General features: G+C 45.8%; 47 protein-coding genes and 2 pseudogenes. 27 read left to right on the plus strand and 22 right to left on the minus strand.

The window, feature by feature from the left end:
• Both ACHKAR_RS01410 and ACHKAR_RS01415 read right to left on the minus strand, forming a co-directional pair.
• Positions 1-3,906 (minus strand): annotated as a pseudogene (locus ACHKAR_RS01410) (hypothetical protein); the annotation flags it as partial.
• Positions 3,907-4,541: 635 nt separating this feature from the next.
• Positions 4,542-5,243, minus strand: a complete 702-nt coding sequence (locus ACHKAR_RS01415) for an SIR2 family NAD-dependent protein deacylase (protein ID WP_395415864.1) — start codon at positions 5,241-5,243, stop codon at positions 4,542-4,544.
• Positions 5,244-5,343: 100 nt separating this feature from the next.
• On the opposite strand from ACHKAR_RS01415, the gene ACHKAR_RS01420 reads away from it, so the two are divergent.
• From ACHKAR_RS01420 to ACHKAR_RS01435, 4 genes are read left to right on the plus strand one after another with little or no spacing between them, the layout of a single operon-like run.
• Positions 5,344-6,027, plus strand: a complete 684-nt coding sequence (locus ACHKAR_RS01420) for a LolA family protein (protein WP_159584624.1) — start codon at positions 5,344-5,346, stop codon at positions 6,025-6,027.
• 32 nt (positions 6,028-6,059) lie between these two features.
• Positions 6,060-6,395: a membrane protein insertion efficiency factor YidD gene (gene yidD, locus ACHKAR_RS01425; RefSeq protein ID WP_395415953.1), complete on the plus strand. Its 336-nt coding sequence runs from the start codon at positions 6,060-6,062 to the stop codon at positions 6,393-6,395.
• Positions 6,382-7,245 (plus strand): TM2 domain-containing protein, encoded by an 864-nt coding sequence (locus tag ACHKAR_RS01430; protein ID WP_395415865.1) that lies wholly within the window; start codon positions 6,382-6,384, stop codon positions 7,243-7,245. Before yidD ends, ACHKAR_RS01430 begins: the two co-directional genes overlap by 14 nt.
• Complete coding sequence (locus ACHKAR_RS01435) at positions 7,193-8,017, plus strand: hypothetical protein (protein WP_395415866.1); 825 nt, start codon at positions 7,193-7,195, stop codon at positions 8,015-8,017. The genes ACHKAR_RS01430 and ACHKAR_RS01435 overlap by 53 nt, the downstream gene beginning before the upstream one ends.
• A 44-nt stretch (positions 8,018-8,061) precedes the next feature.
• On the opposite strand, the gene ACHKAR_RS01440 is transcribed toward ACHKAR_RS01435, so the two are convergent.
• The 5 genes from ACHKAR_RS01440 to ACHKAR_RS01460 form a co-directional block, all read right to left on the minus strand.
• The gene (locus ACHKAR_RS01440) at positions 8,062-8,454 is read right to left on the minus strand and encodes a TM2 domain-containing protein (RefSeq protein WP_159584620.1); all 393 of its coding nucleotides are present in this window, start codon (positions 8,452-8,454) and stop codon (positions 8,062-8,064) included.
• Between the two features lie 146 nt (positions 8,455-8,600).
• Positions 8,601-10,016, minus strand: coding sequence for a pyridoxal phosphate-dependent decarboxylase family protein (locus ACHKAR_RS01445; RefSeq protein WP_395415867.1), 1,416 nt, complete (start codon positions 10,014-10,016; stop codon positions 8,601-8,603).
• A 25-nt stretch (positions 10,017-10,041) separates the two neighbouring features.
• Positions 10,042-10,674, minus strand: a complete 633-nt coding sequence (gene rsmG, locus ACHKAR_RS01450; RefSeq protein ID WP_395415868.1) for a 16S rRNA (guanine(527)-N(7))-methyltransferase RsmG — start codon at positions 10,672-10,674, stop codon at positions 10,042-10,044.
• Entirely contained in the window at positions 10,674-11,285 is a 612-nt protein-coding gene (locus ACHKAR_RS01455; protein WP_159584617.1) for an RNA polymerase sigma factor, read from the minus strand. The genes rsmG and ACHKAR_RS01455 overlap by 1 nt, the downstream gene beginning before the upstream one ends.
• Positions 11,273-12,418, minus strand: a complete 1,146-nt coding sequence (locus ACHKAR_RS01460) for a glycosyltransferase (protein ID WP_395415869.1) — start codon at positions 12,416-12,418, stop codon at positions 11,273-11,275. The genes ACHKAR_RS01455 and ACHKAR_RS01460 overlap by 13 nt, the downstream gene beginning before the upstream one ends.
• A 27-nt stretch (positions 12,419-12,445) precedes the next feature.
• Between ACHKAR_RS01460 and tgt the strand changes: the two genes are divergently transcribed.
• The 5 genes and pseudogenes from tgt (at position 12,446) to ACHKAR_RS01485 (ending at position 18,097) form a co-directional block, all read left to right on the plus strand.
• Positions 12,446-13,576, plus strand: a complete 1,131-nt coding sequence (gene tgt, locus ACHKAR_RS01465; RefSeq protein ID WP_395415870.1) for a tRNA guanosine(34) transglycosylase Tgt — start codon at positions 12,446-12,448, stop codon at positions 13,574-13,576.
• On the plus strand, positions 13,573-14,655 hold the full coding sequence (locus tag ACHKAR_RS01470) for an LptF/LptG family permease (RefSeq protein ID WP_395415871.1): 1,083 nt from the start codon (positions 13,573-13,575) through the stop codon (positions 14,653-14,655). Before tgt ends, ACHKAR_RS01470 begins: the two co-directional genes overlap by 4 nt.
• Entirely contained in the window at positions 14,652-15,566 is a 915-nt protein-coding gene (locus ACHKAR_RS01475; protein WP_395415872.1) for a DMT family transporter, read from the plus strand. The genes ACHKAR_RS01470 and ACHKAR_RS01475 overlap by 4 nt, the downstream gene beginning before the upstream one ends.
• A 34-nt stretch (positions 15,567-15,600) precedes the next feature.
• Entirely contained in the window at positions 15,601-17,772 is a 2,172-nt protein-coding gene (locus ACHKAR_RS01480) for a S9 family peptidase (protein WP_395415873.1), read from the plus strand.
• A gap of 5 nt (positions 17,773-17,777) precedes the next feature.
• A pseudogene (locus tag ACHKAR_RS01485) lies at positions 17,778-18,097 on the plus strand (heavy metal-binding domain-containing protein).
• Positions 18,098-18,466: 369 nt separating this feature from the next.
• Here ACHKAR_RS01485 and ACHKAR_RS01490 read toward each other — a convergent pair.
• The 10 genes from ACHKAR_RS01490 to ACHKAR_RS01535 all read right to left on the minus strand — a co-directional run bounded on the left by ACHKAR_RS01490 (position 18,467) and on the right by ACHKAR_RS01535 (position 28,015).
• Entirely contained in the window at positions 18,467-18,766 is a 300-nt protein-coding gene (locus ACHKAR_RS01490) for a GIY-YIG nuclease family protein (protein ID WP_159584631.1), read from the minus strand.
• 556 nt (positions 18,767-19,322) lie between these two features.
• Positions 19,323-20,159, minus strand: a complete 837-nt coding sequence (ispE, locus tag ACHKAR_RS01495; protein ID WP_395415954.1) for a 4-(cytidine 5'-diphospho)-2-C-methyl-D-erythritol kinase — start codon at positions 20,157-20,159, stop codon at positions 19,323-19,325.
• Positions 20,160-20,181: 22 nt separating this feature from the next.
• The gene (locus tag ACHKAR_RS01500; protein WP_395415874.1) at positions 20,182-20,994 is read right to left on the minus strand and encodes an enoyl-ACP reductase FabI; all 813 of its coding nucleotides are present in this window, start codon (positions 20,992-20,994) and stop codon (positions 20,182-20,184) included.
• 98 nt (positions 20,995-21,092) lie between these two features.
• On the minus strand, positions 21,093-22,751 hold the full coding sequence (recN, locus tag ACHKAR_RS01505; protein WP_395415875.1) for a DNA repair protein RecN: 1,659 nt from the start codon (positions 22,749-22,751) through the stop codon (positions 21,093-21,095).
• 3 nt (positions 22,752-22,754) lie between these two features.
• Positions 22,755-22,973: a hypothetical protein gene (locus tag ACHKAR_RS01510; RefSeq protein ID WP_395415876.1), complete on the minus strand. Its 219-nt coding sequence runs from the start codon at positions 22,971-22,973 to the stop codon at positions 22,755-22,757.
• Positions 22,973-23,872, minus strand: a complete 900-nt coding sequence (gene porD / locus ACHKAR_RS01515) for a type IX secretion system protein PorD (protein WP_395415877.1) — start codon at positions 23,870-23,872, stop codon at positions 22,973-22,975. Before porD ends, ACHKAR_RS01510 begins: the two co-directional genes overlap by 1 nt.
• Positions 23,865-25,067, minus strand: a complete 1,203-nt coding sequence (coaBC, locus tag ACHKAR_RS01520; RefSeq protein WP_395415878.1) for a bifunctional phosphopantothenoylcysteine decarboxylase/phosphopantothenate--cysteine ligase CoaBC — start codon at positions 25,065-25,067, stop codon at positions 23,865-23,867. The genes porD and coaBC overlap by 8 nt, the downstream gene beginning before the upstream one ends.
• Positions 25,068-25,077: 10 nt before the next feature.
• The gene (locus ACHKAR_RS01525) at positions 25,078-25,389 is read right to left on the minus strand and encodes a DNA-directed RNA polymerase subunit omega (RefSeq protein WP_159584604.1); all 312 of its coding nucleotides are present in this window, start codon (positions 25,387-25,389) and stop codon (positions 25,078-25,080) included.
• 4 nt (positions 25,390-25,393) lie between these two features.
• Positions 25,394-26,215 (minus strand): outer membrane protein assembly factor BamD, encoded by an 822-nt coding sequence (locus ACHKAR_RS01530; protein ID WP_395415879.1) that lies wholly within the window; start codon positions 26,213-26,215, stop codon positions 25,394-25,396.
• Between the two features lie 39 nt (positions 26,216-26,254).
• Positions 26,255-28,015: an OstA-like protein gene (locus tag ACHKAR_RS01535; protein WP_395415880.1), complete on the minus strand. Its 1,761-nt coding sequence runs from the start codon at positions 28,013-28,015 to the stop codon at positions 26,255-26,257.
• A 48-nt stretch (positions 28,016-28,063) separates the two neighbouring features.
• Between ACHKAR_RS01535 and tilS the strand changes: the two genes are divergently transcribed.
• From tilS to ACHKAR_RS01565, 6 genes are all read left to right on the plus strand, one after another.
• Positions 28,064-29,386: a tRNA lysidine(34) synthetase TilS gene (gene tilS / locus ACHKAR_RS01540; protein WP_395415881.1), complete on the plus strand. Its 1,323-nt coding sequence runs from the start codon at positions 28,064-28,066 to the stop codon at positions 29,384-29,386.
• Positions 29,379-29,906, plus strand: a complete 528-nt coding sequence (locus ACHKAR_RS01545) for a Crp/Fnr family transcriptional regulator (RefSeq protein WP_159584600.1) — start codon at positions 29,379-29,381, stop codon at positions 29,904-29,906. The genes tilS and ACHKAR_RS01545 overlap by 8 nt, the downstream gene beginning before the upstream one ends.
• 78 nt (positions 29,907-29,984) lie before the next feature.
• Positions 29,985-30,905 carry a malate dehydrogenase gene (gene mdh / locus ACHKAR_RS01550; protein WP_395415882.1) on the plus strand — a complete coding sequence of 307 codons (921 nt, stop codon included), beginning with the start codon at positions 29,985-29,987 and terminating at the stop codon, positions 30,903-30,905.
• Positions 30,906-31,218: 313 nt separating this feature from the next.
• Entirely contained in the window at positions 31,219-33,321 is a 2,103-nt protein-coding gene (ppk1, locus tag ACHKAR_RS01555; RefSeq protein WP_395415883.1) for a polyphosphate kinase 1, read from the plus strand.
• A 5-nt stretch (positions 33,322-33,326) separates the two neighbouring features.
• On the plus strand, positions 33,327-33,815 hold the full coding sequence (locus ACHKAR_RS01560; RefSeq protein ID WP_395415884.1) for a cupin domain-containing protein: 489 nt from the start codon (positions 33,327-33,329) through the stop codon (positions 33,813-33,815).
• Between the two features lie 101 nt (positions 33,816-33,916).
• Positions 33,917-35,140, plus strand: coding sequence for a nucleoside permease (locus ACHKAR_RS01565; protein WP_395415885.1), 1,224 nt, complete (start codon positions 33,917-33,919; stop codon positions 35,138-35,140).
• Between the two features lie 80 nt (positions 35,141-35,220).
• On the opposite strand, the gene ACHKAR_RS01570 is transcribed toward ACHKAR_RS01565, so the two are convergent.
• Entirely contained in the window at positions 35,221-36,435 is a 1,215-nt protein-coding gene (locus ACHKAR_RS01570) for an MFS transporter (protein ID WP_395415886.1), read from the minus strand.
• A gap of 209 nt (positions 36,436-36,644) precedes the next feature.
• On the opposite strand from ACHKAR_RS01570, the gene ACHKAR_RS01575 reads away from it, so the two are divergent.
• From ACHKAR_RS01575 to ACHKAR_RS01620, 10 genes are all read left to right on the plus strand, one after another.
• Complete coding sequence (locus ACHKAR_RS01575) at positions 36,645-37,784, plus strand: Gfo/Idh/MocA family protein (protein ID WP_395415887.1); 1,140 nt, start codon at positions 36,645-36,647, stop codon at positions 37,782-37,784.
• An 8-nt stretch (positions 37,785-37,792) separates the two neighbouring features.
• Positions 37,793-38,953, plus strand: a complete 1,161-nt coding sequence (locus ACHKAR_RS01580; RefSeq protein WP_395415888.1) for a Gfo/Idh/MocA family protein — start codon at positions 37,793-37,795, stop codon at positions 38,951-38,953.
• 50 nt (positions 38,954-39,003) lie between these two features.
• The gene (locus tag ACHKAR_RS01585; RefSeq protein ID WP_395415889.1) at positions 39,004-40,059 is read left to right on the plus strand and encodes a sugar phosphate isomerase/epimerase family protein; all 1,056 of its coding nucleotides are present in this window, start codon (positions 39,004-39,006) and stop codon (positions 40,057-40,059) included.
• 19 nt (positions 40,060-40,078) lie between these two features.
• Complete coding sequence (locus ACHKAR_RS01590) at positions 40,079-43,726, plus strand: family 16 glycoside hydrolase (RefSeq protein WP_395415890.1); 3,648 nt, start codon at positions 40,079-40,081, stop codon at positions 43,724-43,726.
• A gap of 1 nt (position 43,727) precedes the next feature.
• Positions 43,728-46,325, plus strand: a complete 2,598-nt coding sequence (locus ACHKAR_RS01595; RefSeq protein WP_395415891.1) for a PQQ-dependent sugar dehydrogenase — start codon at positions 43,728-43,730, stop codon at positions 46,323-46,325.
• A gap of 6 nt (positions 46,326-46,331) precedes the next feature.
• Positions 46,332-47,192 carry a sugar phosphate isomerase/epimerase family protein gene (locus tag ACHKAR_RS01600; protein ID WP_395415892.1) on the plus strand — a complete coding sequence of 287 codons (861 nt, stop codon included), beginning with the start codon at positions 46,332-46,334 and terminating at the stop codon, positions 47,190-47,192.
• Between the two features lie 4 nt (positions 47,193-47,196).
• On the plus strand, positions 47,197-49,380 hold the full coding sequence (locus tag ACHKAR_RS01605; protein WP_395415893.1) for a TonB-dependent receptor: 2,184 nt from the start codon (positions 47,197-47,199) through the stop codon (positions 49,378-49,380).
• A 19-nt stretch (positions 49,381-49,399) separates the two neighbouring features.
• Complete coding sequence (locus ACHKAR_RS01610) at positions 49,400-49,750, plus strand: DUF1801 domain-containing protein (RefSeq protein WP_395415894.1); 351 nt, start codon at positions 49,400-49,402, stop codon at positions 49,748-49,750.
• A 108-nt stretch (positions 49,751-49,858) separates the two neighbouring features.
• Entirely contained in the window at positions 49,859-50,407 is a 549-nt protein-coding gene (locus ACHKAR_RS01615) for a hypothetical protein (RefSeq protein ID WP_395415895.1), read from the plus strand.
• A 293-nt stretch (positions 50,408-50,700) separates the two neighbouring features.
• Entirely contained in the window at positions 50,701-50,871 is a 171-nt protein-coding gene (locus tag ACHKAR_RS01620; RefSeq protein WP_395415896.1) for a hypothetical protein, read from the plus strand.
• A gap of 54 nt (positions 50,872-50,925) precedes the next feature.
• On the opposite strand, the gene ACHKAR_RS01625 is transcribed toward ACHKAR_RS01620, so the two are convergent.
• From ACHKAR_RS01625 to ACHKAR_RS01640, 4 genes are all read right to left on the minus strand, one after another.
• The gene (locus ACHKAR_RS01625) at positions 50,926-51,645 is read right to left on the minus strand and encodes a hypothetical protein (RefSeq protein WP_395415897.1); all 720 of its coding nucleotides are present in this window, start codon (positions 51,643-51,645) and stop codon (positions 50,926-50,928) included.
• A 248-nt stretch (positions 51,646-51,893) separates the two neighbouring features.
• The gene (locus ACHKAR_RS01630; protein ID WP_159584580.1) at positions 51,894-52,475 is read right to left on the minus strand and encodes a hypothetical protein; all 582 of its coding nucleotides are present in this window, start codon (positions 52,473-52,475) and stop codon (positions 51,894-51,896) included.
• A 79-nt stretch (positions 52,476-52,554) separates the two neighbouring features.
• The gene (locus tag ACHKAR_RS01635) at positions 52,555-53,964 is read right to left on the minus strand and encodes an FAD-binding oxidoreductase (RefSeq protein ID WP_395415898.1); all 1,410 of its coding nucleotides are present in this window, start codon (positions 53,962-53,964) and stop codon (positions 52,555-52,557) included.
• Between the two features lie 112 nt (positions 53,965-54,076).
• A complete protein-coding gene (locus tag ACHKAR_RS01640; protein WP_395415899.1) occupies positions 54,077-54,598 on the minus strand; it encodes a DinB family protein in 522 nt (173 codons plus the stop codon).
• A 230-nt stretch (positions 54,599-54,828) separates the two neighbouring features.
• Here ACHKAR_RS01640 and ACHKAR_RS01645 point away from each other — a divergent pair, with 230 nt between their 5' ends.
• On the plus strand, positions 54,829-56,142 hold the full coding sequence (locus tag ACHKAR_RS01645; protein ID WP_395415900.1) for a gluconate:H+ symporter: 1,314 nt from the start codon (positions 54,829-54,831) through the stop codon (positions 56,140-56,142).
• A 117-nt stretch (positions 56,143-56,259) separates the two neighbouring features.
• Positions 56,260-56,988, plus strand: coding sequence for a DUF6090 family protein (locus ACHKAR_RS01650; RefSeq protein ID WP_159584572.1), 729 nt, complete (start codon positions 56,260-56,262; stop codon positions 56,986-56,988).
• The last annotated feature ends 683 nt before the right edge of the window (positions 56,989-57,671 follow it).

Here is a 57,671-nt window from a genome sequence, read left to right on the forward strand (position 1 = left end):
CCTGTAGTTGGGGATACCATCATTGTCATCATCTCCGCTGGGGTCAATGGCTTCACCATTGGACTCCTGAGCATCGGTGATGCCATCATTGTCAGAGTCTGCATCATTTTTATCAGCGATGGCATCCCCATCGAAATCACCTCTGAAGAGATAATCGGGGATGGTTACACCACCTTCGGTGAAGTCATCAGACCAGTCTCCATTGCCATTGACATCTTCTCCAGCTGTGGGCGATCCGTCATTGTCGTCATCATCATCCTGCCAGTCGCTTTCGTCTGATCCATCGGTGTTTTGCAGGGGAGTATTGTAGTTTTCGAAGAGATCGAGCAATCCATCCCCATCAGAGTCGTCGGAGAGGGTGCCGGAGCAGGAGGATGTAAGGATGAGGGAGAAGTTATCAAAGGTTAGTGTGCCCGATGCCCCGGATTTATAGGTCCATAGCTCTATGAAAGCAGTTCCAGCCGGAGCAGTAGCATTAACCGTATAAAGGGTGTAGGTTGTTGCCAACACCTGAGCTTGAGGTTCGCTGAGTCGGGTACTGAGGTCTTCATCCCAGAAGGTAATGCCTATGCCGGTATAGCCAGGGCTTCCGGCTATTTTGGCGTAACCAGTAAACTGAAAAGCCTGACCTGGTTCTGCAGGGATGTACTCAGAGACATATGTGCCTCCCTCTGATGGTCCCACAAGAATGGCAGAGCTGCCAGATTGCGCATCAGAGGTCACAAAGACTTCCCCTGAGAACCCGGAAAGTCCATTCAGTCCATTTTCAAAATCTGCATTTTCGGATCTGAGCAGACCAGGTGTTGAATAACCAGCACATGCATCAGTGTCATCGATAGATCCATCGGCATTGGTGTCCAAATCAGAGATTCCATTTTTGTCGGAGTCCCACCCTTCAATCAGGTCCACTACGCCATCGTCATCAGCATCTGTGTCTATATAGTCAGGGAGCCCATCTCCATCAGTATCTATCGGGGTGAGTATTGTGCCGCCTATATTGGGATCATAAACATCTACCAGTCCATTGGAGTTGGTGTCATTGTTTTCAAAACCGATAAAAATTGAACTCTGCTGTGCTTCGATGTAATCTCGGATGCCATCATTGTCAGAGTCAATGTCCAGATAGTCTTTGTACCCATCACCGTCAGAATCCGGAAGTGGGAGCGCCACGATCTGCTGTTGATCATTGAGTCCATTGCCATCGGTATCTGTAAAGTCGGCAATCTGGCCTGTGGCTGTATTGGCTGTACCTCCAGCTTCGTAAGTATCTACGATGCCATCGTTGTCCGAATCAAGATCCCGGAAATCAGCCAGACCATCTCCATCTGTATCAGGATTTGGGAGTGGGGTGGAGTCAAGGGTGTCGTCTACTCCATTCGGTGCAGCTACATAGTTAGGAGTGAATGATTGACATTCGGGAGATACAATGGTATAGTTCTGATCATTTCTACCTGTGACAGTGATCGCGGTGGTACCGTCCTGGTTCAATCCCTGAGTCATACCTCCGCCACCATCGGGGTTGAGGTTGGTAGTGACTACCCTGATTTCGTTGGTGCCTTCATGGAGCTGAAGTTGACCGGTAAAGGTTCCATTCTGGCCGTAAAAGGGCACATTTTGCAGATAAATGATAAATATCCTATTGGGAGCGGTTCCGTTGGTTCCGTATGTAATGGTGCCCCCCGAGTTTGGGGTCATGTCGACATGATGAAAGGCAATGGTGTTTGGGTATGTACCAGATGGATATGGATCGGGCCTCCAATCGGTACCCGGATCAATGTTATTAAAGCTTACCCAGCCATTACTATTGAGGTATAAGCTACTGTTGGCGGCAAATGAGGTGCCATAAAACTCAAAGGCAAAGGGCAATGTGATTTGTCTGGTTTGATCATCTGCCCATCCGGTGAGGGTGGTAGGGGTGGTGATGGTAGTCACTGTGGAGCTACAACCTGTGGATATGGAGTATCCATTGAAAGTGAGGCCTCCACTCACATCGGTGAATCCATCCAGTTTCCCATCATTATCACTATCGGTGCCTCCAGCCTCTACCAGATCAGTAATGCCGTCGTTGTCTGAGTCTAAATCAAGCGAATTGGGAACACCATCTAAATCGTAATCAAAGTTGTCATTGATGCCATCACCGTTGATGTCTGCCCAGTTGTCAGATGCATCTACATCTCCGTCTCCATCCACATCCGGATCGAGGTAGTCAGGCACTCCGTCTCCATCTGTGTCAGCATCATGATCCCCCTCATCTGTATCAGGGACTCCATCATTGTCGCTGTCTTCATCCTGGGCATCGGCCACTCCATCTCCATCAGCGTCACAGCTGTAGGTGAAAGAGATGTTTTGAGTATTGATCTGATAATACCCAAAAGACCAGGTATTGATCAGGTCATCATCACCACTTGTCCAGGTATGCAATGAGGTATTCGTTCCGTCCAGTTCCACCTCGGGGTTTACTCCAGTGAAAATGTCACTATCATCCCAATAAATAAGGTTAAAACTGGTATTTGGTCTGATATCCAGCATGTTCATTCCCTGGTCATTCTCTTCCACGTCCCAAAGAGGAACATGAATAGGGCCGGAGGTAAATCTTCCTGAAATGGTCAGATTTGTTCCTGAGGGTACAGCAGCACCAAAGCCATTGAGTCCGTCCCAGCGAATCACGTGCTCTCCTTCGGTGGTTATCTCAGCTTCAATGATCACGTCTTCTGTGCCATCCTGATATCCGTTGGTGCCATCCAGATCTACGAGAACCGCTATTTGCCCAACCTGATTGCTTTCAAAGAAGATCGCAGCAGCACCTCCACCTGTACTCGCATTACAGTAGACATTGGCATCCGTAATGGAGATCGTCGGTAATACGGTCGTAGGGTAAAGGTCAACGTCCGGGTTGTTAATGAAGAGGTCATATTCTATTTCTGCAATTTCATTGGTTACACTCATGCGGTAATCCTGAAAGTCGGTGATTCCATCTCCATTGGTATCTCCATCGGTACCGTCTGTTCCCTGAGAGTTGGCATAAACCACCAATGAAAATGGATTAAGGCCGCCAAGCTGTACTTCTTTGATGTAATTGCCGGCATCACCGCCATCGATGGTGGAGGGTACCCTTACATAGAAATTAACCTCATCGGCTAAGAGGTTATCAAAATCCTGAGCGGTGAGGCTCCATCTCGTACAATGCATCCGGCCTGGTTTCTCTTCGTTGCCGTCATATACGGAGAAATCCCAAAGGTCATACCAGCTTCTTTCGTCTATGTCGGTGGTTCCTCCATCGTCCTGAATAAAGGCAATGTAGAAATCCTGATCCCCTTCCGGATCGTTGTTGGTGTATTCTATTGGGGTGTACCCACCTGCATTGTAAGTATTGGAATTGTGGGTGAACTGTGGGCCTAACAATGAGGAAGCTACTGTGGTAATGACCCCAGGCTGACCAGCATCTAACCAGGCACCATGGTTAGGACTGTTGTCGTTGGTGAGTGTATTGCTGTTAACAACATTGCCATCGCTATCATACACCACGATGGTCAAATATTCATGATTATTGTGCTCAGTGGCCGAGTTGGAGTAAGAATTACCCCCCGAGTACCTTACAGGGATTCGTCTGATTCCATATCGCAGTGTTTCGCCGGCTTTCAGGCGAATGTAGAGTCGCTCATTGGCAGGAGCGGAAGGGTCGAGAAAATTGTCGGTAGCTCCTCCAAATCCATCATGCTCCAGCCATGCAAACTGATTGTTGGCTGATCCAGGTGCCACCAATGAGGTGGTATCTCCATAATTTGGGGCGAGGGTTCTTGAGCCTTCACCAAAAGCGATATTTGCACTTCCAACAAGCAGAAGTACAAGCCAGATATTCGAGCGGTAAAGTGAATGTTTTTTTCTGGTCATATTAAACGAAAGCATGAAATGTGAATTTGAGCTGTATGGTATGAATTCCCTATTTTTTTTAGATCAAACAGCGAATAGTATCGTTGAGTCTAACTTATTGATTATGAGTTTTTTTAAGCACATCATGTGTGTATTATCTAAATCAGTAGCTGTTCTTGATAAATTCCCTACAACGATATGATGAGATTTGACAGATGCTGTATTTATGTACTCCGATGACCACCAAAGTGTATCGAAAGAGGTACTTCTTATATTAAGTGGTTTTGATTGGACGGGAAGTGCAAATCTTCTGATTTTAAAGGTCTCTTCGAGGAAAGATTTATCTCTCACATGAGGCACATATTCATTGCCAGATGTTGGGTTGACAATGGAGTAATGACGAATACCTGTGATCGATTGGAATATCTGTTCATCTGTAGAGCTAAAATTGACCTTTACAGAGGTCAAAAGCTTAGGCTTGAATAAGTTTATCACTTCAATTGTATTATAGGCGGTACAATACTGAATTTGCCAACAGGAACGTACAAGAAAACCTGTACTAGTACTTGTTTTTAAATTCCTTCTAGAGTGAGTAACTAAATTTTCCAGTAAACCTGTAGCTGAACCGCTAATTTAAGCTTATTTATTAGAGGTACGAAACAGATAAACGATTAGATTTTTCTAAGATTATTGCTTCTGATTATATCACAAACAATGGCTAATCCTTCAGTGGCTGATTTGGGAAAATAGTGGAGGTTAGGAATATGGTCCAGTACTGGCAGGTTGGGGTCGATGATGTACTTGGGGATGTGGTTGTCTACAAAGCTGAGTAAACCGGCAGCAGGATATACCACCAGGGAGGTTCCGACCACTATGAAAAAGTCTGCTTCCTGTGTGTGCTTGATGGCCAGATCCATCATGGGTACGGCTTCACCGAACCAAACGATATGTGGTCGGAGCTGAGAGCCTTTTTCGCAGAGATCGCCGGGGTTAAGTTCCCACCCGTCCAGCTCATAAATGAGTGATTCGTCTATCGTACTCCTTACTTTTGAGAGTTCTCCATGTAGGTGGATGACATGGGAACTACCCGCTCTTTCGTGCAGATTATCGACATTTTGGGTAATAATGGTGACATGAAAATCCTGTTCCAGTTGCGCGAGTACGGTATGTCCTATGTTAGGCTTTGCGAATAACGCTTGTTTTCGCCTTTGATTGTAAAAGTCAAGAACGAGTTCAGGGTTTCTCCTCCAACCCTCAGGGGTGGCTACATCCTCAATGTTGTGACCTTCCCATAATCCTCCTGAATCACGAAAAGTGCTGATGCCGCTTTCTGCACTGATGCCTGCACCGGATAGAACAACGATTTTTTTCATGATGACTTCCGTGTTTGTTATGAGCCTCAAATTAGATCATTGTTTCAAAAAATAAATCCTTGATCTTTGGTAATTTGGCACCTCCTGAAATTTAGCACCTATGAATATTATCCTTTCATTTTTGATTTCATTTACGACTTGCGTCCAATTAGATTTTGATTGGGTTAGTTTTAGCATGGTAAAGCGGTCTACTACACATGGGATGGTTTCCAGAATAGATGCCCGTGTGTTCTATAAGCCCTCTGGCAAGATGGTGACCCATTTCATTAGCCCCATTGATATGTATGTTTTAAATAATTCATTGGGCAATGTTGAGATATTTAACACGAAAGAGAATACAGTTGTCAAGTCTTTGGATAACCGAATGGGAAGCCGGAATACTACTTTTTACTATTTCTTGTTTGGTAGCAGTGAAGATTTGGGTTTGAGCGAAGCGGGTTTTTCCCTCCGCGAGTCGAGAATAGAGGACATGATGCTGGTAACAGAATATACCCCACCTGCGGCTATGGGAGGTTTGGAGAAAGTAGAGCTTGTGAGTAATGGTGATCATCCAGTTTTCATGGGGTACCTGGACAAGGATGGGAAATACCTAAAGAAGACTTACTATTATGATTATCGGATGGTTCGTGGTGTTGACTTTCCTATGTCTATTACAGAGATAGACTTTCAGAAAAACGACTCTACCATTACAAAGACTACTTTCTCTGATTTCAGATTTAATGTACCGGAAGATCAGGAGTTTGCTGATTTCAAAACACCTAATACTGCAACTTTACTGGAATGAAGGCTTTAGTAATCGCAGGGGCTTTAATAATGATGTGTCATTTGCTTCACGGGCAAGATGAACAACGAGATTTTGAGCTTGTATTGGAGAAATTGAGTATAAGAGAGGCTCCGGCTCATCAATGCAGTTTTTTCTTATTTCATTTCTATCAGAAACACTTATCAAATCAGATCCTAAATGATTGTATTTATGATCAATCTTGTTCGGAGTTTAGCAAATTGTCTTTTGCGGGTTATGGATTGTTCAAAGGACTGTTTCTGACGGCCGACAGACTGACCAGGTGCAACAGAGCGACCTTTGCTGAAACTTCTCCAGCCTTAATCGATTTACAGGGCAAGGTAATAGATCATTGGGATGACTATAAGTAAGAGAAGTTTTCTTATTCACATAAGCTTATTAGGTTCTCTTTGGTCATTTGGTCAGGGGTTTTCAAACAACGATTATCAATTCTTGTTGCATCTCGAATCCATTTCGGCTTACGATGAAGGTGTCTTTTGGCTGGGGCAAAAAGAGCTGGTTTTAGGAAGAACAGATACGACTGCTTTTCACCTGGGGATGTTTGAATACTTCCGGAAAAACAGGGCGAGCTCGATACGTTTTTTTGAGGATGTCACTCGCTCAAATCTCAATTTCTGGAATACTTCCAGGTTTTATTCAGGATTACAGTATGCCTACCTTGGTGATTACGGCAAAGCGAATCAGGTTTTGATGCAGACCGATAGTTTGTCCGAGCTACATGCTGAGCTTCGGAAGCTGAGTTTGGCGGGATTGTCTTTGCTCGATCATAATTTTGAGCGCTTTGAGTCCTTTCAAACTTCCTTTGATCCCAATTATTATCAGCTTGTTGACCATCAGCAGGCCCTATTGGACACTTACCATGTGATGCGGGATCGAAAAGCCAAATCTCCTGTGATCGCCGGTGTGCTATCGGCCATCATCCCAGGTGGAGGGAAGTTTTATTTGGGCAAAATAGGGCAGGGTACCATGAGCCTGATGACGAGTACTATTTTTGCCTTGCAAGCTTATGAAGGGTATCGCAAAGACGGCCCTAAAAGTGCCTCCTTTATTGTTTTTGGAAGCATCTTCTCCGTTTTTTATGTAGCCAATATTTGGGGGAGTGTGGTTGCCGTTAAGGTGGAAAATGTGAATTTTAACAAAACGAATCATGATGCGATATTGCTTCATATGCATATTCCTATACGGTTACTTTGTAAGTAGTGGACAGGATGTTTTGTGGGGGACGAACGCCGTTGAGACACGGGAAGACGTACTTAAAAGCGCACTAAGCTTTGAGCGACAAGCTTTTGAGGAAAGTGACTTGTCCAGGAAGGGCTTTTTGCTGTTGCAGAAATCCTATTGTTATAAGAAGATAGGTGATTATCAATCGGCACTGGATATCCTCAACCGGGTTAAAATTCCATCAAGAGATACTTTGAACAGAGCATTGAAGTATGAGAAGATTCTGCTCAATTATTTACTTGGTAACTATCAAAGGAGTTTTGACGAATTATTGAAATACAGATTGTCACAGGGTACATCTCAGGGGGAGGTTGATGGTGATATACTGATTTTGGAGATTTTGAATCTTATTGGCTTAAACAAGTGGGAAGAAGCTAAGGAATTGACCCTGATGAATGCTGATGATTTGGGTACAGATAGCGAGCAGGTGGAGGCTTTTTTTTCTGGCAAGCTAAAGCCTAAAAACCCTGATAAGGCCTATACCTTGTCTTTGTTTCTGCCGGGAGTGGGGCAGATGTATTCAGGTTACTTTTTGAAAGGAGTACTTTCAGGGGGTATTCAGACACTGTTAGTAGGTTTTAGTGCTTATAGCTTACATCAAGGTTATTTCTTCACCGGAGGGATGACTGGGGTAGCTTTGTTCTACACGTTTTACCTTGGCGGAGCCAGACATGCGAGAGAATTGGCTGTAGCAAAAAACAAAGAGCGAGCCAGAGAAATAAGCCTGAAATTTATGAAAGGGGTGAAATAAAAAAACCCTCGTGAAGAGGGTTTTTGATATCATTTGAGACCTTACTAGTTAAACATGATAAGGCCTTTCTTATTCACATAAGCGCTGATGTCTTCATTGTTGATGACCAATACGATCAAATCAACAAGAGGTAATATTCCGAAGATTCCACCGCAGGTGAAGAAATAACCCGCAATAATTCCCGGAGGTGTACCGAGGTATACCCTGTGAACACCAAGACCTCCCAAGAAGAAATCTAAAGCTACGGCAATCCACACATTTTTTTCCTCCTGAATCCCAGCTACAGAAAAAGGATTGTCTAAAGCAACTTTTGAATCAATTGAAATGGCCTGCTCCATGATGGATTCAACTTTGGAGTCATCGATAGCGTATTTTCCGTTCGAAAGGCCCACAAAGGAATAGCCCAATGCGAAAACAATAAGTAAGAATTTTTTCATTTTAAAAAGTGATTATAGTTTAGTCAAACATAAGAAGCAATTCTGTGAAAAAGAAGAGGATGATGAGTTAAAGTTCCGTTGTCCAGAAAGTGCCTCATTCTCAATGTTTTCGTAAACTGATCTAAAATGGAAGATAGATCGAACCTTTACTTGGGGAGCGCATCACTCGTTTTAACCAACCATCCCCATAAATCTTCCACGTGCTTTTTTTCCAATCTGGTCTGACCGAGTACCACTCTTATACCGTACAGGCCATTTACCTTAGTATGGGTGATGTAAGCCTTGCCGGATTGGTTGATTTGGGTGAGAATGGTTTCATTGAGTGTATTTAATTTCTCCACGCTTTTACCGGGAGGATTGTACCGAAAAACCACCATGTTTAGTTTCTGGGGTGTGAGCAGCTCAAAGTGTGGCGTTTGCTCAATCTGACTGGCCAGCCAGCTGCCATAGTCAATGTGTGTTCGGATGGTAGACCGCAAGAGGTCAACTCCGTAGGTTCGCATCACAAACCACAACTTGAGGGCCCGGAAGCGCCTGCCCAGCTGTATCCCCCAGTCTCTGTAATCATTTACCTGTCCCCTGGTTTTGGTTTTGAGGTATTCCGGGAGTATTTCAAAGGTTTTGATCAGGGCTTCTTTGTCTTTCACATAGTAGGCACTGCAGTCAAAATTGGTGAAGAGCCACTTGTGCGGATTGAAAACAAAACTATCAGCCAGCTGTAGTCCGTCTCTGAGCCACTCCAGTTCGGGAAGCACAAGCGCACTCCCGGCGTAGGCGGCATCTACGTGAAGCCAGACCTGGTGTTTATGACAGATTTCTCCAATCTGTCTGGTGGGATCGAAGGCCAGCGTGCCGGTGGTGCCCATAGCTGAAATCACCATGCACGGCACATACCCATGAGCCAGATCATTTTGGATGGCTTTTTCGAGTTCGGATGGAATCATGGCCAGCTGGTCATCCACCGAGATTTTTACCAGGTTCTCACTTCCCAGTCCGGCTATTTTCACCGCCTTATCAGCAGAGGAGTGGGTTTCCGTAGAGCAGTAAATCCTTAACTTGCTTACTGAAGTACCTTTCTTATTGGATTGAAAGTCAGTTTTCCATTCGCGGGCGGTCAGTAGGGCGGTCAGGGTGGCTGTGGAGGCTGTGTCTTGGATCACTCCATACCAATCAGAAGGCAGCCCCATCATCCCTTTGAACCATTCCATCATGCGCTCCTCCAACTCAGCTGCTGCTGGTGAGGTTTCCCAAACCATACACTGCGCGCCTATGCCAGCCGTGAGTATTTCAGCAATGACAGACGGATAGCTGGAGTTACCAGGAAAATAGGCATGAAAGTGTGGATGTTGCCAATGGGTAATCCCAGGCATAATGATGGTGTCCAGATCACTCATCAGGGCCTCAAAAGGCTCCCCGCTAGCTGGGGGTGATGCAGGAATCTGGTTGTAAATGTCTTTTGGAGCTACCTGAGATTTTACGGGGTATTTTTCGATCTGCTCCAAATAATCGGCCACCCAGTCCACAACGGCATGGGCGTTTTTTCTAAATTCCTCGTGGTTCATGGGAGGGTGGTTTTTACGATCCGGCTTATACCGGAATATAAACGATCTTTTTAGTCTCGAAAAAGGGATCTTCGAAATAATCGCTGATAGCAACGACACTATGGGAGCGGCCAAGCTCCTTCATCTCCTCGTCCAGTTCTCCTCCTTTGAGCAGTAAGTACCCATTGGCCAATGTGGGATGGTCTGTGGAGTGAATCATCCGATGGGTCCAGTTGTAGAGTTGCTTGGTTCTGGCCACAGCTCTGGATACGATGAAATCAAACTTCTCTTTGATTTGTTCGGCGCGGATATGTTCGGCATGCACGTTGGTCAGCCCAATAGCCTGGGCCACTTCCTGCACCACTTTGATTTTCTTGCCTATGCTGTCTGCCAGAAAAAAAGAAGACTCTGGGAAAAGGATGGCCAACGGAATACCCGGAAACCCTCCGCCCGTGCCAATGTCCAGTAATCGGCTTCCTGGTGGAAACGAGATGAATCGGGCAATGGCCAGACTGTGCAGGATGTGTCGGGTGTAGAGTTGGTCAATGTCTTTTCTGGAGATGACATTGATCTTTTCATTCCATTCGGTGTATAGCCCCGAAAGGGCTTCAAACTGCTTTCTTTGTGTTGCAGAGAGATCGGGAAAATGGTCAAAGACGACCTGAACACCACTTGACATCAAATGTGCTTCTTTTTGTCTTTCACCAATTCATACATGAGCTCGCGTGCACGGTGGAGCTGGGCTTTCACGGTGCCCAATGGAGCTTCAAGCTCAGTCGCGATCTCTTCATAGGAGAGTTCGTCGAAGTACCTCAACTTGACGAGTCGCTGATACTTCGGAGGTAGCTTGGTCACAAACATGCGTACCAGCTCGATCTTCTGAGTGTTGATCGCCTCTTCGTCTGGCGTGCGCTCGGCATCCTCCACGTCGATGTTTACAGACTCACCGCTATCATCTGTAAATGACGTATTGAGGCTGTAGGTTTCCAGTTTTTTCTTTCTGATAAAATCGATGGCGTTGTTGGTCGCTATCCGAAAAAGCCAGGTACTGAAGGTGTAATCCTTTTTGAAACGGGCCAGGTTTTTGAATGCCTTGGCAAAGGCTTCAATGGTAAGATCCTCGGCATCATCTACGTTCCGCACCATTTTGAGGATCATATGGTATACCGGCTTTTTGTACCGGCTCATCAAGTCAGCAAAAGCCGACTCATCATTGTGCAGCGTTGCTCGATCGATGAGTTTGAAATCCTGAAGGGCCTTTTCTGAAAACTGCCTTTTTACTTCTTCCATCTAATATTCTTTACAAACATGGCCCTGACACCTAGCAGGGGTAAAAAAATCGCATAGATCAAATCCATCAGCGGAAACCAAATCCTATTAAAAGGCATCCCGAGGTTATTGGCGATTTTTTTGAAAAATACTCCTTTTACCAGTATCAACAAGCCGAACAGTACAATAATTCGTGAAGAATACTGAAAAGAGAAGAGCAAATATAGGAAACAAAGCCATAGAACACCGTGAGTAGAGGCCCTTATAAAATGGGCGGTTTTCACTGCTGGTTGGTAATGCTTTCCCACTGACAAATGCCTTGTTTTCTGCTTGAGATACCCTTTCCATTTACGTTCTGGGGAGGAATAGGTTAAACTATCTGATTTAAAATTAATTGCCGTGTTGTGTGGAGTGGTTATTTTCTGCACCAGTAGGTCATCGTCACCTCCCACCACTGCCTCAAAGGGATGGAATCCCCCTGTCTTGTGGAAGGTGCTTTTCCTGTAGGCGATGTTTCTGCCCACTCCCATATAGGCCCTGCCCTGGCAGGCCGCTGATGTGTAATGGATCGCTGTTTGCAGCGTTTCATATGCCGTGATCTGACTGATTAGGCCTGGCTGGTCTTCATAGGGACTTATCCCAAGAATGAGTTCTGTCTTCTCTGAAGTATACGGAGCAAAGGATGCGATCCATTGGTCAGAAACCGGCCGACAATCAGCATCGGTGAGTAGAAGCCATTCATTGCGAGCTGCATTTATTCCTTGCGTCAAGGCGTACTTTTTCGGGTTGAAACCACTCGGTACAGCGGGGACTTCTATGGTCAATACCTGAGCACTATTCACCGATTGCATAAAGGCAACACTTCCATCAGTGCACCTGTCCAGGACGATGATGATCTCAAAATGCACGTACTGCTGGGCCAGTAGCAGTGGCATCAGTTTCTTCAGGTTTTCCACTTCATTGTGAGCACATACAATGACCGAAAAGGGAGGAGATAGGGTACTAGATCTCGGTGTGGAGCTTTTACGGAGCAGGGGCGCAATGGTCTGAGCGATCAGCGAGAAGTGAAGGAAGACGAATGTGTAAAAAAAGTACTCCAAAACGCGATAGGGCTTAGTGGGTAAAGATAGGAGCCACAAAATGGTGATATTCATACCAAGCCAACTATTTTTGCGGCATTTATGAAATTTACGCTACAACATACAGACCAAAAAACCAAGGCACGCACGGGCCTGCTGGAAACGGATCACGGCCCAATAGAAACACCTATTTTTATGCCAGTGGGTACTGCGGGTACGGTGAAGGCGGTTCATCAGCGGGAGCTTAAGGAGGATATCAATGCCCAGATCATTTTGGGCAATACCTATCATCTTTACCTGAGACCAGGTCTGGAGGTGATTCAAAAAGCCGGCGGACTTCATGGATTCAATAGCTGGGATCGCCCCATCCTGACTGACAGTGGGGGGTATCAGGTCTACTCTTTGGGAGATAACCGAAAAATCACTGAGTCTGGCGTGCGATTCAAATCTCATATTGACGGTTCGATGCATGATTTCACACCAGAACGGGTGATGGACATACAGCGGGTAATCGGAGCGGATATCATCATGGCTTTTGACGAATGTACGCCTTACCCATGTGATAAAAAGTATGCCGAAGATTCCATGCATATGACCCATCGGTGGCTGAAGCGCTGCATACAGCAGTTTGATACTACAGATCCGCTCTATGGCTACAGTCAGACCCTTTTTCCTATTGTGCAGGGCAGTACTTATCCTGATTTGCGTAAGCAGTCTGCGGAGTTTATCGCCGAGCAGGATCGTGAGGGGAATGCCATCGGCGGATTGTCTGTGGGTGAACCCCATGAAGATATGTATGCCATGACGGAGTTGGTTTGTGATATACTGCCTGCTGACAAGCCTCGCTATTTGATGGGGGTGGGTACTCCGGAAAATATTCTGGAGTGCATCGCTCTGGGTGTGGATATGTTTGACTGTGTGATGCCTACCAGAAATGCCCGAAACGGAATGCTTTTCACAAGTGAAGGGATCATCAACATCAAGAATGAAAAGTGGAAAGAAGCGTATATTCCTATCGATCCTGCATTGGGAGGGTATGTGAGCACGTTCTACACCCGTGCGTATCTGCGGCATTTGATCATGAGCAAAGAAATACTGGGAGCTCAGATTTGCAGCATTCACAATTTATCGTTTTATCTATGGTTAGTAAAGGAGGCGAGGGTGCAGATAAAAGCAGGTAACTTTGATGCCTGGAAAACAGCCATGGTCAAAAAAGTAACAACCCGACTTTGAAGAAATTAGATTGGTACATATTGCAAAAAGTGTTGAGCACCTTTGTTTTTGTGGTGTTTATGCTGGTATTGATCATCTGTGTCATTGACTTCACGGAGAAGAATGATGATTTCATGCAGAATGACGTGAGCCGTGAGCAGATTTTCAAGTATTACCTGACGCTCTTTCCTTATTTCGCCATTCTGCTGACACCCATTACTGCTTTCATTGCCACCGTGTTTGTCACCGCCAAGCTCGCTGCACAGACTGAGATTATTGCCATTTTAGCCTCAGGGGTGAGTTTCAGGAGAATGCTGGTGCCTTATTTCATGGCGGCTGTCCTCATTGCTGCTATGAGTTATGTGTTCATGGGCTATGTCATTCCAAATGCAAATAAGTTCAGGATAGGGTTTGAGTTGAATTACCTGAAAAAACCGTATTTCTACTCTGACCGGAATATTCACCTGAAGATTGCCGAGAATGATTACATCTACATAGACCGGTATAACAATCAGCGGGACATTGGCTACAACGTGACCTTAGAGCGGATTGTAGATGAGCGGTTGGAAGATAAGCTCACTGCCAAGCGAATTCACTGGGATACTGCCACAGCCAAGTGGAGTCTCAAAAACTGGCAGCGAAGGCAGATTTTTGAAAATACGGAAGTCATTACCTCAGGAGGGGCGGCAGGAGATCTGGACACCTTGCTGAATATGTCTCCGTCTGATTTTCAAAACAAAGAACGGCTGCAGGAGACGCTGACCATCCCTGAGCTCAATGACTACATAGCCTTGCAGAAAAGCCGTGGCGCCGATGATGTACAGCTCTATCAGATCGAAAAATACATCCGCTATATGCAGCCTTTCGGGGTGATTATACTTTGCTTCATTGGGGTGATTGTTTCGGCTAAAAAGTCGCGGCGAGGTACCGGTTTTCAGATTGCATTGGGATTCTTGATCGCCTTTATTTTTATCATATTTTTCATACTGGCACGAGCGATTGCCGAGGCGGGATCACTCAATCCCATCCTTGCGGTGTGGATACCTAACATTATTTTCTCGGTAGTGGGTGTGCTGATGTATAATACCGTACCCCGATGACGCAGGAGACGAAGGACTTTACTTTTCTCCATTTTATTGTGCTCATATGGGGATTTACGGCCATTTTGGGTGTGCTGATAGATCTGCCGTCTGTAGAAATGGTATTTTTCAGAACCCTGCTGGCTTCTGTGGGACTCCTGGCGATTGTCTATTTCAGGAAGAAGTCATTTTCCTTTCAGCAGCGAAAAGATCATTGGGTCACATTGGGCACCGGGGCTTTGATCGCCGCTCATTGGATTTTGTTTTTCTTGTCGGCCAGGGTATCCAATGTGTCGGTATGCCTGGCGGGTATGGCCACCTGTTCACTTTGGACGAGCTTTTTAGAGCCACTCTTTAACAAACGCCGGATCAAACCCTACGAAGTGGTACTCAGCGTGATTGCATTCGTGGGGATAGCCATCATTTTCAATGTGGAGTTTGACTACTTTTTTGGACTGATTTTGGCGATGGTATCGGCGGCCATCGCGGCACTGTTCACCGTCATCAATGGCAAGCTTACGAAAAGGGAGGATCCTTTTGTGATCACTTTTTATGAAATGATCGGAGCCACTCTGGCTATAGCCCTGTTTTTTCCAATTTATTTGAGTTTTGAGGGGATAGACAGCCTGGCATTAAGCCCCACATTGAGCGACTGGGGTTATCTGATCATATTAGCACTGGTCTGCACCGTATATGCCTATTCCTACTCTGTAAAGTTGATGAAGCGTCTGTCGGCTTTTTCGGTCAACCTTACTGTTAACCTGGAGCCTGTCTATGGGATAGCTATGGCCCTGGTCTTTTTTCCTGAAAAGGAACAGATGACCTCTGGTTTCTACTTGGGTACTGCCCTCATTCTTGCTTCCGTGCTGATTTATCCTTTGATCAATCGCCGTTTGAAAAGGAAAGCCCTGAATACCGATTTATTGAGGTAATTGGCTAAATTCCGACTCTCAAAATAACAAAACCATGTTTACACCCCAATCTAGCGTGCTCCTGTTGAGTGCCATTTTTTATTTAGGATGCGCGGGCGAGCCCAAAAACACAACTGATAAAGAGGAACTTATGCAGCCACCAATTGCCGAAAAACAACCTTATGAACTCACAGGTCATGGAGATGTACGAGTAGACAATTATTACTGGATGCGACTGGCAGATGAGCAGAAACTTGCTTCTGAGCCTGATGAACAAACCAAAAAAGTACTGGATTATCTGGGTGCTGAAAATAATTACACCAGGAAGGCACTAAAATCCACAGAGACTCTGCAGGAGACGCTCTATCAGGAAATGGTTGGGCGGATCAGTCAAAACGATGAGTCTGTTCCCTATCTGAGTCATGGCTACTATTATTACTCACGTTACGAGGTGGGAAAAGAGTATCCAATCTATTGCCGAAAAAAGGGTGATTTGAGTACTAAAGAGCAAGTGATTCTGGACGTGAATCAGTTGGCTGAAGGGCAGGAATTTTACAATGTATCAGGACTAAAGGTAAGTCCGGATAACGAGCTTTTGGCTTTCGGTGAGGATACGCTGAGTAGAAGAATTTATACCATTAGGATATTAAATCTTGAGACCGGAGAATTCCTGAAGGATGAGATTCCCTTTGCTGAGGCTGGTGTGGCATGGGCCGCAGATAACCAGACGCTTTTTTATACAGCTAAAAATAAGGTCAGTCTGCTTTCAGAGGAGATCAAAAAACACACATTGGGCACCTCTACCGACACTGATGAAACGGTGTATAAGGAGGAGGATCCATCCTATTACATTGGATGTTATCAGTCCAAATCCGGTGAGTACATCATCATCTGGAACAGCAGTACCTTGTCCACTGACCACCACATCCTGAAGTCGGACAACCCGAACGGAGCCTTTAAGCAGTTTACGCCCAGAGAAGCTGTACATGAGTATTCCATTGAGCATTTCGAAGACAAATTCTATGTGGTGACCAACTGGGAAGCCACTAACTTCAGGTTGATGGAAGTGGGTGAGAATGATACAGATAAATCCAATTGGAAAGAGGTCCTCCCACACAGGGAGGATGTTTTGTTGTCATCCATCGAAGTGTTCAAAAACTTTCTGGTGGTGGAAGAGCGGAAAAATGGACTGAATCAACTCCGTGTGATCAACCAGAAGAGCAAGGAGGACTATTACATTCCAATGGATGAAGTGGCCTACAAAGCTGGTATAGACACTAATAAGGATTTTGAAACCAACACCCTGAGGTATTATTACTCTTCATTGGCTACTCCTGAGACCGTTTATGACTTTGATATGGTCACTAAGGAGCGCCAGTTGATGAAGCAGGATGAGGTGGTAGGTGGACATGATCCATCTCAGTATACAGTAGAGCGCATCATGGTGGAAGCCAGAGATGGCAGGAGCATTCCAATGTCCATTATTTACAAAAAAGGATTCAAGAAGGATGGATCTGGTCCGTTTTTGCTCTACGGATATGGCTCATATGGTCACACTGTTGATCCGGGCTTTAGCTCTAGTAGGTTGTCCTTGCTGGATCGTGGTTTTGCGTTTGGTATTGCCCACATCAGAGGCAGTCAGGCGCTGGGTCGTTCCTGGTATGACGATGGCAAGATGTTTAAGAAGAAGAATACATTCAACGATTTTGTTGATTGTGCGCAGTACGTGATCAATGCAGATTTTACCAGCTCCAACAGACTGTTTGCCATGGGGGGCAGTGCCGGAGGGCTGCTGATGGGTGCTGTGGTCAATCAGGCACCAGAACTTTTCAGAGGTGTGATAGCAGCCGTACCTTTTGTGGATGTGCTCACCACCATGTCTGACCCTACCATTCCGCTGACCACCAATGAATATGACGAGTGGGGAAATCCTGATGAACTGGAATCTTATGAATACATGAAGAGCTACTCTCCGTATGACAATGTGAAGGCTCAGGATTACCCAAACATGCTGGTGATGACCGGATACTTTGATTCTCAGGTGCAATATTGGGAGCCGGCCAAGTGGGTAGCCAAATTGCGTGAGTTCAAGACTGACGATAATCTGCTACTTCTCAATACCAATATGGAAGCAGGTCATGGGGGCGCTTCTGGTCGGTTCAGGGTTTACCGGGAGATAGCCATGGAATATGCCTTTATGCTTGATTTAGCCAACATTAAACAATAATTGATATGCTTACAGTTACTACTCCCAACATCGAAGGAAAGCAGATCACCGAATATTACGGACTGGTGACTGGCGAAGCGATCATTGGGGCCAATATTTTCAAGGATTTTTTTGCGGCGATCACCGATGTGGTGGGAGGCAGGTCAGGATCTTATGAGAAAGCTTTGCGTGAAGCTAGGACATTGCTGTGGCTGAGATGCAGGAGCGTGCACAGTCTATGGGTGCCAATGCGGTGATCGGCGTGGATCTGGATTATGAGACCGTAGGTCGCGACTCGGGCATGCTTATGGTGAGTGCCAGTGGCACTGCGGTGAAGGTTCAATAGGTATTTGGGTGCCGTCCTTTGGGAAATGAGGGTGCAGCGGGGACTCGATGAGATGTTTCGTGCTTTATGTCGTCATTGCGAGAAGCGACCGTAAGGGAGTGCCGAAGCAATCCACCGTATTAGCTGGTGCTTTCCATCTGGTTTCTGATCGAATTTATTGACACCTTTTTGAGAGGGATTGGATCTGTTAAGTCTTTATGTCAGATTGCTTCATCCCGATTGCATCGGGATTCGCAATGACGGTGTGTGGCATCCCTTGTGGAGCGATGATAACCGGACTTTTATGGGGTGTTTGCCCTTGGTTCGTCATTGCGAGAAGCGACATTTGGAGCGCCGAAGCAATCCACCGACGGGCCTTAGTGCCTATACCTACCATTCAAGAATCTTGGGGTAGAGATCAATCCAATCCGGGTTTAGTGAGGATATTAAATCCATTTTCTTTTTTCTGGATCCTCCTTTGATTTGCTTCTCCCGATCTATGGCCTCTGTAATGGTTGGCAATGACTCATAGTAAACCAGCTTATTCAGATTATACCGCGCAGTAAAGCTTCTGGGGTATTTGTGATTCTTATGTTCATAGATACGGTTTACCAGGTCAGATGTCACGCCGACATATAAGGTCGTGTTGTTCCCATTGGTCATGATGTATATGCAGCCACCTTTTACCATTATCACTTATGAAATCCTGGTTGAAAAATAAGCAGTTTTTGTTTCTGATGGAAACCTGCACGCTAGCTAATCCTTGTCCCGCCTTTTATGGGTCAGATTGCTTCATCCGCTAATTATTGAGATTCGCAATGACGATACGTTGTAATACGTCATTGCGAGGAGCGACGGTAGGATCGCCGAAGCAATCCTCTGTATGGCTGATGCTTACCGTCTGATTTGCCGATTGATTTCTTATCGAGAGTCCCACTGAATTATAGAACTGAATTATAGAAGTAAGCATTTGAACCTTTCAGGTCCTTACGTCAGATTGCTTCATCCCGATTGCATCGGGATTCGCAATGACGGTGTTTTTGTTCTTTGGTTCGTCATTGCGAGGAGCGACGGTAGGAGTGCCGAAGCAATCCTTCGAAAGATTTTTGCTTGTTGTCCGTTTGACTGATCGTACCGATGATTTATACTCTGCTGGAGATTATCGTTTGGTTCTTTAGGTGCAATGACGGTGTATAATGTTCCGTGTGAAATAGCGATGTTACAGGGACTCGATGAGATGTTTGAGCTAGAGCTCAAAGGTGTAAAACCCTTCCAGCGAGATTTCCTGCTCAAACAGCCCGAAAACGGCAGAGCCCGAACCGCTCATGGCCGCATAGGTCGCTCCGGCCGAATATAGCTGATTCTTCACGTCTCGGATTTCAGGGAACTGGGCAAAAACCGATGCCTCAAAATCATTTTGAAGTACGTCCTTCCATTGGTCGATCGGTTTACTCAATATACTCTCAATCGAATGGGTTGGAGCAGCAGGCTTAACCAGGCTATAAGCCTTTTGTGTACTCACGTGAATTTGAGGATGTTTGATGGCTATGTATTTTCCCGAAAGGTTGAGTGCGGTACCCTTAAAATTGGTTCCAGTACCCGTAGCAATGACTGGTTTATTTTCAATAAAAAAGGGGCAGTCGCTGCCCAACTGACCAGCCAGCTTTTGTAGTGTAGGCACGTCTATTCCCAATTCAAACAGATCATTGAGCATTTTCAAGGTAAATGCTCCATCCGATGAGCCGCCACCCAGACCCGCACCCATAGGGATCACTTTATGCAGGTGTATGTGTACACCCGGGAGATCGTAAGTCTTCTTCAGGAGATGGTAGGCTTTGATGCACAGATTAGACTCCTGAGTGCCAGGTATATCCAGGCCGGAAGAGGTGAACGTTAATTTTTCAGATGGAAGTACTTCCAGTGCGTCACACCAGGGGATGGGGTAGAAACAACTTTCTATGTTATGGTAGCCGTCGGGTCTTTTGGCGACGATATGCAGACCCAGGTTGATTTTGGCGTTGGGGAAGGAGAGCATTAAAGGGAAGTGTGATGTGAAGAAAGTTGAAAGTGCGGGTCGTTGCACTTTCAACTATCTCATAGGTTTTTTATTTTCCCATCTGCTCGATGATCTCCTCAGAGATACCAGTGTTGGAGTAACCTCCATCGTGGTAAAGGTTCTGCATGGTGATCATTTTGCTGAGGTCTGAGAACAAGAAAATACAATAGTTGGCACAGTCGCCAGCCAATGCGTTGCCTAGTGGTGACATCTTATCAGCAAAATCAAAGAAGCTATCAAATCCACCAATGCCCGATCCTGCGGTGGTTTTGGTAGGAGACTGAGAGATGGTGTTTACACGTACTTTTTTGGCTTTCCCCAGTCTATATCCGTAGCCTCTGGCTATAGATTCCAATACTGCTTTGGCATCAGCCATATCAGTGTAGAATGGATAAGTCCGCTGTGCGGCAATATAGGATAGACCTACTACAGAGCCCCACTCACTGAGAGCATCCTGCTTTTCGGCTACAGCCATCATCTTGTGAAATGAAAGGGCAGATACGTCCAGTGATTTTTGGTACCAGTCGTAGTTGAGGTCTCCGTAAGATCTTCCTTTCCGGATGTTTGGAGACATCCCTATGGAGTGCAATACGAAATCTATTTTTCCGCCAAGGATTTCCTGGGATTTTGTGAAGAGGTTTTCCAGCTCTTCCACTGAGGTAGCATCTGCAGGAATAATTTCGCTTCCTGTTTTTTCAGCCAGCTGATTGATGGCGCCCATTCGCATAGCGATAGGAGCATTGGTCAATGTAAAAGTGGCACCCTCTTCGTGCGCCCGCTCAGCCACATGCCAGGCGATAGAGTTTTCGTCTAGCGCTCCTGATATGATTCCTCTTTTTCCTTGTAATAAATTATTGGCCATTGTTTATTGGTTTTATTTCAGTGTTCAAAAATAGGGTAAATAACCTGTACTGCCAATGTAAATACCATGGCATCAGGCAAGGGATTGCTTCGAGTGGTTTATGAGACCGGGTTCAGTAATTCTTTTGCACTTTGCATGGCGCTGGCTCCGGGTTTTTCACCACCGATCATCTGGGCAATGGCCAAGACCCGTTCCTCTTCCTGAAGCTTTTTGATCTTACTCACAGATTTGTCTAAAGAGTGATCTTTGTAGACAAAATAGTGTGCATCTCCACCTGCGGCAAACTGTGGAAGGTGACTGATCGAGACTACCTGATGGTTTTTGGCCATTTGCTTCATCATGCTCACCATTTGCAGGGCGATCTCTCCAGAAACCCCGGTATCAATTTCATCAAAAATGATGGTAGGCATGGCGGTCTTGTCAGCCAGCAGGTACTTCACCGCAAAGATCAGCCTGGAAAATTCACCACCAGAGGCTACATTTTTCAATTCCCGGGGTTGTACACCCTTATTGGCGGAGAAAAGAAGCTCTACAAGGTCCAGTCCGTTGATATTGGGTTCTGTCGGGGTGATTTTGATGGAGATATTACCATTTTCTATTCCCAGCTTAGTGATGAGTGCTTTGATAGCCTCTGCGAACGGCTGAGCATGTTTCTGTCTGCTGGCAGTAAGTGCCTTACCAGTCGATAGCATGGCTTTCTGAGCCTCTTCGAGCGCGGCTTTGGCTTTTTTAATTTCCGAATCTATATTGAGCACGTCTTCGAGCGCAGCGCTGAGTTCATCTCTGAGGGCGATTAGTTCGGCCACCTCGTTGGTGTGGTGCTTTTGCTGAAGTCTGAAGAGCAGATCAATTCGCTCTTTGACCACCTGAAGCCTTTCCGGGTCCAACTCCACACGGTCTTGCTCATTGGCGATTTCGCGGGATATGTCCTGAAGCTCTATGCTCGCGCTGTTCAGGCGTTCGAAGAGTTCTTCCAGCCTTTTGGAGAACCCTTTGATGGAAGAAAGCAGGGGGAGTCCTTCCTGAAGCTGATTGATCAGAGAGATTTCAGATTCGTCCAGGAGCTGATTGAGCTGACCCAGGTTGACTTTGATCTCTTCGGCATTTTCAAGTATCTCCAATTCTTCCTCCAATAGCTCCAGCTCTCCTGCTGAAAGTTGAGCCTCAGCCAGCTCGTTATACAAGTACTGCTTGTAATCGGTGTCTTTGGCACTCTCCTGAGCTTTTTTTACCAGCCTGGAGTAGGTCTTTTCCGCACTTGTAAACTCGGCGTAAGATTTTTTGTATTGAGCAATGAGCTCCTGATGGCCAGCGTAAATGTCCAGTATTTCCAGCTGGTATTCGTTGCTGCCCAGGTGTAGTGATTCGTGCTGAGAGTGGACGTCCATCAGGTGTACTCCCAGCGTTTTGAGCACGTCCAGAGTCACGGGAGTGTCATTGATGAATGCTCTGGATTTACCAGAGGGGCTAATCTCCCTTCTGATGATGCATTCACTTTCAAAGTCCAGATCGGCAGCTTCGAAAAGTGCTTTGAGTTTGTAGTTTTTAATATCAAACACACCTTCCACTACACATTTTTCTTCTTCACTGAAGAGTGCTTTGGTGTCGGCTCTATTGCCCAATAGCAAGCCTACAGCTCCTAGCATGATGGATTTTCCGGCACCGGTTTCACCAGTAATGATGTTGAGATTTGGAGAAGGAGACATCTCCAGGCTTTGAATAAGTGCGTAGTTTTTGATGGAAAGAGATCGGATCATTGATTATTCTGCCTTTACTTCGGCCCAGATTTCGTCCAGCTGAGCCAAAGGCAAATGTAATATATGACCTTTAGTATTTTTCACTTTTAAGGTATCCGATTTTAGGCTGAGCGGAGTGGCCAAAGTGACGGTGGCGTCATGCGAAACGAAACTGAGATATTGGTCTCCCTGGAAGTGATCAGCGATCTTTTCGGGTGAAATTCTAATCAGTCGCTTCGCCATTACTCTATGATTTTTTTGAAGGTATCTGATTTGCTCGGATCTAACTTTGACAGAATCTCATAAGACTCCCTTTTTTGCGTAGGGTTTCCTTCCTTGAATATCTGAGAAAGCTCTTCGGCTTTGGCATCCAGGAAGCTAATTGTCAGAATGGATCTTGGCCTTGATTTATTGGCTGTTTGTATGAGCTTGAGCCCATTGAGAATGCTGTTTCTCGCTGCTTCCGGGTCGTCCATAAATACGTCAAGTCCCTTGAGGTGATACTCGTAAACCGCCTTTCTGAGCGGCTCAAAATTACTTCCCATTAGATTTTCACTTAACCAGTAGCGGTTTCTCACACTGTTGAACTGTGACCATCCGGAGTAATTTGAATTTTGGGCATTGGAGACAATCTGATTAGCGATTTGGAAATATCGGGTACCTCCAAGTTCAGAAAATGAATCGTAGTCCATGCCGATAATGGTGTAGGCGTAGTAGGCAAGGAGGGAGGTGATGTTGCTGGTAAATGAGTTTTCGTTGAATTGTAGCGGCTGGGATTGTACATATTCAAATTGCCAGTCGCGATCTGCAAAATTGAAGACCACTGTTTCATAGCTGGCATTATACACTGGTCTGGAGGAGAGTATCTGCACGGAGGCACCCCACCGGCCTGAGCTGGGGGTAGACTCATTCGGATCCAGGGTAAGAATAATGTTACAGTTGATTCGCTCTTCGGAGCTGAACTCGTCATCGGTCCATTTTCGGTTGTTCAGAAACTGGGTGAAAGAGGTCTCCATATCACTGAAAATATTTCGCTCAGTGGTCTGGATTTGTTGTGCATTCACTACCACCCGGCAGTTGAGTTCCTGTGCGGTGGTGCTGAGTGCACCAATGAAAAGAATAAAAACGAGGAGTCTAGCCATTGAGTGATTGTTCAATAAAGTCTACCAGATCTTTGGCAACTTCAACCTTACTTTTCAACTCAAAATGTTGTTCTTTATTATGTCTATCGAAGATAGATACTTTATTGGTGTCGTGGGCAAAACCAGCGCCTTCATGATTCAATGAATTCAAAACAATCACATCCAGGTTTTTGCTTTCAAGCTTTTTCCTGGCATTTACTTGCTCTTCATCTGTCTCCAGCGCAAACCCGACCGTGAACTGATGTTTTTTCTTCATAGCGCCCAGCTGGCTGGCAATGTCAGGGTTAGGCACGAGTGTGATTTGGAGGGCCCGTTCTTTTTTCTTAAGCTTGGAAGTGACCATTGTCTCAGGCTTGTAATCAGCTACTGCCGCTGTGAAAATACCGATATCACTCGTTTCGAAGTAGGCTTTGGCAGCTTCAAACATCTCTTCTGCCGAGGTGACTTTAGTGACTCTGATGAGGGGGTGATGCGGAGCATGTGCTGCAGGACCGGAGATGAATTCCACTTCCGCTCCCCTGTTGGCTAGTTCCAGTGCTATAGCCTTGCCCATCTTGCCTGTGGAGTGGTTGCCAATAAATCTCACCGGATCGATGGACTCGTGTGTGGGGCCAGAGGTCATCATCACCTTCTTGCCCACAAAGGATTGGGTTTGCTGAAAGAAGGATTTTACTTTTTCCAGGATGTGCTCCGGCTCGGCCATGCGCCCTTCTCCTGTGAGACCACTTGCCAGTTCGCCAGATTCTGCATCTACGATAATGTTACCATAGTCCGCGAGGGTTTTCAGGTTTCTCCTGGTAGCAGGATGCTGATACATGTCGAGATCCATCGCCGGGCATACCATCACCGGACACCTGGCTGAGAGATATACGGCAGTGAGGAGGTTGTCAGCGGCACCATTCGCCAATTTTGACAAGGTATTGGCACTAACAGGCGCCACGATCATGAGGTCGGCCCACAGGCCCAGCTCCACGTGGTTGTGCCACTCACCGTTTTCGTTTTGATAAAAACTGGAGAGTACCGGGTTTTTCGATAGGGTGGCCAGCGTAAGTGGTGTAATGAAATCTTTGGCGCTTTCGGTCATGATCACCTTCACTTCCGCTCCTGACTTGACGAGTAAGCGCACAAAAAAAGCGGCTTTATAGGCTGCTATGGAGCCACAAACCGCTAAGAGTACTTTTTTTCCTTCCAGCATTGCTGGTAAATTAAGCTTCTTCTGGATCAATACTTCTGTAAGAGATCTTTCCTTCCATAAATTCTTCTACAGCCACTGAAGTAGGCTTAGGCATACGCTCGTAGAATTTGGAGATTTCTATCTGCTCTCGGTTCTCAAAGATTTCTTCCAGATTGTCCACTGAAGAGGCGAACTCAGCCAATTTTGAGTTGAGTTCTTCTTTCTGCTGGGCAGAGATTTGTCTTGCCCGCTTACCTATCACGGCAATAGATTCGTAAATATTGCCCGTAGGCTCAGCTATTTTCTCGTTATCTCTTGTGATTATAGATGCGTTTGTAGCCATTTTCTTAAGGATTCTGATTATTTTGATCGGCAAAGATAGTCAATTGTTCAATGCTATCCCCATAATATTCCTCTGCTTCTTTGAGGAATTTACTGTTGGGAAATTTGTCGATAAATTTCTGATATAACTCCACCACTTTTTTGTATCGCTCTTCCTGCTTGGACTTGATACTCACACCTGCTAGTTCGTGTGCGGTTTCAATCCCCAAAAAGGCAAGTTCTTCATTGTATTTTGAATCAGGATAGTCATACTGAAAGTTGTCAAAAGCAATCAATGCTGCTTTGTAACGCCTTAGCTGATGATAAAGTTTCGCGTTTTCGTAGGCCTTTTTCTCCAGCTTCACCTGTAGGGTATTGATGTGCTGATCTGCCTCGTCTGCATATTCAGAGTAGGGGTATTTATTCAAAAAATTCTGAAGTGATGTGAGTGCTTCATATGTACTGGTCTGGTCCAAGCTGGCCTGTGGAGACTGCATGTACAGCGAATTGGCAGCCATGTAGGCGGCTTCCTCTACATATTCACTCCGGGCATAGATCTCAGTAAATAGCTTGAAGTAATGAGCACTCAGAATAAACTGTTTCTGATAGTAGAAGGTGTATCCGTAGATAAAGTTGGCGTATTCTGCTTCCTCGGTACCACGAATGATGGGGAGAATCTCCTCCAGCAACGTGTTGGACCTGAAGTAGTCTTTGTTTTCGTAATAATCAAGCGCCGCGGCATACTTCACCTTCCAGTCACCACTCTTCTGTATTTTCCTGAATTTGGTGCAAGAGACACTTGCCACCAATAGTAAAATCAATAATATGTTCCCTGATAGTCTCCTCATTTTCTCAAATTGGACGCAAACTTAATGGATTTAGATGGTCTATTGAAAAGAGCCATCGTCATCTACTGTTTTTAGATTTTTATTTGGTTTGTTAATGCTTTTTTTAACCGTATTCGGTTCGACGGATGTAGGTGTATTCACACTGGAGCTACTGGTTGGATTCAAAGACCTAACGGGGGTATTCTTCGGTTTAGTATTTTGAGTGGGTGTGTACGTCTTATTTTGAGATCCTGATTGGATATCCCCCAGGGCATCCGGTTTCACCTCTACTGGAATAAATTCATAGTCCGGATTGAGGTATGGAGCAATCTCAAAAAGGGTGGGGCGTTCGGTTTCGCGCCAGGCAAAATTAGTGAGGTACTGCATCTCTTCGGTAAGTTCGTGTGGAGGGATAAACTGCGCTTCGGGGTTAGTGTAAACCGAAAAGCTGGAGAGCTTCTGTTCTTTGAATCGGATCTGCATCGAGGCGCAAAAGATTTTATTCATACCCATGAGCACTGAGTCACCCTCTTCGAGTGCGAAATAGAGGATTTCTCCATTGCCATTCACGTTGATCCGGTCTATCTGATTGTCCACGAAATGGGCAATCATGTTCCGACCTTTGATTTGGTTATAGTTTTCTATCGAGTCTTCGGACACCAAAAATGCATCGGAGCGGAGGTTCATCCGTTTCATTTCATCTTCGGATATTTCCAGGTTAATGGTGTCAGCGGTGATCTGATTCTGATTGTTCCACATGACAGGGTCTCCGTAGAAAAAGATCACTGAATCTTCATTGAAGTAGGCCATGGAATCGGCGATGCCTTGCAGTCCCTCCTTGTAGATTTTTACATTCTTATAGGCCAATATTCTCCTGGCAGAATCGTACTTGCTTTCTATAGCTACCAGGGTGTCTGCAGCCAGATAGAGGGTGTCTGCCTCGAGTATTCTTTTCATGAGCGGCCGGCCATATACTTTGCTGATACCATTGCGGCGGTCATAGTAGCCTTCATCTCCGGTGATAATCACGTCTTCATCCTTAGCAGTCATCTTCACATTGAATACTGCCTTGTAGTACTTCTCTCCATCGTCAAAATAGAGTTCATCTCCTTCCAGGTAATAATCCCGGGTTTCGATGCTTCCTTTTACAAAATCTGATTCATCCACTACTGTTCTGAATTCTCCTCCCTTGGCATGCAGTACTGTTCCGTCATCGGAGGTGATCTGAGTTGGCCCATAGGTATAGGCCACTTTGGTAAGGGTGTTGTAGCGTAGTGTATCAGTTTTAAGTACAAAGTCCGGGGAAGTGAGTACCACGTTTTTATAAAATTGTGCGAACTCATCTTTAGCAAAATAGTAGCCAATTTCACTCGTGAGCACATTGGTGGTGTCTATAAGCTTGCCTTTGTTGAAGTAATGAGCGATTTCCCCTTCCAGATCATAGTCGAGAAAATCAGTGTAGAGTTCACGTTCTCCACGTAGATAGACTACATTTTGGCGGAGCTTTGCCATACGCTCATCTCCCTCATAGACCAGCTGCCTGGAGGTGATAGTGGTGGAATCATCCACTATTCTCACATGCCCTGTAGCCTCCATCACGTTTCGTTTCTTGTAGAAATAAGATGTATCGCAGTAGACCGTGGTACTCTTTTGGGTGAATACTACATCTCCGGTCAGTTTCCGATAGCTTTCATCCTTCTTTTTTCCATACTCCAACTCCTCAGCTTTGTACTTGATGCGCTCACCTTTTTGGGCCTGGGCCACAGTAGAGAGGCATAAAATGATGACAAGGAATATATAATATTGCAGTATCTTAAACATGAGCGTGCAAAGCTAATAACTCTAAACGATAGCTGGGGTTGCGAAATTATGTATCAGTCCTTTTTAACATTAATTAAAGAAAATGCCCTGATCGCTCAGGGAGATAAAGTGCTGATCGCCGTGAGTGGAGGGGTGGATTCTATGGTGCTGGCTCATTTAATGCTGAAGTCAGGCTTTAGCCTGGGGGTTGCTCATGTCAATTATCGCTTGCGGGGAGACGACTCTGAGGAGGATGAGGCATTGGTACGAGATTGGTGTCATGCGCATGAAGTTCCCTTTTTTCTTCATCGGGTTGATCCGGCTATTTATGATGCAAGGGAATCGATCCAGATGGTGGCACGGAAGGAACGTTATAAATTCTTTGATCAGCTGCGTAATAAGCAGGGGTTTACCAAAGTAGCTACTGCGCACAATGCCAATGATAACCTGGAGACTGTGTTGCTCAACCTGACAAAGGGCACGGGAATCCACGGGCTTACCGGTATTGCTATGAAGGGTCCCGGGTTAATTAGGCCTTTGCTTTTCGCGACCAAAGAGGAGATTTACGCTTTTGCCAGAAGTGAGGCCATCTCATGGCGTGAGGATGTGTCCAATCAGAAAAATGACTATCAGCGCAACCTCATCAGGAATGAAGTGGTGCCGCTATTGAAAAAGATCAACCCGGCTCTGGAGTCTACTTTGCAGGATACGCTGCTACGCTTGCAAGGCACCGCACAGCTGCTGGAGCAAGCGGTGGGGGTCAAAAAGGCAGTGGAAATCGAGGGTCGCTGGCTGCTCAATGTGGAGTGGTATCAGGGCCATCCGGATCAACTAGTTATTCTTACCGAATTGATTAAACCCTATGGTTTTGGCTTTGCTGATGCCCGCGACTTGTCAGGAGCGATATTGAGTGGGCAGCCGGGAAAACTCTTTTACTCCGGTGGCTACGAGATGAATCTGGACAGAGGACAGTTGTACATCACACGGAGAGTGGATACTTCTGTAGAGGGGGAAATGATGGTACCGAAAGATGAAGGTACCGTCAGTGTTGGGGCTTTCAATATTCACCTGACCTACTTCAGCGGAAATGGACTTCCCTCACATGATCCGACCACTACAGCATTTTTTGATCCTGATGAGCTTACTTTTCCCTTGAAACTGCGTCCTTGGAAGCAAGGAGATGCTTTTTATCCTTTGGGCATGGCGGGCAAAAAAAAGGTAAGTGATTTTATGATTGATTCTAAAATTCCAGTAACATTGAAAAAAGAGGTTCTTGTTCTGGAATCAGACGGTCAAATCGCCTGGATAGTAGGTCACAGAATGGACAACCGATTTAAAATCACCTCCAAAACCGCCCGAATGTTGAAACTAGAAGTGTTGCGTCATGCTTAGGTTTTTCAAAAGGAAGTATTCGGATACTGACATTGTCATGTTCAATTTCTTGAGGAAAAACCGGCTTTTCGAGTCCCTCACAGATGATGAACTTGCCTACTTTTTACCTTACCTGTACATGAGGAAATACCACGAAAATGAAGTGGTTTTTTTCACAGGAGATCCCAGTCAGGCGGTCTACATCGTTAAGAGAGGGATTGTGTCACTCAATCTGGATATCAAAGAAGGTTTTGAACGGCTGCTGACCCTTCGTAGCGGGAAGCTCTTTGGTGACAATGCAGTACTCAAGGGTACTAAGCGAATCTACACCGCCATCGTGCTGACCAATGAATGTGAGATCTATGTGATCCCCAAAGCCAACCTGATGGAAGTGATGAACAACCATACGGAAGTCAAGGCAAAGATTATGTCTGCATTTGCTGAAATGTACAATGAGTATATGAATAACCTTTTCAAAACCTACAAAGCTTCTCTGGGTTTTTTCGATCTGGGCACCGTGTATTCAGACATGAAGCTTTAATCCTCAAAGCTTTGCGATTCGCCCTTTGGATAGTAGTTTTGAGCACAGAAAAGTTTCAAAGATAAAATCCCATAAATCATGAAAGTAACCGTTGTAGGTGCAGGCGCAGTAGGTGCAAGTTGCGCAGAGTATATTGCCATTAAAGATTTTGCTTCTGAGGTAGTCCTCATCGATATCAAAGAAGGCTTTGCGGAAGGCAAGGCCATGGATTTGATGCAAACCGCTTCTCTGAATAGTTTTGATACCAAAATTACCGGTACCACCAACGATTACACTAAAACTGCAAATAGTGATGTGGCCGTGATTACCTCTGGTATCCCGAGAAAGCCGGGAATGACCCGTGAAGAGCTCATCTCTACCAATGCCGGAATCGTGAAATTTGTGGCAGAAAGCCTTATCAAGCATTCTCCTAATGTGATCATCATTGTGGTTTCAAACCCAATGGACACGATGACTTATCTGGCGCACAAGGCCACAGGCCTTCCTAAAAACAGAATTATCGGAATGGGTGGCGCACTTGATTCTGCCAGGTTCAAATACAGACTGGCTGAGGCTTTGGATTGCCCGGCTTCTGATGTAGATGGTATGGTGATCGGTGGACACAGCGATACAGGCATGATTCCTTTGACTCGTCTGGCTACCCGAAACAGTGTGCCTGTTTCAGCATTTCTAAGTGCTGATAAGCTGGAGACTGTAAGCGAAGAGACCAAAGTGGGTGGAGCTACCCTAACTAAATTATTAGGTACCTCAGCCTGGTATGCACCGGGTGCGGCAGTGTCGGCCATGGTGCAGGCGATTGCTTGCGACACCAAAAAAATGTTCCCTTGCTCTTGCTTGCTGGAAGGCGAATATGGCCTGAGTGACATCTGTATAGGTGCCCCGGCCATCATTGGCAAAAACGGTATCGAGCAGATTGTGGAAATAGAGCTGGATGCTACAGAAAAGGCCAAACTGGCAGAAAGTGCGGATGCGGTGAGAAAAACTAACGGCTTGCTCTAAGCCTTTTTACAAAAGCACGTTGATCATTGATGTAGAAATCCCCGGAATGAAATCCGGGGATTTTTTTGTTGTTAGGAGACCAATCGTTTTTAGGACGATTTAAGGTCCGTTAGGTGGGGAATTTGGCAAAAAAGTACGTAACAGAGGGTTGTGATTTTACGTTTCCTGTTGTTGACCTGGGCATTATTTCAGGTCTTTTTCCAAAACTATTCTTGTGCTCACGAGTCAATTAATTTGTGATTTCCTTACAGACTATTGTATTTTGGGGATCTAAAGGCCTGAGGCCTTTCACTATGGAGAAGGACATATCTAAATGATAGAAAAATACGATCATCTGATACAGCAAAGTGATCTCATCAGTAGGGACCTGAGCTGGTTACATTTCAATTACCGCGTTTTGGCTCAGTCCATGAAAGAGGGGAGAAACCTCTTTGATAAGCTCAAATTCGTGGCCATCACGGCCTCCAATGCGGATGAGTTTTTCATGATCCGGGTGGGTAGTTTGTACAATTACCTGGACTATGGCAAAGATCGTGTGGACTACTCGGGGTTGCGGGCGGTTCCTTTCAAGCGCAAGCTGCTCCATGATTTTCAAGAGTTTAGCCGGGTTCAAAATGATCATTTCATTAACAACCTAAGGCCTGAGTTTAACAATCATCGCTTTCAGATCCTCGGTTATGGCAGCTTGCAAAAGCGGGAAAAGGAGCGTGTGACCAACTATTTTGAGAAAATCGTATTCCCCATGCTCACACCCATGGTGTACGATTCGTACCATTCCTTTCCTATTTTGATGAACAACATCCTGGTGTTTGGAGTGGTCACCAAGACTCAGGATACCAAGGAAAAACGTAAAATGTCCTTCATCCAGATTCCTCAGAATCTGCCCAGGTTCTATGAGATGGAGCGAAAGGACAAGATGATCTTTGTGCCCATAGAAGAAGTGGTGCGCCAGCACATCAGCGAGGTGTTTAAGAATGTGGAGATCACTTCTTCTACCTTGTTCAGAGTCACTAGAAATGGGGATTTCACCTTGGAAGAGTCAGAGGATGTGGAGGCCAATTTCATCGAGGAGATGAAAAAGAAACTCAAAACCCGTAAGACAGGTCGGGTGGTGAAGCTGGAGGTAGAAGGAGAGTATGACAAGTGGTTGATCAAGCAGCTTCGTACCAAATATGAAATTGATGAGGATAACATCATAGAAGTGCCCAAGGGTGCTTTGATGGACTATACGGGTTTGTGGCAGATTGTGAAGCACGAGGATTTCAGGGATTTCAGACCTGAAATGCCCAAGCCTGTGCCGCCACTGAGCATGTCTGAGTATGAGCATCCGGATATGTTCAAGATCCTGAAGGATCGGGATATTTTGCTTCATCACCCCTACAATAGTATAGATCCATTGATGGATCTGTTGGATCAGGCAGCAGAGGATCCCAATGTGCTGTCCATTAAGCTGACCATCTACCGCTTGGCGAAAAATTCCCGGGTGGTATCCGCTTTGCTGAATGCCGCGGAGAATGGCAAACACGTGTCGGTACTTTTTGAAGTAAAGGCGCGGTTTGATGAAGAAAACAACATGAAGGAGGCCCAGCGCCTTCAAAAAGCGGGTTGCTTTGTGATCTATGGGGTAGGTATGCTCAAGACCCATACCAAATTGCTGCTCATCGTTCGTAGGGAAGGGGAGAAAGTGAAGCGCTTTGTACACATGTCTAGTGGTAACTACAATGAGGACACTGCCAGGCTGTACACAGATATTGGGTTGATGACTTCCGATGAAGGCTATGCCAATGACGTGCAGGAGTTCTTCAATGTAATTACAGGCCACTCTGTACCTGACCGATACGATAACCTCATTACTGCACCTCGGGAGATGCGTTCCCGACTGATCGAGCTCATTCAGCAGGAGGAAAACAATGCCAAGAATGGACTTCCATCTGGTATTGTCATCAAGATCAACTCTCTGCAGGATATTGATACCATTATGGCGCTGTATGCGGCTTCCCGTGCCGGGGTGCCTATCCATTTGATTGTAAGGGGCATTTGTTGCCTCCGTCCGGGACGCCAGGGTTTGAGTGAGAACATCACGGTCCGGTCCATTGTGGGTGAGTACCTGGAGCATAGCAGAATTTTCTATTTCCACAATCAGGGCGATCCGTTGGTGTATTCCGGTAGTGCCGATATGATGGTGCGTTCTTTTGAGCGCAGGTTGGAGTCATTGTTTTTGATCAAAGACGAACTCTTAAAGCAGCAGGCCATCAACCTGCTATGTTATAACCTCAAAGACAATATCAATGGCTATGAGATGAAAGAGGATGGTTCTTTTGTGCCCATTACTCCTGAAAACGGAAAAGTGTTCAATATCCACAAGGAGTTTTACAAAGTGAAGCGTGAAGTAGTGATGTCTGCCAAACTCTTTTGAATCGAATGAACGCACAATATTGGATTGACAAACTCGGCCTGGAGCCGCATCCGGAAGGGGGCTATTACAAGGAGGTCTATCGAAACCCGAATACCATTCAGATCATGGGTGGTGGCGGAACCAGAAACCTCAGCACCAGTATTTATTTTCTATTGGAGGGCTCTCAAAAGTCTCATTTTCACCAGCTTAGCTCCGATGAGCTATGGTATTTTCATGCTGGGAGTGGTGCCAGGGTGCACGTACTAAACCATGGAGAATATTCTGAGCACCTTCTTGGCCTCAACCTTGAAGCGGGTGACCTGCCACAGTTGCTCCTTCCAGCCCGGTCCATTTTTGCCAGTGAAGTGTCTGCTCCCGATAGTTATGTGCTGATGGGGTGCATGGTCAACCCGGGGTTTGACTTCAAGGACTTCAGAATGCTCACTGCTTCAGAACTAGAAGAATCTTATCCTGGTCAGAAAGCGTTGATTCGAGAATTCACGTTAGGAGGATAGGACTGAAATAAGATTAAAAATCAACCTCCGGTAGGTTTGTTGTCAGCGCTATTTCCAGTATTTTGTTGACTTAATTATTTCTCTTTAAGTCAACCAAACCCATGAATCAAATAAAAATTCGATTAAGTGCCATGATGTTTCTTCAGTTCTTTGTCTGGGGAAGCTGGTTTGTTACACTAGGAACTTTTTTGGGCAATAATCTTGGTGCCACCGGTAGCCAGATTGGTATGGCCTTTTCCACCCAGTCTTGGGGAGCCATTATCGCTCCTTTTGTCATAGGACTCATTGCCGACAGGTATTTCAATGCAGAACGTATTTTGGGTATTCTGCACGTACTCGGAGCGCTTCTCATGTACCAGATGTACGTGTCTGCTGATTTTACGGCATTTTATCCTTATGTATTGGCCTATATGATCACTTATATGCCCACGTTGGCCCTGGTCAATTCGATTGCGTTCAGGCAGATGGAAAATCCTTCGGAGGAGTTCTCCAAAATCCGGGTATGGGGCACCATTGGCTGGATCGCCGCTGGGTTGGTGATCAGCTATTTGTTTTCGTGGGATGCCCCTGGGGCCATCTCCTCAGGGTTGTTGAAAAACACCTTCATCATGAGTGCCGCATCTTCGCTGATATTAGGGTTGTTTAGTTTTACACTTCCAGCTACTCCTCCAGGTATTGCCAAGGGGGAGAAGTTGCTCCTCAAAGACATTTTAGGATTGGATGCCCTCAGGCTTTTGAAGGATAGAAATTTCGCGGTGTTCTTTTTCTCTTCCGTGCTGATCTGCATCCCATTAGCTTTTTATTATCAAAATGCCAATCCGTTTCTTTCTGAAATGGGAGTGGCCAACCCCACGGGCAAGATGACCATCGGTCAGGTTTCTGAAGTGGGCTTTATGCTCTTGCTTCCAATATTCCTGAGCCGATATGGCATTAAGAAAACCCTGCTTTTTGGCATGTTGGCCTGGGTGCTGCGCTACCTGATGTTTGCTTTTGGTAATAATGAGGAACTGGTGGTGATGCTGCTCTTGGGGATTGCTCTGCACGGCATTTGCTATGATTTTTTCTTTGTGTCTGGTCAGATCTATACGGATTCCAAGGCGGGTGATAAGTTCAAGAGTTCAGCTCAGGGTATGATCACCCTGGCGACTTACGGAGTGGGTATGCTTGTGGGCTTTTGGGTAGCTGGTCAGATCACCGATTTTTATGCCCTGGAAGCTGGCCATGATTGGCGGGGTGTCTGGGTGGTACCGGCTGGCTTTGCTTTGATGGTCTTCTTTGCTTTCATGTTGACTTTTAGGAGCGAAGACATCAAATACGAGAAATAGCCTCTTGTGTACTAGGCTAAATAAAAAGGGGCTCCGAAATGCAATTTCGGAGCCCCTTTTTATTGAATGAATATGATGTTCTAGGCGTGTGTTTTGTTCTTTCTCACATAGAGAAAAAGGAATAAGAACACACCGATCAGCAGGGTGGGAATGATCGCAATGTTCGCCAGGGTGGCCTGTCCGGCTGCCAATTCCAGCGCTTCTCCTGTTAATCCCTCAGCCGATTTTACGGCTCTGTGTCCTTCTATCCATCCCCCAATGATGGGCTGGAAAATAGAAAGACCGAGCATTCCTACACCTCCAATAAGTGACATGCCAAGTGCTCCGGTTTTAGGCAGGTAATCCGCCACGAAGGAGATCATATTTGGCCAGAAGTAGCATACACCAATAGCAAAAAGTACGGCAGCCACATACACCATGGGTCCTGTAGCCATGCTCATCATAAAGATGGCCAGAGCGGAAATGATGGCTGAGCCAAGTAGCACACCAGTAATATTGAGTCTGTGAATCAGCGGCCCGGCAAACATTCTACCTACGGCCATTAATACCGTTACGAGCGCCAATACCAGTAACGGCTGTGCGCCGGAGTTGGCCAGGATTCTTTCTACCCACGACTGGGTACCCAGCTCAGTAGTAGCAGTCAGTGCCATACAGACAAGCATCAGCCAGTAAATGGGCGAGGACATGATCGCTTTCAGGTTATCGGCAGTGGACATGGTAGTTTCCTTTGGTGCCTCAGGAAAAGCCTGACCTCTAAACAAAAGAAAGTAAGTAAATGCGGGCACGTACATCACGGCAATTTTGATCTGCCAGCTACCACCTAAGAGCCCAAGGCTTAAAGCAATCAGTGAGCCAATGGCTATACCACCTGGAAACCAAACATGAAACCTGTTGAGCATGGTGGCCCTGTTGGATGTGTACATAGATGCAATCAGCGGATTATAAGCTGCTTCTACCATTCCGTTAGCAAAACTGATGAAGAAGGTAGAAAAGAAGAGCGTATAGAAGCTATTAGAAAGAATGGAAAACGTGATGCCAATGAAGTGACACAGAAAGGCAATATTTCCTATTTTTTTGGGTCCCAGGGAGTTGTATAGAGGCCCGCCTACTAATGTGGCTATAGGGAAGCCAAAAATGCCCATGAAGTTGATCCAGCCCAGTTGCTGGTCTGAAAGACTCATGTCAGTGACCAGATCGTTCATGATACCAGCCCGGATACCAAACGCAAATGCGGTGGTGAGTAGAGCAAAACAACTGGCTATAAACAGTCGGTTGCGATTCAATTGATTTTCCATCTGTTAGTTTAGGTTAAAATAATCAAGTAAGTAAATCGAAGCATCAAATTCAAAGCAAATTAGGAAAGTTGTAAGATTAACACTTATTGCAATCGTTTGCAGGTAATAAAAAATTGAATTTGGTGGTCAAACTTGATAGATTTCCATCCAAATTCGATGTTTCAGAGAATTTTATTTCTAATCAGATCAATTCAGACTAATAAATCAGCATGAACAAAGGAAAAATCAAACTCGGTTTAATTGGCGGAGGCCCCAATTCATTTATCGGAATCGTTCACAGAATTGCAGCGTATATGGGCGAGCAATACCAGCTCGTTGGAGGTGTTTTCGATATTGATCATGCAAGTGGGATTGCTTTTGCTGAAAAGCTGGAATTGGATACTTCAAGGGCCTACGAAAGTCTGGAGGTTTTTATAGAAAAAGAATTGGCTTTGCCCGCAGACGAACGTATTGAGGTAGTATCTATCCTTACCCCCAACTTTCTGCATCACTCCATGGCGATGAAGTTGGTAGATGCAGGATTTAATGTGATTTGCGAAAAGCCCATCACCATCACAGCCGCAGAGGCAGTGGAGTTGGAGCAGTTGGTGGAGAGAAAGAAGGTAGTTTTCTGCCTCACACACACTTATACTGGGTATCCTATGGTGCGGCAGATGAAGGCTATGATTGCCGCCGGGGCCATTGGTAAAATTCAGAAAGTAGATGCACAATACTATCAGGGCTGGATCAACCCGTTCATTCATGACAAGGATAAGCGGGCTCAGGTTTGGCGCCTGGATCCTAAGAAATCAGGTCAAAGTTGCTGCTTCGGTGACATTGGTGTTCATGCCTTTAATCTGATAGAGTATACCACCGGTTTGGAGGTAGAAAAGGTGCTTGCCGATATTGATACCTTATATCCAGACAATCCATTGGACGTAGACGGAACCGCCCTCATCCGTACAAAGGATGGAGTCAAAGGGGTAATTTGTGCGAGTCAGATTGCCACAGGAGAAGAAAATAACATCTCCATCATGGTGTATGGGGATAAGGGAGGTTTGAAGTGGGAGCAGGAAAACCCTACCTACCTGACCTATATGCAGGAGGGAAAACCAGCTCAGATTTTCAAACCCGGGAATCCCTACAACGCTGAATTTGCACAGGAAAGCACCAAGATAGCTCCAGGTCACCCTGAGGGGCTTTTTGATGCCATGGGTAATATTTACAAAGGCACCGCACTCGCCATCAGAGGAGAAAAAGTCCGGGAAGGCGCTTTTCCTGGTGTGAAGGATGGTGTGAGAGGAATGAAGTTTATCGAGGCGGTGCTGGAGTCCAACAAGCAGGGGCAGGCATGGATAGAGATCAAATAAATAAACCAATGAGACATAGAAAACTCCGAATGGGAATGGTAGGCGGGGGCATTGGTGCTTTCATAGGGGCTGTACACCGCATGGCCGCCAACCTCGACGGGCAAATCGAATTAGTCTGTGGGGCTTTTAGCTCAGATGCAAAGCGCTCCGCAGTGTCAGGTCAGGCACTTTTCCTACCCGAAAACCGGGTCTACGCATCTTTTGAAGAGATGATCACAAAGGAGAAAGCACTTCCCAAGGGAGACCGAATGGATTTTGTTTCCATTGTGACTCCCAATGTGATGCACTTTGCTCCGGCTATGATGGCCCTGGAAAATGGCTTTCCGGTGATTATCGACAAACCTCTGGCTTTTACTTTCGAAGAAGCCAAAGCCCTGCAAGCCAAGGTACTGGAGACAAAACTCCCTTTTGCTGTGACCTACACCTATACGGGTTATCCGATGGTGAAGCAAGCCATGGCGATGGTTCGTAAAGGAGATATAGGAAAGGTGCGTAAAGTGATGGTGGAGTATCCGCAGGGTTGGCTCAGCACCAAAGTGGAGGATACTGACCAAAAGCAAGCCTCCTGGCGCGCTGACCCTGCACGTGCAGGTATTAGCAATTGCTTTGGAGACATTGGCACGCATGCGGCCAACCTTGCGGAGTACGTTTCCGGGATGGAAATTACTGAAGTGCTCTCAGAAATACGCGCCACTGTTCCGGGGCGTATTCTGGATGATGATGCCAATGTATTGTTGCATTTTGAAAATGGAGCGAATGGCGTCCTCTCAGCTTCACAGGTAGCCTCTGGAGAGGAGAATGATCTGAAAATCAGAATCTATGGTGACAAGGGCGGCCTTGAATGGAGCCAGAAGGACCTGAATACCCTCATTGTCAAGGACCATGGAAATCCGGATAAGATCTACCGTACGGGCGGAGACCGGGGCGGTTATTTGTATGAAGAAGCCATGCAGCACACGCGTACACCATCTGGTCACCCGGAAGGATACATCGAGGCATTCGCCAATATCTATCGCAACTTTGCGGAGGCATTGAGGAATTATGCCGAGGGTAAACCCGCGGATACAGTACTGGATTTTCCCGGAATAAAGGAAGGGGTGCAGGGAATGGCTTTGGTAAAAGCTGTAGTGGCCTCCACTAAAAACGGAAACGTTTGGACGAAAGTCTGAGAGCAGCCCCTCAATCATTTTAGAATCGTAGTTTTAAAAAAGACAAAGACATGAAAACCATCAAAGGACCAGCCATATTTTTAGCACAATTTGCTGATGATAAAGAACCCTTCAATAACCTCAAAAGTATTTGCAAATGGGCCAAGGGGTTAGGTTATCAAGGGGTTCAGATCCCGGCGTGGGATGGCCGGCTGATCGATATAAAAAAGGCAGCGGAGAGCAAGACCTACGCCGATGAAATCAAAGGGATTGTGAATGAAGCCGGTTTGGAAATCACCGAACTGGCTACGCACCTTCAGGGCCAGCTGGTGGCGGTACATCCTGCTTACGATATCATGTTTGATACATTCGCTCCTGATTCGGTCAAGGGAAACCCCAAAGCACGTACCGAATGGGCCATCGATCAGGTGAAGAGTGCAGCCACCGCCAGCAAAAACCTGGGCATAGATGTGATGGCGAGCTTCTCGGGCGCTTTGCTATGGCACACGGTGTATCCATGGCCGCAGCGTCCCGCTGGCTTGGTGGAGATGGGGTTTGACGAGCTGGCCAAGCGCTGGTTACCCATACTTGATCATGCCAAGGACAATGGAGTAGAAATTTGCTATGAACTGCATCCCGGTGAGGACCTGCATGATGGCATCACCTACGAGCGTTTTTGGGAGGCCACAGGCAAGCATAGCTCCGCCAAGATTTTGTATGATCCATCGCACTTCGTCCTGCAGCAACTGGACTACCTGCAGTTCATAGATTTCTATCATGAAAACATTCGCATGTTCCATGTGAAGGATGCAGAGTTCAACCCTACCGGTAAGTCGGGAGTATATGGTGGCTTTCAGGGATGGGTAGACCGTCCGGGCAGATTCAGATCGTTAGGAGATGGACAGGTAGATTTTAGCGGTATTTTTTCCAAACTCAGTCAGTATGGCTATGATGGTTGGGCAGTGCTGGAGTGGGAGTGCTGTATCAAGTCTCCACAGCAGGGCGCTGAGGAAGGCGCGCCATTCATTCAGAATCACATCATTGAGGTGACAGAAAAGGCTTTTGATGATTTTGCAGGAGCCAAGCCAGACGATGTGGCCAACAGAAAGATATTAGGTATTAAGTAAGGTAAGAGAAGTATAAAGCATGAAGAAGTTAATTTATTTCAGCTTGCTGATAGGCGCCATGAGTGCTTGTCAGGAGCGCAAAGAAATAGAGCGACCTAGGGAAGCCTGGGTTTTTCGTTCTGTATTGGATTTAAAACCAAGAATGGTAACCGCCGCGCTTAGTGAGGACGTATGGGTGGCCTATGATGCCCGTACCGCCAGTCTTTATAAAGCCTGGAAGGGTGGGGTAAATTTTGATGGAGCGGTTTACACTACTGTTCATGGCCCTCAGCCTACTTCCAAGGGGTATGCCTATTATACAGACGAAAAGGAGGATGTAGAGTGGGTGTTGAAGAAAGGTGATGAAATTCTGATTCCAAAAGTTCAATATAAAGGCCATCGCTTTGTGGATGGTCAGGTGGTATTCACCTACGAGCTCAGTACTGATGACAATAAAATCACCGTTGAGGAAACACCAGAAGCCATTAGACGTGGTTCCCAAAGTGGATTGTCCAGAAAGTTTAAAGTTTCGAATGCCGGAGACTATCAGGTGGTACTTAATACCACCATTTCTTCTCTGGTGAGCGAGCGGGATTTTAATACCAATGGTTGCTTTGAGGTAATTTCCAAAAGCAATCAGGAGTACCCTGAGGGAAATGTTGTTTCAGTGGTCGGGGTATTGACCTTGTCGCAGGGTGAGCCCACAGAATTGAGGGCTTTTTATCACGAAGGTTTTGATAAAGGGCTGCCAGTAGCCACAGAAGAGTCTGATGAGGCATCTGGTGTAGCGGCAGGTGCCCAATTGATTGAGCGAAGTGACTGTAAGTCGTGCCACAACGAGCAAGTAAAGACAGTAGGTCCCGCTTATATCTCCGTAGCTAGAAAATACAGCGATGGAGAGGAGTCTGTGAAAATGCTTTCCGGCAAGGTGATCAAAGGCGGCAGCGGTGTATGGGGTGAAGCGATGATGACCCCTCATGCAGGATTGTCTGAGGAGGATGCCGCAGAGATGATCCGGTACATTTTATCACTGGACGACAATGACGAAGATTCGGACGGAGGGGCCTGGCATTTAGGTGAGAAAACCGTCCCAGTGAAGTTTCAGGATGAGGTCAATATCTCCAGTGAGTCACCGGGGGTAGCAGCATACCTTTACCTCTACAGCGGAGATCAGCCCAATTTCAATACACTGAAAAAGGAGGCTTTACCGATAGGGGGTGCTATTGTTCCTCAGATTCATGTTCGGGACGAGAGTGATTTTGGTGAACGCACCCAGCGCATCGCTGTTTTGTTCAAAGGAAATTTGAGAATAGAAAAGACGGCAAGTTATAGCCTGAGATTGGTGTCAGATGATGGGTCTCGACTCTTTGTAGATAATAAGATTGCCATTGACCATGGGGGATTCCATGGCCCCACACCCAAAGATGGAGAGGTGTACCTTACGGCAGGAGATCATCCTTTCGAGATACAGTATTTTCAGGCCAGTGGAGGCGGAGCGGTCTCCTTTCAGTGGTTTAATAAGGATGCTGGCAAATTTGAGGTAATTCCTCAGTCCATGCTTTTTGTGTCACCTTCCGATTATTTAGAGACCAAAGAATACATCAGCGATGAGGTTTTGGTGAAGTCCATTCCCGGCGATGGTCGCTGGCTGGCAGGTGTACATCCGGCATTCGATATTTTCCAGGCACGACCTGATGATTTCCAACCAAGAGTAGGGGGTATAGACTTCCTTTCTGAGGATGAAATGCTCGTGTGTACCTGGGACTCTCTGGGACCTGTTTACCTGGTGAAAAATTTCAGATCAACCAATCCTGAAGAGATTACGGTTCAGCGCATTGCTACCGGACTGGCAGAGCCTTTGGGTATCAAAGTGGTGGATGGAGAGATTTATGTGCTTCAAAAGCAGGAGCTGACCAAGCTGATTGACAATGATAAGGATGGTTTGATTGATGAATATCAGACAATCGCCGATGACTGGTCAGTTTCGGCCAACTTTCATGAGTTCTCCTTTGGCCTGGTGTATAAAGATGGTTACTTCTACGGTGCGTTGGCTACAGATATTCTTCCAGGTGGTGCATCTGCGCAGCCACAGCCCAAAGACCGTGGTAAGATCATTAAAATAGCTAAGGAGACGGGCGCGGTAGAGTTCATAGCCTCAGGACTGAGAACCCCCAATGGCATTGGGATAGGTGTAGATGGTGAAATTTTCGTTGCAGACAATCAGGGCGACTGGTTGCCAGCTTCTAAGATCAATCATGTAAGAGAAGGTGCATGGTATGGCTCCAGATCGGTTGACCCTGAGGGGACAGAAGGCTGGGTGCAGGATGAGCCGGTAGTCTGGCTGCCACAGGATGAAATCGGAAACTCACCGAGCACCCCATTGGCCATAGACAAAGGACCCTACACCGGGCAAATGATCCACTGTGAGGTGACTCACGGAGGCATCAAGCGCGTGGCAGTAGAGAAAGTGGATGGCATTTATCAGGGCGCTGTTTTCAGGTTCTCTCAAGGTATAGAAGCCGGCGTGAATCGTCTGGCATGGGCACCTGATGGCTCTCTTATTGCTGGTGGCATTGGAGTTTCCGGCAACTGGGGGCAGACAGGCAAGCTGAATTATGGCTTGCAGCGATTGGTTTACAATGGGAATTCTGCATTTGAAATGCTCAAAGTAAGCGCCCGATCCAATGGGTTCGAAATTGAGTTTACGGAGCCCATCAAGGTGGGGCAGAATATTAGTGTGGAAGACTTCCTCATTGAGCAGTTTTATTTCAAACCAACAGCCGAATATGGTGGGCCAAAGCTGGATGTGACAGAGATGAAGCCTAAGAATTTCTATTTGTCGACTGATCGTAAGAAGGTGTTCTTCGAGTTGGAGGGATTGCAGGAAAAACATGTGGTGTATTTTAGGATCAAACGTCCATTTGTCAGTGAACTGGATCATGAGCTGTGGACTACTGAGGCCTGGTATACACTTACCAATATTCCTGAGGGACTTCCCGGGTTTACCAATGACTACAAAGTGACTCACAATGTGTTATCTGAAGCTGAAAAGGCACAGGGATGGAAACTGCTGTTTGATGGAAAAACCACCCAGGGCCTTCGCAATTATAAAGTTGAGACACTGGGCAAAAAGTGGCAGGCTGTAAATGGGACCCTGCATTTTAGCGGAAAGGGATCAGGTGCTGGCTGGCAGGCAGAAGATGGAGGAGATATCATAATCACCGATAAACCGTACAAGAATTACGAATTCCAGATTGATTGGAAAATGTCTGATGGAGGCAACAGTGGAATCATCTACAATGTGGTAGAGGATGATCAGTACGACTATGTGTGGCATACCGGACCAGAATATCAGCTTTTGGACAACCTCAAGCATCCAGATGGGCAGATTGAAAAACATCGTAGCGGTGATTTATATGACATGATCAAAACTAAATTTGTGACGGTGAACCCTACAGGGGAGTGGAATAGAACTCGGATAAAAGTCAACAATGGACACGTCGAGCATTGGCTCAATGGATACAAAGTGGTTGAGTTTGATTTCTGGACCCCAGAGTGGGATGCCCTGGTGGCGGGAAGCAAGTTTTCAGAAATGAAAGCCTTTGGTACAGGCAAAGAGGGTCATATTTCCTTACAGGATCACGGGGACAAAGTGTGGTTCAGAAATATAAAAATTAGAGAATTGTAAATTGAAAAGATTAGGCTTATTAGGGTTAGTAGGATTATTTCTATCGTGTGGGCAGACGACCCACGAAACCAAAAAGGAAGAGGCGCCAGAGGAAAGCAGATTTGTAAAAGAGGTTTTCGCTACCAATCTATTTGAGCCTACCGAACTAGTGATTCTTCCTAAGGGTAAAGTAATCTTTACCCAGAGGAGGGGTGGGATTAAGCAGTATGATCTCAAAACCAATGAGCTCTCGGATTATGATTCTATTCCGGTGCATCATGAAAAAGAAGACGGCCTCATGGGGATCGCCCTTGATCCAGAGTTTGAGCAAAATGATTGGGTGTATTTGTACTATTCTCCGGTAGGGGATGAGCCTGTCCAGCATTTGTCCAGATTTACCTATACGGCGAAGGGGCTGATCAATGAGGTGGTGATGCTGAAGGTGCCCGTGCAGCGTGAAGAGTGCTGCCACACCGGGGGATCTATTCAGTTTGGGAGTGACGGATTGCTTTATCTATCTACAGGAGATAATAGTAATCCATTTGATTCCAAGGGGTTTTCTCCTTCTGATGAGCGCCCTGGCAGATCTGCCTGGGACGCACAGAAATCTTCCGCCAATACGAATGACCTTCGTGGAAAGATTCTTAGAATCAAACCTGAACCGGATGGTTCCTATAGCATCCCTGAGGGCAATCTTTTTGTAGATGACGATCCGCTCACCAAACCGGAGATTTACGTCATGGGTTGTAGAAATCCCTATCGTATTTCTGTAGACCCAAAGAGAGGATGGCTTTTTTGGGGCGACGTAGGACCTGATGCCGGGGAGGATGTCGAAGGTAGAGGCCCGCGAGGGCATGATGAGTTCAATGTAGCCAAAGAACCCGGGTTTTTCGGATGGCCGCTTTTCGTTGGCAACAACTATGCATACAACGAATATGATTTTTCAACCGGCATTTCACAGGCCAAATATGACCCTGCAGCACCTGTCAATAACTCACCTAACAATACAGGATTGCAAAATTTGCCTCCTGCCCAGCCGGCAAAAATTTATTATCCTTATGCCCGTACAGATATATTCCCTCAGGTGAAAAATGGTGGGCGTAATGCCATGGCCGGACCGGTATACTATTCCGATATGTATGAAAGTCGCTCCAAATTTCCCGTTTATCTCGACGGTCGGGTGATCTACTATGACTGGATGCGAGGGTTCATTTATTTTCTCGAACTAGACGAGGAGGGCAATCCTACCGATTGGTATTCTTTCATGCCAAATACGGAATTTAACAACCCCATGGACATGGAGTTTGGGCCTGACGGTAACCTCTACATGATCGAGTATGGCACGGGGTGGTTTACCAGAAATGAAAATGCCAAACTTTCCAGAATCAGGTATATAGAGGGCAATCGACCTCCGGTTCTTGAGGCGTCAGTCTCCAGATACAGTGGATCAGCCCCACTAGAGGTACGGTTTGATGCGTCCGGATCCAAAGATTATGATGGTGATAAACTTAAATATGAATGGGAGATAGAAGGCGAGGTATTCAATGACTCAGTATTTACCTATGTGTTTGAAAAAGAAGGTGTTTACTATCCCGAACTGACCCTGTCGGATGGTAAAGGAGACTATCGTACTCAGCAATTTACCATAGAGGTAGGTAATGAGCCTCCGGTAGTGGATATCGCCATCGCTGGCAATAATACTTTCTTTTGGCAAGGTCGCAACATAGCCTATGAAGTTCAAATCAGTGATCTGGAAGACGAAAAGGGAGCAGGGATTGCTACGGATCAAATCAGGTTTGATATCAACCATTATCAGTCTACGGATATGGCGGAGACCCTTGGTCATCAGGTGCCAGTCAGCAATGGACTCACACTCATCGAGTCCCTCGATTGTAAGGGTTGTCACAAAGTCAATGAAAAGTCAATCGGGCCATCATACACTGCCGTGGCTGCCCGGTACAGAAGTGACCGCAATGCGGTTAATTACCTGAGTAGAAAGATCATCAGTGGTGGAGGAGGAGTATGGGGTGAGCAGGCCATGTCTGCGCATCCGGATCTCACCACCGAGGATGCCGCCAGCATAGTGGAGTATATATTGTCGTTGGGCAACCAAATGAGTTACCCATTGGAAGGGACTTTTAAGACCTCTGAGGCTACCGGCCGGTACTTGTTTACAGCCGCCTACAAGGATCGGGGCAAGGCTCCACTTCGCCCGATAGAAGTGACCCGCAATATCTGGTTACGCCCATCGCGCATGCCTGCAGACCTGTTTGACGATTCGAAAGACATTCAGGCTCGTGGTGGAGAAATCAGAAGCATCTACCATGGCTCGTGGGTGAGCTTCAATAATCTTGACCTGACCGGAATTGGGAGTGTGTCCTTTTTACTAGCCAATAGAGAAAAGGGAGGCACCGTATCTATCCGCACAGGTGCTCCTGACGGAGTAGAGATAGGCCGGGGAGAAATTTATCCCGATCGATCTACTGGCCCGACCAGTACATTGGAGATAGAGATCAAAGATGTCACGGGTTTCCAAAATGTCTACTTTGTGTTTACCAATGAGGGAGAGGAAAACAAGCTCCTTTACATTCGAAATATTGAATTCAACCCAAAACCTTGACCAACTATGACTTACAAGAGAAGAACCTTTCTTAAAACCACAGCGGTAGCGTCCGCGGCCATAGCCGCCATGCCTTCGCTGATGGCCTCAGTTGTCAAACCTTCCACTAAAATAGGGGTGCAGCTGTATACCGTGAGAAATGAAATGAGCAGTGATCCTAAGGGTACCTTGGAAAAGATTGCCAGGATTGGCTATCAAAAGCTGGAGGGTGCCGGCTACGATGCGGGTAAAATTTATGGCTTTTCCGGTAAAGAATTTAGGAGCATCGTGAGCGACCTGGGTATGGAATTGACCAGTGGTCATATGTCTTCTCAGGTTTTTGCCGAAGGGTTTGATCAGGCGCTGGAGTTCATGGTAGATGCGGGACAGCAGTATGCAGTTTTTCCGTGGCTTTCTCCTGAGCAACGCGTGTCATTGGATCAGTACAAAGGGTATGCAGCTACTCTGAGCAAATGCGCCGAGAAAGCCAAATCAGCTGGAATTACGGTTTGTTATCACAACCATGACTTTGAGTTTCAGGAACTGGATGGTGAGCTTCCAATGAATATTCTACTGAGTGAAACAGATCCTGAAATGGTGAAGATTGAGCTGGATTTATATTGGATCACCAGGGCAGGATTGGATCCTATTCAGTTTTTCAAAGACAACAGTGGCCGTGTGCCCATGTGGCATGTCAAGGATATAGCGAACACGCCAGAGCGTGGTTTTGCTGAAGTGGGTACCGGTACCATAGATTTTCAGTCCATTTTTGCAGAGAAGAAGACTTCAGGAATGAAGCACTTTTTTGTGGAGCAGGATCAGTCGGAAAACCCACTGAAAAGCATAGAACTTTCTTATAAAAACCTGACAGAAAAAATTCTAGGATAAACGTATGAAATATTGGATTGGGGGACTGATGGCGATCATCGGTGTGGAGTTGGGTGCGCAGACCGTATCGGGAACTGTTTACGATCAGATGAGTAATACTCCACTGCCGGGGGCTACCATCAGTGTATCCGGTACGCTCACCGGAGTAGCGGCTGATGAAAATGGTTTCTACGAATTGACTGATTTGGAACCTGGCCATTATCGGCTTCTGGTTAGTTACGTGGGTTATACCGGCAAGACCCTATCGGAAGTTTGGGTGAAGACCGGAGTGGTCACTCGTCTAGATGTGTACCTGGAGCGCAATAGCTCCAGTCTGGACGAGGTGATAGTCACCACCAATATCTCTATCACTGAGCCGGGTAAGATCGGGATCACTGAAGAACAGATCAATCGGTTTGCAGCCACCTATTATGACCCGGCCAGGCTGGTCACCAGCTCACCGGATGTGGCAGTTACCAACGATCAGAACAATCAGATTTCAGTACGTGGAATCTCTCCCAACTACAACACGTGGAGGCTGGAGGGTGCAGAGATTGTTAACCCCAATCACCTGTCTAATGCGGGTACTTTTTTGGACCAACCATCTGCCACTGGTGGAGGGGTGAATATGCTCAGTGCTCAGATGCTCAGTCAGTCGCAGTTTTTGTACAGCACCTTCGATTCGAGGTACAGCAACAGTGTTGGGGGAGTCTTCGATATGAACCTCAAAAACGGGAACACCACCCAGCGTCAATATACAGCCCAGGCTTCACTCATTGGTCTGGATTTGGCCACAGAGGGTCCTTTCAGGGAAGGAGGTAAAATGACCTATGCGGCTAATTATCGCTATTCATTTACGGGCCTACTCACTCAGTTTGGAGTGGATTTTGGGGGAGAGTCCATTGGCTTTCAGGACCTCTCACTGAATGTTTCCACACCTCTGGGTACCCGGTCGCGGTTGAAAGTTTTTGGTACAGGCGGACTCAGTTTCAACAACTTCGACCATAAGCCAATGGCTGAATCTGAGGTGATCAAAGACCGCCGGGACATATATTATGACAACAAGACCGGAGTGATAGGCGCCAGCCTGAAGTCAGGTTTTGACAACAGTCACCTTACCACGTCAGTGGTGCTCTCGGGCTATGAAAATACCCGTGATCAATATGGGTATGATGATAACGATGTTCAGGATACGAGCTTGATTCAGCACAATAGTCAGCGGATTCTGAGTATGCATTCATCCTACGAGCGATCTGTGGGTGGTGCCAATGTGACACTGGGTGTTCTGGCGAATCAATACCACTGGACAGGGAGCTTGCAAGGGATATTTGATCATTCGTTGAATCAGTTTCTGATTAATCCTTATGCGCAAGTAGAATGGCATATTTTCAGTGATCTCAAGGTTAAGGTGGGAGTGAACTATAACCAAAGTGCCGACGATTCGAGTATTGACCCTAGAATTTCATTGACCCAGCAGCTCAATGCCAACAACTCTTTCATCCTTGCTGGGGGAAAGTATAGCCAACTGACCAACCCATATAATTCAGATTTTGTCAGTTTCTATGGAGGACAGCGTTGGGGTGACATATATGAATTATTGAAGTCATATCGAGGTACACTTACCCATGTGTATGAAAAGCGTGGGTTTAATGTTCAGAGTGAATTTTTTGGGTATTACTACCCATCGGTAATAGCACTAGGTGAGCGAACAGCGTGGACCTTCGGTGGCACCCTGACTTCAGAGAAGAGCTTTTCCGATGGCCTTTATTTCAGGCTTGGGGGTAGCCTGTTCGAATCAGAAATTGAGGGGTTTGTGATTCAGACCTACAATACCAGGTATAATATGAGTATGGCCGCTGGCAAGGAGTGGGACGTGTCTAAAGGAACCAAAAACAGGCGCCTGGGACTAAACCTAAGGGGTCAATATCAGGGAGGCTTTTATTACTCTGAAAATATTCCAACCACTGATGGTTCTATGTCCGGTTATTCAAGATTTGATTATCGTACAGCTCCATATTTGCGTTTTGATGTACGTCTGTTGTGGACCCGATACCGGGAAAATCGGACTACGTCCATAGCACTTGACTTGCAGAATACATCGGGCGTTCAAAACGAGGGATATAAGTATTTTGACGGGTTTACCAACCAACTGGAGACTCAGTATCAACTCGGTTTAATTCCCATCCTTACCTACAGAGTAGAGTGGTAATTGTTTGATATTTGAAGAAATGAACTTACGGGATATAGACCTATTCTTTGAAGCACAGGAAGAGCCCAATAAAGGGTGCATGTTGGCTTTAAGACAATTTTTGTTGGCCTTCCATTCGGATATTACCGAAGCGTGGAAGTGGAGGCTTCCGTTTTACCTCTACAAGGGCAAGACATTCTGTTACTTGTGGACGGACAAAAAAACCAAAATGCCATACGTGGGTATTGTGGAAGGCGGGAAGATCGCACATCCCATGCTGATCAAAGGAGATCGTACACGCATGAAAATTTTACCCATCGACCCCAATAGTGACTTGCCTGTAGAGGTGCTGGAAGAGGTGTTAGAAGAGGCCAGAACATTTTATAGATGATTAGGTAGGTGCTAGGTATTCCTCCCTGTGGAGTATCGCGATATTTTGGGAGAGTAGGTGACCCATCAGATTCCGAACTTTGTCATGTTTACCATCTTAAAGGGAAACATGAAATTACCCGCGCTCTGTTTTTTGATTCAGTTGTTTCTGTCTATTGGTGCTCCGTTGCCAGCCATGGAGTTGGAGGTACGGGTTATAGCTCTGGCTGGACACTGGGAGCGAGAGATGGCCTTACTCACCCAATACCATGGCCTGGCGAGCTTTTGTGAAAGCGCAGACCATAGGGAGGGTGTTTACGGGTTATTGGATGAGATCCATAACTATCATGGTCTACTCTATCAGGAACTGCTGGAGACCACCCATCATCACTCTGCACGTACCATCAGGCGTATTTTGAAACACCTGGTGAAGCTGGAAGAGGATTATAGTATTGAGAGTTTCAATGCTTTTTTTGGTGAGCGGTGTAAAGCACAGACGGAGTTGGAAGCAATGGCACGCCAATACAAGAGCGGTTTTGGTATGCACTCTTACGATGGTAAAATCCATGTGCTGGAAATAGAGATGCATCGGTATCTGAAAACCCTCACAAAGCGCATCAGCAAGGTGAAAAAGCACGTATCCCAGTTTTATGCCCGCAGACAGGTATGGGAGTATTAGATCCATTTACCAGTTGCGCTTCTTCAGTGCCAGAAACTATTTTTATAAACTATTCGGACATATAGAAGAAAGCAATCTTGCATGTAAGAAGCACTGATACTTACCCTCTTCTGATTAGGTCAAAGAGGTAGTCTATGCCTGAATATTGTTTTCAACCTGCTAGTGTTGGGATACATAAGAGCATATCGGAGATACACCTATAAAATCCGATGTTTGGCCGAAAAGAGTTTTAATATTAAAAGTAACGTGAAGTAACTTTCCGGTAATATGAGAATCACCAAAACCTATCAATCATGAATAATCATTTTCCTTTTACCGCAAAACAACTGATCAAAACCACCAGAATAGAAGTTTATCACTCTCTTACAGAGAAATTTGGATCTCTGGAGCCACAAAAGACAGCTTCTGGTCAGGACATGGATTTCCAACTGGACAGACTACTTTCTATTGTTCACAACAATTAAAAAAAGCCGGAAGAAACTCTCCCGGCCTTTCACAGATTAGGTTGATTAGTATATTTATGCCTCGGCCCAATTAGCGGCCATGAGGTACATGTTGTCAAACAGCTCACGCACCACCAATAGCATATCGTCCTTCAGATGATCCGGCAATGCTTCTATCAGACCTGAAATTTCGTCTTCACTGATTCCAGTGGTGTGATTTTCTTCAGTTTCCTGGTGCATCTTACCGAAGTATTCCAGTCGGTCATATAGATCAGCATCCTTTAGTACCGGATGTATGGCCTCCTTGAATTTATCAAAAGTGATTTCCAAAACCTCTACCATCAGCATCCTTGCCACAGGATCGGTCATGTTTTGCATATGTCTTGAGAAAGCATAAATGGTCTTTCTCACGGCCAGGGATTCATCGTCCCAAACATTGGTGATTAGGTCTATGGAGTTGCCATTTTTGAACTGACCGCTCATGCTTGCCAGATCCTTCAAATACCACTCCCAGTGATAAGAGTCCTCATCGCTGTGGGTATTGACACTTTCTTCTAGTTTATTTTCTGGTTGTTCGTATCTGACTAATTGCATGAGATCTTTAAATCCCATAACAAAAAAGAGCATACGGGGCAGGAAGACTAGTTTGTCTAAAACTTGTCCATCACCTTTTAGTTTTTTGTGCAATGGATTGTTGGCAAACTTGAGCGCTCCATATTGGAACTCCTGCTGTAGTTTGAAATTGATGTCTTCGTGAGTGGTAATGTTTCCCTTTTTTTCGATAGGAGTAATCATAGCTTTACTTTTTTAAATAATGGATTAAGGACAACATATAACTGCAATGAACAAACGATTGCATCGATTGAGCCATTTGAAACAGTTATATGCTATAATTTACTAATTACTAAAAAGAGCAACGATAGAAAATCGAAAAAAAATTGAATTTTTTTTTACAATGATGGGTGTTTCATGCATTTTTCACACAAAAGTGATCCATAGTCGATCATAGACTCAATTGAATGATTAGACCACTTTCAGATTGACTACCAGTTGATAATAAAAGTGCAGGAATCTCCCCCGTTAGATTTTGTTTCCTTCGTTTCATCCAGTTTTACTTTGGTGAACAAAGAATCCTTGGGTTTAAACATTCGCACGATTTGAACCACCAGGCCTTCTTCAAATTTGGCTGGATAAGGGGTATGACAAACGAGCAAAGCCTCCTTGTTCTCGGCATCATATCGTGCAAGTTTGTAGTGACCGATTCCTTCTGTCATTTGACCAGTGTTAGGATTGAACATAGGCTGGCCGTTTTTACGATGGTTCATGTGGTAGGCCACATCGATGGATCGCAGTGCGTTTTCCAGGCTATCCATAGGTGGAAACTGAGTGCCTTCAATGATGGCCTTTCCAATGAGAAAGAGATTCATTTCTCCAATGGTACTGGCCACTTCTTTCATGGCATCCAGAAGGGACTGTAGATTATTCCAGGCTCCGGTGTTTGCATTGAGCCCGTGTTTTTCAATGATCGCTTTTCGTTGGTTTTGCCCGAGGCTACCCATTGCGATGATCGGGAGTTCGTTGCCCCCTGCTTCAATATTGTCTTCGAAACTTTTATATTCTGCCATTAGCTGATTTGGTTAATGCCGGAAAATAGTATTTTTTTTGCATATAGCTTAATACGTTGTAGATAAATAATGAAATTTTTTAGGAATATCTTCCCGGAGCTATGATGTTGTTAGGATCGAACAGGTTTTTTAATTGGCATTGCAACAAAGTGTAGGGGTTTTTGAGCTCCTGTAGATATGGGGCCATGTTCTCAATATCGAGTCGATAGGGGTAGATGCCCTGCTGCTTTAGTTCGCTCAACAGGTCACGGGCCCAGGTGCCTGCCTGCGAGATAGCACTCTGATCGGACCGATCGAAATAGACCCTTACAAAAACCTCCAGGCTATAGTCATTAAGGGCAATGATGGAAATAGCAGGATCCAGTCCACGAGCAAGGGAAAAGGATTCAAGGTATTGAATGATATCTGAAGAAGCTCCGGTGAAAGGAATGACAGGTAGGACACATCGAAATCCGGGAATCTGAGGATAAAGATCAAGGTTTACTTCCATTCCCGAAAGTTCCACACCAAATTTTCTCGCGGTGGCCAAAAGTGAGTGGTCATTGGGCTGACCGTGATATCGGTCTATCCGAACCCTTACCGGTGGGGTGGAAGAGGAGTGGTCATCAGAAGACGGATAGGTTTTCAGTTCGGCTACCAGGCTGGACAAGGCTTTGGTGACCACCGAGTGTTTGGCCGGGAGCACTTCCTCATGCCCCGTTACCACAAACCACGCAAACCATTTATCATTGAAGTCCATGCCCCATTCAAATAATTCATAAATCTTGGGGTCATTCTGACTGTCTATTTCCAGAGAGTAACCCACCAACTCCTGAGCCACCAGCTCAGCCATTTTATTCAGAAACCCCTTGAGGCCTGATTTGTCCAAAACGGCCAGATAAAGATTGAATGGCTGCTTCACCCTGAGGTTGACCACTGCTTCTGTGACAATGGCATAGTTGGATTGGGTGAAAAGGTGTGTCAGGTCTGGACCGAGTCCGTATTTGTAAAAGGATCCTTGACTACTTTGGAGCTCACCAAAGCCTGTGCCAATGAGCTGTCCATCGGCGAGCATCACGGTGAGTTCACGAAGATCCTCAGCTCTATGACCACTTTTTCCAGAACCCCGATCAATGATGTTTCCCAGAATGGATGAACCCGAATCACTCCCTGTCACATTGAGCATGAGCTCAGGGGCATGTACTTCCAGGTAATCATAGAGCTGCTGCTGAGTGACTCCCGGTTCCACTCTGGCATAGCGCAACTCCCGGTTGACCTCTATAATCCGATTGAGATGCTTCAGGTCTATAATGTCCGCGTCATTCACTGGCATCCTCGAACCCAGGCCCCAGTTGTGTCCGGTAGAGATTGGGTATACCGGACGACCGGATTTGTCTGCCTGGAGGAGGATCGTTTTGAGTGCTTCCAGGTCTTTGGGTAAATGTATTTTCTCTATATCGCGGACAGGAAACTCCGTAATGTTCTGCTGATAGCTGGTTGGGCTGGTCATAGATAAACAGTTTCATGCTAAACATTAAATCAATCGAAACTGAGTATAAATTACAAATAATGCTTGGAGTATTTATGAGATTATTTTTCACATAAGGGGAACAAGTCCCACACTAACCTCTTAAAATTTTAAGATACTGAATCCATGGCCCCACGTCTGAGGAGTACTGGCTGGCCATCACCCGAGATATTTGAGACAGGTGGTTGAGGTCATGCACTGTCCATGTGGCGAGCAGCTGAGCGAGTGTGACTTCACCAAAGTCGGGGTGACGTCCGGTTTTGGTCAAATCTTCCGCTGAGATGTTTTGTTTTCGGAGCGTAGTGAGGTTAGCGGCTCTTAGGGTTTTGAAGTCAGTCAACAAGTCATTGATTGATTTGCCCTCGCTGGCTTTTTCCTGTGCAAAGCGGTCAAACGGTGTAAAGGTCCTAGTCTCATCATTTGACAATATGATCAGCATTCGAGGTATCCAGTCCGTTTTTTCTCCATGGATGAGGTGCCCAAGTATGTCATAAGGGCTCCAGGTTCCGGGGCCTTCGTTGGCCATGATCCATTGTGAGGAAAGACCGTCCAGGAGGTGCTCAAGTATGACAGGTGTTCTTTCCAGTATTTCGGTGGCTTTTTTTAAATCAAACATGTTTTGAGGTCAATTCAGATAACAGTGGTTGTATACATTACCTAAGAATATTTGGTCAGATCTGTTTTCATGCACACAATCGTTTGTGTTCTTTTTAGATAATGATATCTTAGTGTTTTTTGCATCATTCCCTCCGGTCATATTTTTTTACAAAATCTGTTTGAATCTATTCCGCCTGAGGGTTGGTGTGCGTTATTTCTTACGAACAATTTAATCAACCGTCCCGAAAAATGTCTTTGTTAATTATCCTTCTTTGTATTGTCATTCTGGTGCTATTGATCACCTGGGCCAGGCTTAATCCTTTTCTTGCTTTTATTATTGTATCCATTCTCACAGGTTTGCTTCTGGGTGTTCCGCTCCAAGAAGTGACCACCATTGTGGAGCAAGGGATAGGAGGAATGCTTGGAGGGCTTGTCATTGTGATCGTGTTGGGGGCGATGCTGGGTAAACTCGTGGCGGAAACAGGCGCGGCTCAGAAGATCACCAATGTGCTGATGAGTGTTTTTGGTGAAAAGAAGATTCAGTGGGCACTGATGACCACCGGCTTTGTAGTGGGGATTCCGCTTTTTTACAATGTAGGCTTTGTGCTGTTGGTGCCATTGATTTTCTCAGTGAGCTATCAGTTCAAAATCAAAGCTGTTTATATAGGGATTCCCATGCTGGCTGCCCTATCGGTCACGCATGGTTTCCTGCCACCTCACCCGTCACCTACGGCACTCGTAGGGCAGCTGAATGCCGACATGGGACTTACCCTTATTTATGGGTTTTGTCTGGCAGTGCCGGCCATTATACTCGCTGGCCCCGTATTTGCCAAAACACTCCGAAATATTGATGCCAAACCACTCAAGACATTTCAGGCCGAGGCTAAGCCAGAGGATCAGTTACCAGGTGCTTTTAATAGCTTCTTTTCCGCCCTTCTACCTGTATTTTTATTGGGCGGTGCTGCTTTGGTGCAGCTCTTCTGGGCGCCTGCAGGATTGGCCGGGCAAATCATAGGGTTTATTGGAGATCCTTCCATTGTGATGATTCTGGCGCTGGCCTATGCCACCTATTCTATAGGACTTCAGCAAGGCTATGGTATGAAAGGTGTGATGGAGTTTTATACGGATGCCATCAAGGACATTTCGCCAATCCTATTGATTGTAGCTGGAGCTGGGGCACTCAAGCAGGTTTTTGTGGTGAGCGGAGTGAGTATAGAATTGGTATCAGGGTTGCAGGATATGAATATTCATCCTTTGGTGCTTGGTTGGTTGATTGCGGCCATCATCAGGGTTTGTATTGGGTCAGCTACAGTGGCGGGGCTTACTGCAGCGGGTATTCTGGCTCCTGTGATGGGTCAGGTGGATGTAGATCCTAATCTGATGGTTCTTTCTGTGGGCGCTGGTAGCTTACTTTTTTCGCATGTTAACGACAGTGGCTTTTGGATGTACAAAGAGTATTTCAATCTCAGCATTAAGGATACCATCAGGTCTTGGTCGGTCATGGAGACCATCGTGTCAGTGGTTGGATTGATTGGTGTAATGATCCTGGATTTGATCATTTGATTCAGTTGAGGAGGAGCATGTTTTGTAAAGCTTTATTTGATTAAATTTCACACTCATTCATAACCATGCTTTTAGGTTAATATGCTTTTTTTTCTTCGTAAAATCCGCCGAAATCTTATGGGAGACCTCTCTACTGACAAAACCGGTAGCAAAGTAAAAAGCTACCTGCTATATGCCATTGGTGAAATCATACTCGTCATTGTTGGAATTCTCGTTGCCATCCAGATTGATGGGCTTAATGAGGCTAGAAAAGAGCGGGATAGGGAAATTCATTACCTGAGCAACATCAAACAAGACCTGGTGAATAACATTGCACATATGGAAGCATTCCTGACTCAACGGAAAGCATGCATTATTTCAGCGCAGAATGTAGTAGCTCATCTGGAGGGGAAGCCCATTGATGACTGGTATGCTTTCAATGAAGACTGCATCAGGATTTACGATTGGCGTAGGTTTTATCAAATTAACTACACTTTTGAAGAGCTTATGTACTCTGGGAATCTCACCATTATTTCCAACGACAGTATCAAATCCCTTTTGCTTAATCTAGAATCCTTATACAAACAGACAAAAGCTGAAGAAGATCACTTTCGCTTTGATTCTGAGGAGATCATATACAAACCCATTTACAGTATTATGGACCTGCATCCCACGCTGAAAATGCACATCGGCCAGGATGTAGAACTTTCCCGAGAGAATTACGGTACATTTTTCGTAGATACCAGGGTCAAAAACGGTTTTTTGATGGCTATTCTGGAGTTATCCAAAATGAATGGACAGCTGGAAGAAATGACGCAGATCACAGAGGATTTGCTCTCGATAATCAATAGAGAAATAGGAGAATGATGTCATTTCTGGCACCAGAGGTGTCAAATATCAATAACTACATTCCATATAAAGAGACAGATATGTAGGAGCGACATGTTTTATGAGAATTCCGTAGCTAGCAGCTATGGGAGGGCGCTGGAGGTGCTCAATATCAATAGATGGACAGATAAATAAAACAAACACCTTCAGAGGAGCGACATGTTTCGAAGAGGATTTCGCAGCTACGCAGCTTGTATGTCATGGACCTTATTGCTATGAATATTCGGCACCTATGGAGCCAGTATTTAGATGGTAGAGCGAATGGATTTTGCTCCACACTCGATTAACCAAAAAATCATGAACGACATCAGAGGTGCCCAATCTGAATAGATAGGTTTCTGAATTTAAAACAAACAGCTCCGTAGGAGCGACATGTTTATAAGAGGGTTTCGCAGCTATGTAGCTTTTATGTCCTGGACCATATTGCTATGAATATTCGGCTCCCATGTAGCCAGTATTTAGATGGGTAGAACCGAAGGGATTTTGCTCCATTCGGTTAACCAAAAACATGAATGACGCCAGAGGTGTCCAATGTCAATAGCCACGGTCCATATGAACAAACAGCTCCAGAGAGCGACATGTTTCGAAGAGGATTTCGCAGCTATGCAGCTTTTATGTTCTGGGCCATATTGCTATGAATATTCGGCTCCCATGGAGCCAGT

Origin of the sequence: Marinoscillum luteum, assembly GCF_044005705.1 — a bacterium.
Taxonomy (GTDB): Bacteria; Bacteroidota; Bacteroidia; order Cytophagales; family Cyclobacteriaceae; genus Marinoscillum; species Marinoscillum luteum.

Excerpts from the sequence above, each read along its gene's own strand:
- ACHKAR_RS01610 (WP_395415894.1), top strand. The coding sequence starts at position 49,400 with ATGAACTTACGGGATATAGACCTATTCTTTGAAGCACAGGAAGAGCCC.
- ACHKAR_RS01435 (WP_395415866.1), top strand. The coding sequence starts at position 7,193 with ATGATGCGATATTGCTTCATATGCATATTCCTATACGGTTACTTTGTA.
- ACHKAR_RS01605 (WP_395415893.1), top strand. The coding sequence starts at position 47,197 with ATGAAATATTGGATTGGGGGACTGATGGCGATCATCGGTGTGGAGTTG.
- ACHKAR_RS01430 (WP_395415865.1), top strand. The coding sequence starts at position 6,382 with ATGACTATAAGTAAGAGAAGTTTTCTTATTCACATAAGCTTATTAGGT.
- ACHKAR_RS01570 (WP_395415886.1), bottom strand. The coding sequence starts at position 36,435 with ATGGAAAATCAATTGAATCGCAACCGACTGTTTATAGCCAGTTGTTTT.
- mdh (WP_395415882.1), top strand. The coding sequence starts at position 29,985 with ATGAAAGTAACCGTTGTAGGTGCAGGCGCAGTAGGTGCAAGTTGCGCA.
- coaBC (WP_395415878.1), bottom strand. The coding sequence starts at position 25,067 with ATGCTGGAAGGAAAAAAAGTACTCTTAGCGGTTTGTGGCTCCATAGCA.
- ACHKAR_RS01415 (WP_395415864.1), bottom strand. The coding sequence starts at position 5,243 with ATGAAAAAAATCGTTGTTCTATCCGGTGCAGGCATCAGTGCAGAAAGC.
- recN (WP_395415875.1), bottom strand. The coding sequence starts at position 22,751 with ATGATCCGATCTCTTTCCATCAAAAACTACGCACTTATTCAAAGCCTG.
- ACHKAR_RS01580 (WP_395415888.1), top strand. The coding sequence starts at position 37,793 with ATGAGACATAGAAAACTCCGAATGGGAATGGTAGGCGGGGGCATTGGT.
- ACHKAR_RS01635 (WP_395415898.1), bottom strand. The coding sequence starts at position 53,964 with ATGACCAGCCCAACCAGCTATCAGCAGAACATTACGGAGTTTCCTGTC.
- ACHKAR_RS01525 (WP_159584604.1), bottom strand. The coding sequence starts at position 25,389 with ATGGCTACAAACGCATCTATAATCACAAGAGATAACGAGAAAATAGCT.
- ACHKAR_RS01650 (WP_159584572.1), top strand. The coding sequence starts at position 56,260 with ATGGGAGACCTCTCTACTGACAAAACCGGTAGCAAAGTAAAAAGCTAC.
- ACHKAR_RS01475 (WP_395415872.1), top strand. The coding sequence starts at position 14,652 with ATGACGCAGGAGACGAAGGACTTTACTTTTCTCCATTTTATTGTGCTC.
- ACHKAR_RS01585 (WP_395415889.1), top strand. The coding sequence starts at position 39,004 with ATGAAAACCATCAAAGGACCAGCCATATTTTTAGCACAATTTGCTGAT.
- ACHKAR_RS01460 (WP_395415869.1), bottom strand. The coding sequence starts at position 12,418 with ATGAATATCACCATTTTGTGGCTCCTATCTTTACCCACTAAGCCCTAT.
- ACHKAR_RS01440 (WP_159584620.1), bottom strand. The coding sequence starts at position 8,454 with ATGAAAAAATTCTTACTTATTGTTTTCGCATTGGGCTATTCCTTTGTG.
- ACHKAR_RS01640 (WP_395415899.1), bottom strand. The coding sequence starts at position 54,598 with ATGTTTGATTTAAAAAAAGCCACCGAAATACTGGAAAGAACACCTGTC.
- ACHKAR_RS01510 (WP_395415876.1), bottom strand. The coding sequence starts at position 22,973 with ATGGCGAAGCGACTGATTAGAATTTCACCCGAAAAGATCGCTGATCAC.
- ACHKAR_RS01600 (WP_395415892.1), top strand. The coding sequence starts at position 46,332 with ATGACTTACAAGAGAAGAACCTTTCTTAAAACCACAGCGGTAGCGTCC.
- ACHKAR_RS01530 (WP_395415879.1), bottom strand. The coding sequence starts at position 26,215 with ATGAGGAGACTATCAGGGAACATATTATTGATTTTACTATTGGTGGCA.
- tilS (WP_395415881.1), top strand. The coding sequence starts at position 28,064 with ATGTATCAGTCCTTTTTAACATTAATTAAAGAAAATGCCCTGATCGCT.
- ACHKAR_RS01455 (WP_159584617.1), bottom strand. The coding sequence starts at position 11,285 with ATGGAAGAAGTAAAAAGGCAGTTTTCAGAAAAGGCCCTTCAGGATTTC.
- ACHKAR_RS01630 (WP_159584580.1), bottom strand. The coding sequence starts at position 52,475 with ATGGCAGAATATAAAAGTTTCGAAGACAATATTGAAGCAGGGGGCAAC.
- ACHKAR_RS01575 (WP_395415887.1), top strand. The coding sequence starts at position 36,645 with ATGAACAAAGGAAAAATCAAACTCGGTTTAATTGGCGGAGGCCCCAAT.
- ACHKAR_RS01480 (WP_395415873.1), top strand. The coding sequence starts at position 15,601 with ATGTTTACACCCCAATCTAGCGTGCTCCTGTTGAGTGCCATTTTTTAT.
- ACHKAR_RS01500 (WP_395415874.1), bottom strand. The coding sequence starts at position 20,994 with ATGGCCAATAATTTATTACAAGGAAAAAGAGGAATCATATCAGGAGCG.
- ACHKAR_RS01490 (WP_159584631.1), bottom strand. The coding sequence starts at position 18,766 with ATGGTAAAAGGTGGCTGCATATACATCATGACCAATGGGAACAACACG.
- ACHKAR_RS01420 (WP_159584624.1), top strand. The coding sequence starts at position 5,344 with ATGAATATTATCCTTTCATTTTTGATTTCATTTACGACTTGCGTCCAA.
- ACHKAR_RS01445 (WP_395415867.1), bottom strand. The coding sequence starts at position 10,016 with ATGAACCACGAGGAATTTAGAAAAAACGCCCATGCCGTTGTGGACTGG.
- ACHKAR_RS01645 (WP_395415900.1), top strand. The coding sequence starts at position 54,829 with ATGTCTTTGTTAATTATCCTTCTTTGTATTGTCATTCTGGTGCTATTG.
- ACHKAR_RS01565 (WP_395415885.1), top strand. The coding sequence starts at position 33,917 with ATGAATCAAATAAAAATTCGATTAAGTGCCATGATGTTTCTTCAGTTC.
- porD (WP_395415877.1), bottom strand. The coding sequence starts at position 23,872 with ATGGCTAGACTCCTCGTTTTTATTCTTTTCATTGGTGCACTCAGCACC.
- ACHKAR_RS01615 (WP_395415895.1), top strand. The coding sequence starts at position 49,859 with ATGAAATTACCCGCGCTCTGTTTTTTGATTCAGTTGTTTCTGTCTATT.
- ACHKAR_RS01590 (WP_395415890.1), top strand. The coding sequence starts at position 40,079 with ATGAAGAAGTTAATTTATTTCAGCTTGCTGATAGGCGCCATGAGTGCT.
- ACHKAR_RS01545 (WP_159584600.1), top strand. The coding sequence starts at position 29,379 with ATGCTTAGGTTTTTCAAAAGGAAGTATTCGGATACTGACATTGTCATG.
- rsmG (WP_395415868.1), bottom strand. The coding sequence starts at position 10,674 with ATGTCAAGTGGTGTTCAGGTCGTCTTTGACCATTTTCCCGATCTCTCT.
- ppk1 (WP_395415883.1), top strand. The coding sequence starts at position 31,219 with ATGATAGAAAAATACGATCATCTGATACAGCAAAGTGATCTCATCAGT.
- tgt (WP_395415870.1), top strand. The coding sequence starts at position 12,446 with ATGAAATTTACGCTACAACATACAGACCAAAAAACCAAGGCACGCACG.
- ACHKAR_RS01620 (WP_395415896.1), top strand. The coding sequence starts at position 50,701 with ATGAATAATCATTTTCCTTTTACCGCAAAACAACTGATCAAAACCACC.
- yidD (WP_395415953.1), top strand. The coding sequence starts at position 6,060 with ATGTGTCATTTGCTTCACGGGCAAGATGAACAACGAGATTTTGAGCTT.
- ACHKAR_RS01535 (WP_395415880.1), bottom strand. The coding sequence starts at position 28,015 with ATGTTTAAGATACTGCAATATTATATATTCCTTGTCATCATTTTATGC.
- ACHKAR_RS01560 (WP_395415884.1), top strand. The coding sequence starts at position 33,327 with ATGAACGCACAATATTGGATTGACAAACTCGGCCTGGAGCCGCATCCG.
- ACHKAR_RS01625 (WP_395415897.1), bottom strand. The coding sequence starts at position 51,645 with ATGATTACTCCTATCGAAAAAAAGGGAAACATTACCACTCACGAAGAC.